Source organism: Rhizocola hellebori, from assembly GCF_016862955.1.
Taxonomy (GTDB): domain Bacteria; phylum Actinomycetota; class Actinomycetes; order Mycobacteriales; family Micromonosporaceae; genus Rhizocola; species Rhizocola hellebori.
Map to the genome: position 1 here is coordinate 1 of NZ_BONY01000078.1, position 44,385 is coordinate 44,385.

Annotated in this window: 46 protein-coding genes and 1 pseudogene; 17 read left to right on the forward strand and 30 right to left on the reverse strand. The window is 67.0% G+C overall.

Features of this window, described 5'->3' with window-relative positions; genetic code table 11:
• Positions 1–397: 397 nt before the first annotated feature.
• The 7 genes from Rhe02_RS39195 to Rhe02_RS39225 form a co-directional block, all read right to left on the reverse strand.
• Complete coding sequence (locus Rhe02_RS39195) at positions 398–1,072, reverse strand: copper homeostasis protein CutC (protein WP_239124337.1); 675 nt, start codon at positions 1,070–1,072, stop codon at positions 398–400.
• A 53-nt stretch (positions 1,073–1,125) separates the two neighbouring features.
• Positions 1,126–2,097, reverse strand: coding sequence for a CU044_5270 family protein (locus tag Rhe02_RS39200; RefSeq protein WP_203913561.1), 972 nt, complete (start codon positions 2,095–2,097; stop codon positions 1,126–1,128).
• Positions 2,097–2,576, reverse strand: a complete 480-nt coding sequence (locus Rhe02_RS39205; protein WP_203913562.1) for an RNA polymerase sigma factor — start codon at positions 2,574–2,576, stop codon at positions 2,097–2,099. Before Rhe02_RS39205 ends, Rhe02_RS39200 begins: the two co-directional genes overlap by 1 nt.
• Positions 2,577–2,663: 87 nt before the next feature.
• Complete coding sequence (purL, locus tag Rhe02_RS39210; RefSeq protein WP_203913563.1) at positions 2,664–4,898, reverse strand: phosphoribosylformylglycinamidine synthase subunit PurL; 2,235 nt, start codon at positions 4,896–4,898, stop codon at positions 2,664–2,666.
• Positions 4,895–5,578, reverse strand: coding sequence for a phosphoribosylformylglycinamidine synthase subunit PurQ (purQ, locus tag Rhe02_RS39215; RefSeq protein WP_203913564.1), 684 nt, complete (start codon positions 5,576–5,578; stop codon positions 4,895–4,897). The genes purL and purQ overlap by 4 nt, the downstream gene beginning before the upstream one ends.
• Positions 5,575–5,811, reverse strand: a complete 237-nt coding sequence (gene purS / locus Rhe02_RS39220) for a phosphoribosylformylglycinamidine synthase subunit PurS (protein ID WP_203913565.1) — start codon at positions 5,809–5,811, stop codon at positions 5,575–5,577. Before purS ends, purQ begins: the two co-directional genes overlap by 4 nt.
• An 89-nt stretch (positions 5,812–5,900) precedes the next feature.
• A complete protein-coding gene (locus Rhe02_RS39225; protein ID WP_203913566.1) occupies positions 5,901–6,503 on the reverse strand; it encodes a TMEM165/GDT1 family protein in 603 nt (200 codons plus the stop codon).
• Positions 6,504–6,533: 30 nt separating this feature from the next.
• Between Rhe02_RS39225 and Rhe02_RS39230 the strand changes: the two genes are divergently transcribed.
• Entirely contained in the window at positions 6,534–7,586 is a 1,053-nt protein-coding gene (locus Rhe02_RS39230) for a phosphotransferase family protein (protein ID WP_203913567.1), read from the forward strand.
• Here Rhe02_RS39230 and purB read toward each other — a convergent pair.
• Complete coding sequence (gene purB, locus Rhe02_RS39235) at positions 7,562–8,980, reverse strand: adenylosuccinate lyase (RefSeq protein ID WP_203913568.1); 1,419 nt, start codon at positions 8,978–8,980, stop codon at positions 7,562–7,564. The genes Rhe02_RS39230 and purB overlap by 25 nt on opposite strands.
• A gap of 84 nt (positions 8,981–9,064) precedes the next feature.
• Here purB and Rhe02_RS39240 point away from each other — a divergent pair, with 84 nt between their 5' ends.
• On the forward strand, positions 9,065–9,277 hold the full coding sequence (locus Rhe02_RS39240) for a type II toxin-antitoxin system VapB family antitoxin (RefSeq protein ID WP_239124338.1): 213 nt from the start codon (positions 9,065–9,067) through the stop codon (positions 9,275–9,277).
• Entirely contained in the window at positions 9,274–9,693 is a 420-nt protein-coding gene (locus tag Rhe02_RS39245) for a PIN domain nuclease (protein WP_203913570.1), read from the forward strand. The genes Rhe02_RS39240 and Rhe02_RS39245 overlap by 4 nt, the downstream gene beginning before the upstream one ends.
• Here the strand turns inward: Rhe02_RS39245 and Rhe02_RS39250 are convergent.
• Positions 9,690–10,937, reverse strand: coding sequence for an acetyl-CoA C-acetyltransferase (locus Rhe02_RS39250; RefSeq protein WP_373320772.1), 1,248 nt, complete (start codon positions 10,935–10,937; stop codon positions 9,690–9,692). The genes Rhe02_RS39245 and Rhe02_RS39250 overlap by 4 nt on opposite strands.
• Before the next feature lie 16 nt (positions 10,938–10,953).
• Here Rhe02_RS39250 and Rhe02_RS39255 point away from each other — a divergent pair, with 16 nt between their 5' ends.
• Positions 10,954–12,213 (forward strand): 3-oxoacyl-ACP reductase, encoded by a 1,260-nt coding sequence (locus tag Rhe02_RS39255; RefSeq protein ID WP_203913572.1) that lies wholly within the window; start codon positions 10,954–10,956, stop codon positions 12,211–12,213.
• On the opposite strand, the gene Rhe02_RS39260 is transcribed toward Rhe02_RS39255, so the two are convergent.
• The 4 genes from Rhe02_RS39260 to Rhe02_RS39275 all read right to left on the reverse strand — a co-directional run bounded on the left by Rhe02_RS39260 (position 12,214) and on the right by Rhe02_RS39275 (position 14,535).
• Positions 12,214–12,630, reverse strand: a complete 417-nt coding sequence (locus Rhe02_RS39260) for a nucleoside deaminase (RefSeq protein WP_203913573.1) — start codon at positions 12,628–12,630, stop codon at positions 12,214–12,216. It abuts the gene before it with no gap.
• Between the two features lie 13 nt (positions 12,631–12,643).
• Positions 12,644–13,153, reverse strand: a complete 510-nt coding sequence (locus Rhe02_RS39265; RefSeq protein ID WP_373320773.1) for a tRNA adenosine deaminase-associated protein — start codon at positions 13,151–13,153, stop codon at positions 12,644–12,646.
• A gap of 93 nt (positions 13,154–13,246) precedes the next feature.
• Positions 13,247–13,543: a hypothetical protein gene (locus Rhe02_RS39270; protein WP_203913575.1), complete on the reverse strand. Its 297-nt coding sequence runs from the start codon at positions 13,541–13,543 to the stop codon at positions 13,247–13,249.
• Entirely contained in the window at positions 13,540–14,535 is a 996-nt protein-coding gene (locus Rhe02_RS39275) for a prephenate dehydrogenase/arogenate dehydrogenase family protein (protein WP_203913576.1), read from the reverse strand. The genes Rhe02_RS39270 and Rhe02_RS39275 overlap by 4 nt, the downstream gene beginning before the upstream one ends.
• 66 nt (positions 14,536–14,601) lie before the next feature.
• On the opposite strand from Rhe02_RS39275, the gene Rhe02_RS39280 reads away from it, so the two are divergent.
• On the forward strand, positions 14,602–15,741 hold the full coding sequence (locus Rhe02_RS39280; RefSeq protein WP_203913577.1) for an outer membrane protein assembly factor BamB family protein: 1,140 nt from the start codon (positions 14,602–14,604) through the stop codon (positions 15,739–15,741).
• Here the strand turns inward: Rhe02_RS39280 and Rhe02_RS39285 are convergent.
• Positions 15,738–16,643: a hypothetical protein gene (locus Rhe02_RS39285; RefSeq protein WP_203913578.1), complete on the reverse strand. Its 906-nt coding sequence runs from the start codon at positions 16,641–16,643 to the stop codon at positions 15,738–15,740. The genes Rhe02_RS39280 and Rhe02_RS39285 overlap by 4 nt on opposite strands.
• Before the next feature lie 100 nt (positions 16,644–16,743).
• On the opposite strand from Rhe02_RS39285, the pseudogene Rhe02_RS39290 reads away from it, so the two are divergent.
• Positions 16,744–17,511: pseudogene (locus tag Rhe02_RS39290) on the forward strand (PHP domain-containing protein); the annotation flags it as partial.
• On the opposite strand, the gene Rhe02_RS39295 reads toward Rhe02_RS39290, so the two are convergent.
• Positions 17,406–18,434 carry a DMT family transporter gene (locus tag Rhe02_RS39295; protein WP_203913580.1) on the reverse strand — a complete coding sequence of 343 codons (1,029 nt, stop codon included), beginning with the start codon at positions 18,432–18,434 and terminating at the stop codon, positions 17,406–17,408. The pseudogene Rhe02_RS39290 and the gene Rhe02_RS39295 overlap by 106 nt on opposite strands.
• A gap of 106 nt (positions 18,435–18,540) precedes the next feature.
• Between Rhe02_RS39295 and Rhe02_RS39300 the strand changes: the two genes are divergently transcribed.
• A complete protein-coding gene (locus tag Rhe02_RS39300; protein WP_203913581.1) occupies positions 18,541–20,214 on the forward strand; it encodes a DUF885 domain-containing protein in 1,674 nt (557 codons plus the stop codon).
• Between the two features lie 38 nt (positions 20,215–20,252).
• On the opposite strand, the gene Rhe02_RS39305 is transcribed toward Rhe02_RS39300, so the two are convergent.
• From Rhe02_RS39305 to Rhe02_RS39320, 4 genes are read right to left on the reverse strand one after another with little or no spacing between them, the layout of a single operon-like run.
• The gene (locus Rhe02_RS39305) at positions 20,253–21,443 is read right to left on the reverse strand and encodes an ABC transporter permease (protein ID WP_203913582.1); all 1,191 of its coding nucleotides are present in this window, start codon (positions 21,441–21,443) and stop codon (positions 20,253–20,255) included.
• Entirely contained in the window at positions 21,437–22,090 is a 654-nt protein-coding gene (locus tag Rhe02_RS39310; RefSeq protein WP_203913583.1) for an ABC transporter ATP-binding protein, read from the reverse strand. Before Rhe02_RS39310 ends, Rhe02_RS39305 begins: the two co-directional genes overlap by 7 nt.
• Positions 22,087–23,103 carry an efflux RND transporter periplasmic adaptor subunit gene (locus Rhe02_RS39315; protein WP_203913584.1) on the reverse strand — a complete coding sequence of 339 codons (1,017 nt, stop codon included), beginning with the start codon at positions 23,101–23,103 and terminating at the stop codon, positions 22,087–22,089. Before Rhe02_RS39315 ends, Rhe02_RS39310 begins: the two co-directional genes overlap by 4 nt.
• Positions 23,100–23,699 (reverse strand): hypothetical protein, encoded by a 600-nt coding sequence (locus Rhe02_RS39320; RefSeq protein WP_203913585.1) that lies wholly within the window; start codon positions 23,697–23,699, stop codon positions 23,100–23,102. Before Rhe02_RS39320 ends, Rhe02_RS39315 begins: the two co-directional genes overlap by 4 nt.
• Positions 23,700–23,812: 113 nt before the next feature.
• On the opposite strand from Rhe02_RS39320, the gene Rhe02_RS39325 reads away from it, so the two are divergent.
• Positions 23,813–24,469: a response regulator transcription factor gene (locus tag Rhe02_RS39325; protein WP_203913586.1), complete on the forward strand. Its 657-nt coding sequence runs from the start codon at positions 23,813–23,815 to the stop codon at positions 24,467–24,469.
• The gene (locus Rhe02_RS39330; protein ID WP_203913587.1) at positions 24,466–25,602 is read left to right on the forward strand and encodes a sensor histidine kinase; all 1,137 of its coding nucleotides are present in this window, start codon (positions 24,466–24,468) and stop codon (positions 25,600–25,602) included. The genes Rhe02_RS39325 and Rhe02_RS39330 overlap by 4 nt, the downstream gene beginning before the upstream one ends.
• Here Rhe02_RS39330 and Rhe02_RS39335 read toward each other — a convergent pair.
• On the reverse strand, positions 25,567–26,178 hold the full coding sequence (locus Rhe02_RS39335; protein WP_373320774.1) for a TetR/AcrR family transcriptional regulator: 612 nt from the start codon (positions 26,176–26,178) through the stop codon (positions 25,567–25,569). The genes Rhe02_RS39330 and Rhe02_RS39335 overlap by 36 nt on opposite strands.
• Before the next feature lie 110 nt (positions 26,179–26,288).
• On the opposite strand from Rhe02_RS39335, the gene Rhe02_RS39340 reads away from it, so the two are divergent.
• The 3 genes from Rhe02_RS39340 to Rhe02_RS39350 all read left to right on the forward strand — a co-directional run bounded on the left by Rhe02_RS39340 (position 26,289) and on the right by Rhe02_RS39350 (position 29,618).
• Positions 26,289–26,741, forward strand: a complete 453-nt coding sequence (locus tag Rhe02_RS39340) for an SCP2 sterol-binding domain-containing protein (RefSeq protein ID WP_203913588.1) — start codon at positions 26,289–26,291, stop codon at positions 26,739–26,741.
• Between the two features lie 4 nt (positions 26,742–26,745).
• Positions 26,746–27,963, forward strand: a complete 1,218-nt coding sequence (locus Rhe02_RS39345) for an acyl-CoA dehydrogenase family protein (protein ID WP_203913589.1) — start codon at positions 26,746–26,748, stop codon at positions 27,961–27,963.
• A gap of 107 nt (positions 27,964–28,070) precedes the next feature.
• A complete protein-coding gene (locus tag Rhe02_RS39350; protein WP_203913590.1) occupies positions 28,071–29,618 on the forward strand; it encodes an AMP-binding protein in 1,548 nt (515 codons plus the stop codon).
• A 38-nt stretch (positions 29,619–29,656) separates the two neighbouring features.
• Here Rhe02_RS39350 and purD read toward each other — a convergent pair whose 3' ends face one another.
• From purD to Rhe02_RS39380, 6 genes are all read right to left on the reverse strand, one after another.
• Positions 29,657–30,886: a phosphoribosylamine--glycine ligase gene (gene purD / locus Rhe02_RS39355; RefSeq protein WP_203913591.1), complete on the reverse strand. Its 1,230-nt coding sequence runs from the start codon at positions 30,884–30,886 to the stop codon at positions 29,657–29,659.
• A gap of 7 nt (positions 30,887–30,893) precedes the next feature.
• Positions 30,894–31,760 carry a carbohydrate ABC transporter permease gene (locus Rhe02_RS39360; RefSeq protein WP_203913592.1) on the reverse strand — a complete coding sequence of 289 codons (867 nt, stop codon included), beginning with the start codon at positions 31,758–31,760 and terminating at the stop codon, positions 30,894–30,896.
• A gap of 13 nt (positions 31,761–31,773) precedes the next feature.
• Positions 31,774–32,679: a carbohydrate ABC transporter permease gene (locus tag Rhe02_RS39365; protein WP_203913593.1), complete on the reverse strand. Its 906-nt coding sequence runs from the start codon at positions 32,677–32,679 to the stop codon at positions 31,774–31,776.
• A gap of 23 nt (positions 32,680–32,702) precedes the next feature.
• A complete protein-coding gene (ngcE, locus tag Rhe02_RS39370) occupies positions 32,703–34,118 on the reverse strand; it encodes an N-acetylglucosamine/diacetylchitobiose ABC transporter substrate-binding protein (RefSeq protein ID WP_239124341.1) in 1,416 nt (471 codons plus the stop codon).
• 14 nt (positions 34,119–34,132) lie between these two features.
• Positions 34,133–34,969 (reverse strand): MurR/RpiR family transcriptional regulator, encoded by an 837-nt coding sequence (locus Rhe02_RS39375; RefSeq protein WP_203913594.1) that lies wholly within the window; start codon positions 34,967–34,969, stop codon positions 34,133–34,135.
• A gap of 91 nt (positions 34,970–35,060) precedes the next feature.
• Complete coding sequence (locus tag Rhe02_RS39380) at positions 35,061–36,365, reverse strand: adenylosuccinate synthase (RefSeq protein ID WP_203913595.1); 1,305 nt, start codon at positions 36,363–36,365, stop codon at positions 35,061–35,063.
• 76 nt (positions 36,366–36,441) lie between these two features.
• On the opposite strand from Rhe02_RS39380, the gene Rhe02_RS39385 reads away from it, so the two are divergent.
• The gene (locus Rhe02_RS39385) at positions 36,442–37,356 is read left to right on the forward strand and encodes a diacylglycerol kinase family protein (RefSeq protein WP_203913596.1); all 915 of its coding nucleotides are present in this window, start codon (positions 36,442–36,444) and stop codon (positions 37,354–37,356) included.
• Entirely contained in the window at positions 37,353–38,858 is a 1,506-nt protein-coding gene (locus tag Rhe02_RS50225) for a MinD/ParA family ATP-binding protein (protein WP_239124342.1), read from the forward strand. The genes Rhe02_RS39385 and Rhe02_RS50225 overlap by 4 nt, the downstream gene beginning before the upstream one ends.
• Before the next feature lie 893 nt (positions 38,859–39,751).
• On the opposite strand, the gene Rhe02_RS39395 is transcribed toward Rhe02_RS50225, so the two are convergent.
• Entirely contained in the window at positions 39,752–40,165 is a 414-nt protein-coding gene (locus Rhe02_RS39395; protein ID WP_203913597.1) for a DUF3151 domain-containing protein, read from the reverse strand.
• Between the two features lie 25 nt (positions 40,166–40,190).
• Between Rhe02_RS39395 and Rhe02_RS39400 the strand changes: the two genes are divergently transcribed.
• A complete protein-coding gene (locus Rhe02_RS39400) occupies positions 40,191–41,384 on the forward strand; it encodes an LOG family protein (RefSeq protein WP_239124343.1) in 1,194 nt (397 codons plus the stop codon).
• Here the strand turns inward: Rhe02_RS39400 and Rhe02_RS39405 are convergent.
• From Rhe02_RS39405 to Rhe02_RS39415, 3 genes are all read right to left on the reverse strand, one after another.
• Complete coding sequence (locus Rhe02_RS39405) at positions 41,341–41,859, reverse strand: hypothetical protein (protein ID WP_203913598.1); 519 nt, start codon at positions 41,857–41,859, stop codon at positions 41,341–41,343. The two genes, Rhe02_RS39400 and Rhe02_RS39405, sit on opposite strands and share 44 nt — an antisense overlap.
• 45 nt (positions 41,860–41,904) lie before the next feature.
• Complete coding sequence (gene fbaA, locus Rhe02_RS39410; protein WP_203913599.1) at positions 41,905–42,927, reverse strand: class II fructose-bisphosphate aldolase; 1,023 nt, start codon at positions 42,925–42,927, stop codon at positions 41,905–41,907.
• Between the two features lie 78 nt (positions 42,928–43,005).
• Positions 43,006–43,392 carry a phage holin family protein gene (locus Rhe02_RS39415; protein WP_203913600.1) on the reverse strand — a complete coding sequence of 129 codons (387 nt, stop codon included), beginning with the start codon at positions 43,390–43,392 and terminating at the stop codon, positions 43,006–43,008.
• Positions 43,393–43,460: 68 nt separating this feature from the next.
• Here Rhe02_RS39415 and Rhe02_RS39420 point away from each other — a divergent pair, with 68 nt between their 5' ends.
• A complete protein-coding gene (locus Rhe02_RS39420; protein ID WP_203913601.1) occupies positions 43,461–43,619 on the forward strand; it encodes an Rv3202a family protein in 159 nt (52 codons plus the stop codon).
• Positions 43,620–43,638: 19 nt separating this feature from the next.
• Positions 43,639–44,349: a DedA family protein gene (locus tag Rhe02_RS39425; RefSeq protein WP_203913602.1), complete on the forward strand. Its 711-nt coding sequence runs from the start codon at positions 43,639–43,641 to the stop codon at positions 44,347–44,349.
• The last annotated feature ends 36 nt before the right edge of the window (positions 44,350–44,385 follow it).

Genomic DNA, 44,385 nt, shown 5'->3' on the forward strand with positions numbered 1-44,385 from the left:
CCCCCGCCAGCGGTTCCCGCTGTCGATCGGGTCGATCGCGGCGGAGAAAGCCGGTCACACCACCGCCAGTGGTGAGGGGATCCGTGGCAGCTATACCTCTGCACCAACAGGGCGAGGCAGAGATGTAGCTGCCACAAGAACAGTAGGCAGCGCGAGCCGACCAGAAACCCCACAGAGAAACGCAGTACGCCCTCCGGTGACCGCGAGGCGGCACGGGCGCTGGGCGGCACGGGCGCTGGGCGGCACGGGCGCTGGGCGGCACGGGCGCCCGGGGAGGCACGAGCGCTGGGCGGCGCAGCCGCCCGGGGGTGACCACGCACGGGCCTTCGTTGCCGCGCGGGAGCTCGCGGCGAGCGACCACGACGGACCGGCGCAGAAAGCAGAAAGGGAGTGTCGGTTATGGGGCGTCTAGGAGGGTGCGCCAGTGGTGGACGAGCGCTGGGTCGATGGGGGAGGTCCAGGAGCCGTTGGGGCGCACTGCCGTGCCGCAGTGGAAGGCGGTGACGCCCGCGGCCAGCAGGGGTGGCAGGTGGGGCTCGCGGAGGCCGCCGCCGGCGAGGATGCGGGGGGCGGTGGGGGGCAGGGCGCGGGCTTCGGTGGGGAGGCCGTCGAAGCCGGCGGGGCCGCCGGAGGTGAGGACGTGGTCGAGGCCGGGGAGGTCTTGGATGGCGCGCCAGGCGGCGGGGCGGTCTGCGGCGAAGTCTATGGCGCGGTGGAAGGTCCAGGGGGCGGCGCCGATCGATTCGAGCACGGTTTTGACGGCGTCGAGGTCCACTTCGCTTGACTCGTCAAGGAAACCGAGCACGAACTCGGTGGCGTCGGCGTCGCGGAGGGCACGCGCGGTGTGCTGGAGCTCGGTCAGGTCGCCCGCGGCGAAGCCCTCATGTTGGCGGATCATCACGCGGATCGGGAGGGTGGTGGCGGCGCGGACAGCGGCGAAGGTTTCCACCGAGGGGGTCAGGCCCCAGCTTGCCATGTCGGCGACCAGCTCGAGACGGTCGGCGCCACCCTGCTCGGCGTGACGGGCATCGACGGCATCGAGAGCGATGACTTCCAAAAGCGGCACGGGCACAACGGCAATCATCGCATGGAAGGGGAACGGCAAAACCGTTCCCCTTGTCACACCTACAATCCGTCCACTATGGACTGCTCCCAGGTGGCCTGGTAAAGGATGCCTGGGTCAAGCACTGGGCCGTTGGGGGCCTGCACGATGGTGATGTCGTCCCCGGTGTAGCTGCTGCCTCGGCCCACAGCCCGGCCGGTCTGCGGGTCGAAGATGATTTCGTTGCCGCTGTCGCCGTCGGTCTGGCGGATCGCGACGAGTTGCGCGCCGTCGATGGTGACGTGCCGCACGCTCAGCCCGCTCAGCCCCCGGAACGAGCGCAGCAATGCCGCTCGCACGGCGGGAGGCAGGAGCAGCTCGCTGCTGGAGTAGAGCTGGCCCATGGCATCCCAGAGCTGATGGTCAACAGTCCAGCTGTCGTTGTCGGCGGTCTGCTCGCGAAGCAGGGTGAGCAGCGCGCCGGAATCGGTGGGCAGGCCGGCCAGCCATTGCGGGGTGGGCATGTTCAGGCCCGCCTGCTGCTGCTGGAACTGCTGCCGCTGCTGCGCGATGTCCTCGGCAGCGTTGGCTTTCGGGCCTTCCATCAGATTCTGGGTCCCGGCAAGGATCTTCAGGACGATCATGCCCTGCGGGTCGAACCACATCTCGCGCGGCTGAGCTTCGATGGTGCATGAGGTGTTGCCGCAACCACCCGCCCAGCCTTCGGATTTGACCCGGATGAGCTGGCCTTCGGTGAGCTGTGGGGCGGCCGGTCCGTGCTCGGCGGTGTCCGCGAGCGCGTTCAGGACGTCGATGGTTTCGGGCGTGGAAGCCACCGGCCACAGCGTGCCCGGACCGACCCGGACCACGGTTACCGACGCCGCGGCCAGCAGGACTACGGAAAGAGCGGCGATGACCGGGGTGAGCCGGCGCATCCGGGACGGGCGGGAGCGAATCGCTTCCAATTGGGTTATCCGGTACCAGGACCGGGTCACCGACTCATCGGTGGGCTCGGCCGCGAGCTGGCGCACGGCAAGCAGATCGGGATCGGTCATCAGGGCCTCACTTCAAGCGAGAGCGCGGCGCGGATCTTGGTGCGCGCGCGGTGCAGGGACGACTGGACGGAGCCGAGCGGGATCCCGAGCGCAATGGCGATCTCGGAATACTCCAGCTCCGCGATGGCGAAGAGCAGCAACACTTCCCGCTGCCGGCGCGGTAACCGAGCCAGCACGTGGGCAACTTGCGCCACGCCGCGCTGGGCATCGATCCGGTCGGCGGTCGGCTCGCCGCTGTTTTCCGCGGGACGCAGGGACGCCGTCGCGCGCAGCCGGCGAAGCTCCGCGCGGCGATGCCGGCGCAGCAGGTTGTTGCAGATGCCGTAAAGCCACGGCAGAAGATCGCCGCGCCCCGGGTCGTATCGGTTGCGCTGTTCGTAGGCGGCGAGGAAGGTCTGCGCCACGATGTCCTCGGCGGCCTGCTCCCCCACCCGGTGGGTGGCGTAACGCAGCAGGTCCCGAGCGTGGCGGTCGAACATCCCACCGATATCAGTCGGACCTAACAGCAAAGTGTCCGGTGCTGGCATACCTCTACTTGCCCGCACCGGACACCTGTGTTCCCGTTCTTAGCCAAAAAGTTTCGGCAACGTCGAAGACCAAGCTGTGCGCAGCTCGTCGAGCGGGATCTCGAACTGGTCCTTCACCACGAGCGAGGTGCCGCCGGTGGTGCCCAGCAGGGTCAGCGGGATCTCCTGCTCGGCCACCACGGCCTCGAAGGCCTGCCGCAGACCGATCGGGACGGCCACCAGTACCCGGCTGGCCGACTCGCTGAACAGGGCAACGAAGGCGTCCTCGCCGACCGTCACATTCGCGCCGATTCCCTTGCGCAGACACGATTCCGTGAGGGCCTGGGCGAGCCCGCCCTCGGAGAGGTCATGCGCGCTTCGCACCAGGCCCAGCTCTGCCGTGCGCGCCATGAACCCGGCCAGCGCCTGCTCACGCCCGAAGTCGACCTTGGGCGGGCGGCCGCCCAGATGCTGATGGGTGACCCACGCCCACTCCGACCCGGAGAACTCGTTGGCGGTCTCGCCGAGCAGGAAGAGCAGATCGCCATCGTGGCTGAAGCCCATCGGGATCCGCTTCGCCACATCGTCGATGATCCCGAGCACCCCCACGATCGGGGTCGGGTGGATGGCGGTGGCGCCGGTCTGGTTGTAGAAGCTCACGTTGCCGCCGGTGACCGGGATTCCCAGCTCCTGGCAACCGTCGGCGAGACCCCTCACGGCTTCGGCGAACTGCCACATGACGGCCGGGTCCTCGGGCGAGCCGAAGTTGAGGCAGTCGGTGACGGCGACCGGCTCGGCACCGGTCACGGCGACGTTGCGGAAGGCCTCGGCCAAGGCGAGCCGCGCTCCGTCGTAGGGGTCGAGCCGGGTGTAGCGGGAGTTGCCGTCGACCGACAGGGCTATGCCCAGGCCGGTCTCCTCATCGATGCGGATGATGCCCGAGTCTTCCGGCTGGGCGAGGATCGTGTTGCCCAGCACGTAACGGTCGTACTGCTCGGTGACCCAGGTCTTGTCGCACAGGTTCGGCGAGGCGACCAGGGTCAGCAGCGTTTCCCGAAGATCTGTAGGCCTGGGCAACGTTTCCGCGCGATCGGCCTGCAACAGGATCAGGTCGGCCGGCTCGCGCAGCGGGCGGGCGTAGATCGGCCCGTCGTCGGCGAGGCTGCCCGGCGGCACATCCACCACGGTCTCGCCGTGCCAGGTGATGCGGACCCGGCCGGTGTTGGTGACCACGCCGATCGGGGTGGCGATGACGCCCCAGATCGAGGCGACGTTGAGTACAGCGTCCAGATTGGACGGCTCGACGATGAAGAGCATGCGCTCCTGAGACTCGCTGGCGAGCACCTCGTGCGGCTCCATCGAGGCCTCGCGCAGGTGCACCTTCTCCAGCTGAACATCCATCCCGGTGCCGGCCGCCGCCGCGGTCTCGGTCAGGGCACAGGTCAGACCCGCGCCGCCGAGATCCTGTACCCCGACGATGAGCTTGTTCTCATAGAGCTCAAGGCAGGATTCGATGAGCAGCTTCTCGATGAACGGGTCGCCCACCTGAACGCTGGGCCGCCGCTGCTCGGAGCCCTCATCGAAGGTCGCGCTCGCCAGCACGGAGACGCCGCCGATTCCGTCGCGTCCGGTCTTCGCACCCATCAACACGACGATGTTGCCCGGGCCGGTGGCCGCCTTGTTCTGCAGCCGGTCAACGGGAAGAACGCCCACGCACAGGGCATTCACGAGCGGATTTCCTTGGTACGAAGGGTCGAAGACCACTTCGCCGCCGATGTTGGGCAGGCCGAGGCAGTTGCCGTAGCCACCGATCCCGCCGACCACCCCCGGCAGCACGCGCGCGGTGTCGGGGTGATCCGCCGCACCAAAGCGAAGCGGATCCATGACGGCGACCGGCCTGGCGCCCATGGCCAGGATGTCGCGCACGATCCCGCCGACGCCGGTGGCAGCGCCCTGATGGGGCTCCACAAAGGACGGATGGTTGTGCGACTCCACCTTGAACGTGACGGCGAGCTTGTCGTTGACGGCGATGACGCCCGCGTTCTCGCCTATCCCGGCGAGCATCCGATCCGACGGCGGGGCCTTCTCCCCGAACTGCTTCAGGTGAATCTTGCTCGACTTGTACGAGCAGTGCTCACTCCACATGATCGAATACATGGCCAGCTCGGACTGGGTGGGACGGCGTCCGAGGATCTGGCAGATGCGCTCGTATTCGTCCTCTTTGAGCCCCAGCTCCGCGAAGGGCTGAAGCTCGTCCGGAGTGGACTCGGCGCGCTCGACAGTATCGATACTCATTCTTTTTCACTCCCGCCCGAAAGGTGCTTCAGCACAGAGGTGAAGAAGCCGAGACCGTCGAGGGACGGGCCGGTGAGGGCCTCCACCGCGTGCTCCGGGTGCGGCATGATGCCGACCACGTTGCCCGCCTCGTTACGGATGGCCGCGATGTCACGCATCGACCCGTTCGGGTTGCCGTGTACGTATCTGGCAACGATCTGGCCGTTGTCCTCCAGCATGTCCAGCGTTTCCTCATCGGCGACGAAACAGCCCTCACCATTCTTGATCAGGATGTAGATCTCCTGTCCGTCCTGGTAGTCGCCGGTCCATGCGGTCGCGCTGCTCTCCACCCGCACCCACTGCTCCCGGTTGCGGAAGCGCAGATGCTGGTTGCGGGTCAGCGCTCCGGGCAGCAGGTGTGCCTCGCAGAGGATCTGGAAACCGTTGCAGATGCCCAGTACCGGCAGGCCGTTGGAGGCGGCCTTCTTGATCGATTCCATCACCGGCGCGAAGCGGGCGATGGCGCCGCAGCGCAGATAGTCTCCGTACGAGAAGCCGCCGGGCAACACCACGGCATCGACGCCGTGCAGGTCCGAATCGGCGTGCCACAGCCGCACAGCCTCACCGCCGGCGATGCGCACGGCGCGGGCGGCGTCCCGGTCGTCGAGCGACCCGGGGAAGGTAACCACACCGACCTTCACGACTCGACCTTCACCTGGAAGTTTTCAATCACCGGGTTGGCCAGGAGCTTGTCCGCGATCTCGCGGGCGCGCTCGAGGTCGGCCTCACCTTCGAACTCGATCTCGACCCTGCGGCCGATGCGAACCGAGGCGACGTCGCTGACGCCTAGGCGGGGAAGAGCGTTGGCCACAGCCTGACCCTGTGGGTCAAGGATTTCGGGCTTGAGCATGACGTCAACCACGACGCGAGCCACGGGGATCTCCTAGTAAAGGCGGGTAAATGCCGTCTCGTGCGGGCACAAACAGCCTACAAGCAAGATGACAGGTGGCAGAAATGGGGACATCAGATCGCTGAGATGATCGTCACTGTCGCCAGTGCGAGACAGACGCCTGCGCCGATGTATCTGATCAAGCTCAACTTCACCCGTTTGAGCAGCCATCTGCCCAGCAAAACGGCGAGACCGGAGACCGTCGCCAGGGCCAGCCAGGCACCGAGGCCGGTGGCGATCGGGGGCCGGCCACTGGCCACCAGACTTGCGGTCAGCAGCTGGGAAAGATCACCCCACTCGGCGGCGAAGAGCACGACGAAGCTTGCCCCCACCGCGCGCAGGCCCGTTTTGCGCTCGGTGACCTTGGCGCTGTACTCCTCCTCCGCCTCGCGTTCCTGCGCATCCGCCTTGCGCGCGCCACGGGCCAGGACGATCGCGCCGACCAGGAAGAGCCCGGCCGCCACGAGCTGCACCGGGCGCTGCGGCAGCCGCGAGATCAGGTGCCCGGCGGTCACCGCGACGGCGCACTGCACAGCGAACGCCAGCACCACCCCGATCCAGGTCGGCAGTGGGGGGTAGCGGGTGGAAAGGACCAGGGTCGCCACGAACGTCTTGTCCGGCAGCTCCACCGGGAAGATCGCAACAAAAGCTACGAGCATGGCCCCCACGAATTCCACGCCCCGATCATTGCAGGCTAGCGTGCACCTGTGACTCGTGAGGTGACGCTCTTACTGGTGGACGGCACGGCGCTGGCGCCGTTCGAGGTCGACTATCCGTGGTGGCAGGAGGTGCGCGGCGTGGTCTCGGGCGCCCGCAAGCACTTCGGGCTCGACCTTTCGGTGCTGCGGATCCTGAGCACCGAACCCGGGCTCACCAACGGGGGCAGGGTGACCTATCTGGCCGAGCCGGTGGGCTGGGCCGGGCCGGTGCACGACACCGACCATCCGCTGCGCCCCGACTACGCCAAGCCGGGCGGCCCTTCCCGCACCCTTGCCTGGGCACAACAGGTGCTCGACTGTCCAATCACGAATGTGCACCAGCAGCGCACCTGGAACCTCTCCGCCATATGGAAACTGGAGACCGAACGCGGTCTGGTCTGGCTCAAACAGGTCCCGAGGTTCTTTCTCCATGAGGCTTCTGTCATCGGGTACCTGGGACAGCCGCCCCTGATCGCCGCCGACGACCAGGGCCGGATGCTGCTCGCCGACGTCCCCGGCGAGGACCTTTACGGTGCCCAGTTCGAGGTGCATCGGGACATCGCCGAGGACATGGTGCGCATCCAGCTGCGCGCCCTGCAGACCGGCCCGCCGCGCGGGCTGCCCCCGATGCTCGCGCTGGCCCCGCAACCGTGGCTGGCTGAACGCCTGGAGCGGGTGGCGGCCGCGGGCATGCCCGACACCCTGGTGCACGGCGACCTTCATCCGGGCAACGTCAGGGGGACGCCAGCGCAGCGCACCATCATCGACTGGGGCGACTCCTTCTGGGGTCAGCCCGGCTTCGACATCCTTCGGCTCACTGAACGTCTGTCCAAAGAGGATGCTTTGGTATTGGTGAGGCATTGGGCCGAGCTTTGGCGCGAAGCGTTGCCAGGCTGCGATCCCGAGGCCGCCGTCGAGGCGCTAAGGCCGGTGGCCGCGCTGCGCAACGCGGCCGTTTACGCAAACTTCCTTGCCCACATCGAGCCCTCGGAACACCCCTATCACGCCGGGGATGTGCCGTTCTGGTTGGCCGAAGCTCAGAGGATCGCCGGCGGCGAGTAGGCCGCGGCGGCCGGCAGCTGGGCCACGATCTTCTCGACCCGGGCCACCACCGCCGCCACCTGAGCCTGGGCCGCGCCGACGAAAGCGGCTCTGTCCGCGATAAGCGCATCGATTTCGGCCCGGGTCAGGCTGAGCCGCGGGTCGGCTGCCAGCCGATCGAAGAGGTCGTTGGCCGCCTGGCCCTGCTCGCGCATAGCCAGCGCGACCGCCACCGCGTGTTCCTTGATGGCCTCGTGCGCGGACTCCCGGCCCACGCCCTTGCGCACCGCGCCCACCAGAACCTTCGTCGTGGCCAGGAACGGCAGATACCTTTCCAGCTCCCGGCTGATCACCGCGGGGTAGGCGCCGAACTCGTCGAGGACGGTGAGGAACGTCTGGTACAGGCCGTCGATCGCGAAGAACGCGTCGGGCAGGGCCACCCGCCGCACCACCGAACACGAGACGTCGCCCTCGTTCCACTGGTCGCCCGCCAGCTCGCCCACCATGCTCACGTAGCCGCGCACGATCACGGCCAAGCCGTTGATTCTTTCGCTGGAGCGGGTGTTCATCTTGTGCGGCATGGCTGACGAGCCCACCTGGCCCGGCTTGAAGCCCTCGGTCGCCAGCTCCTGGCCGACCATGAGCCGGATCGTGGTGGCGAAGCTGGACGGCGCTGCGGCGGCCTGGGCGAGCGCGGTCACCACGTCGTAGTCGAGCGAACGCGGGTACACCTGACCCACGCTGTCGAGGGTTTGGGTGAAGCCCAGGTGGCCGGCGACCCGCCGCTCCAGCTCCGCCACCTTCTCCGCGTCGCCGTCGAAGAGGTCCAGCTGATCGGCGCTGGTTCCCACCGGGCCTTTGATGCCCCGCAACGGATATCGCGCGATCAGCTCGGTCAGCCGGTCATAGGCGATCAGCAACTCCCCCGCGGCCGAGGCGAAACGCTTGCCCAGCGTGGTCGCCTGGGCCGGCACATTGTGGGACCGCCCGGCCATGATGACCGACTGGTATTCGGCGGCCCGCTCCGCGAGCCTGCGCAACGCGGCGACCATCAGGTCACGGGTCAGCAGCAGCGAGTCGCGAATCTGAAGCTGCTCCACGTTTTCGGTCAGGTCGCGTGAGGTCATCCCCTTGTGGATGTGCTCGTGCCCGGCGAGGTCACTGAACTCCTCGATGCGCGCCTTCACATCGTGGCGGCTGACCCGCTCCCGCGCGGCGATCGAGTCGAGGTCCACCCGATCGAGCACCCGCTCGTAGGCCTCGACCACCCCGTCCTCGACCGGAATCCCGAGATCCCGTTGCGCCCGAAGCACAGCCAGCCACAGCCGTCGCTCCGCGCGGATCTTCTCTTCCGCGGACCAGATGGTGTTCATCGCGGGTGAGGCATAGCGAGCCGCGAGCACGTTCGAAATCACGTACCCCAGTCTCTCATCTCTGCCGTATATACTGAACCGACACTCGGTATACCCTCCTTGGCCAGGGAGACAATGGTGACAAAGATGCTGATCGACATCGACGAGGAAGCGCTGGCCGAAGCGGCCGCGATCCTCGGCACGACCACCAAGAAGGACACCGTCAACACCGCCCTCCGGGAGACCGCCGCCCGGATCCGGCGAGCCCGCGCCCAGGCCAAGCTTCGCGAAATCGCTGACTCCGGCTACTTCGACGAGCTGCTCGATAAGAACAACTACCGCCCGAAGCCCAACCTATGAACACGGTCTATCTAGCCGACACCAGTGCGCTGACTCGCCTTCTCCGCGGCAGTCTTGAGCTCGGATGGGCCGATCAGATCGATGCCGGCATAGTCGGTGTGTGCCCGGTGACAGAGCTTGAAATGCTGTTCACGGCGCGCTCCAAGGAGGATCGGGAGCTCATTCTGGAAACGCTGAATGATGGATATCCCTGGGTGCCCATGCCCGAGGACGTCTTCAGACGGGCTACCCAGGTGCAGGCGATGCTCACCGAGAGAGGTGAGCATCGCAGTGCAGGGCCGGTCGATCTGCTTGTCGCGGCCACGGCTGAGCTGAACGGGCTCACCCTTCTTCACTACGACCGCGACTTCGACACCGTGACCAAAACGACCGGTCAGCCTTCCAGTTGGGTGGCCGATCCGGGATCGGTTGACTAGCGCTCGAGAACGGCGACTACGCCTTGGCCTCCGGCTGCACAGATGGAGATGAGAGCGCGGCCGGAGCCCTTCTGGGCAAGGAGTTTCGCGGCGGTGGCGACAATCCGGCCGCCGGTGGCGGCGAAGGGATGTCCGGCCGCGAGCGAGGAGCCGTGCACGTTGAGGCGGCTGCGGTCGATCGAGCCGTGGCCGTTGGCTTCCCAGGCGGCGAGGGTGGCGAGCACCTGTGACGCGAAGGCCTCATGGATTTCGTAGAAGTCGAAGTCCTGCAGCTTCAAGCCCAGCCGGTCGAGCAGCCGGGGCACCGCGTAGACCGGGGCCATCAACAGGCCCTCGGGTTCGGGGTCGCCGTTGACGAAGTCCACCGCGCCGGTCTCCGCGTCGACGAAATAAGCCTGCACCGGCAGCCGATGCTCGGCCGCCCATTGCTCGCTGGACAGCAGGACAAGAGCCGCGCCATCGGTCAGCGGCGTCGAGTTGCCCGCGGTCATGGTGGTCCCGTAGATGGGCTTGAGCGCGGCCAGTTTCTCCAAAGACGAGTCGGGGCGCAGGTTCTGGTCGCGCATCAGGCCGAGATAGGGCGTCACAAGGTCGTCGAAGAAACCGCTGTCATAGGCGGCGGCCAGCTTCCGGTGTGAGTCGAGCGCCAGCTCATCCTGATCCTCACGGGTCACGCCCCACTTCTGGGCGGTGATGGCGGCGTGTTCGCCCATCGACATTCCGGTACGCGGCTCCGCGTTGCGCGGCAGCTCCGGCTGGAACGGCTGCAGTGGGCGAAGCCCGATCGCGGCCTTGAGCCGGCCGCCGGTGCTGCGCGCGGCCCGCATGTCGAGCAGGGTGCGGCGCAGTTGCTCGTTGAGGGCGAGCGGAGCGTCCGAGGTGGTGTCGACTCCACCGCCGATGCCCGAGTCGATCTGCCCGACGGCGATTTTGTTGGCGATATAGGTGATCGCCTGAAGCCCTGTGCCGCACGCCTGCTGAAGGTCGACGGCCGGAGTGGTGGCGGCCAAGCCACTGCCGAGCACCGATTCGCGGGTGAGGTTGTAGTCGCGTGAGTGCTTGAGCACGGCCCCCGCGGCCACCTCACCGACCCGCTGGCCGGCCAACCCGAAGCGGGCCACGAGCCCGTCGAGTGTCGCGGTCAGCATGTCTTGGTTGGAGGCACGGGCGTATTTACCGTTGGAACGGGCGAACGGAATACGGCTGCCACCAAGCACCGCTACGCGCCTTATGTCCTTACTCACGAGTAAGGTGTACCTCATGGGTGACCGGTATTCAAGTTTCGCGAGGTCGGGCCTGGGCAAGCCGCTTGTCAAGCGGTTGGGTCTGCCCGACCCGCCGAAGCTCGTGAGGTGGCAACCCGGCCAGGCGGCCGGGCCGGTGTTGCTCGGCCCAGACGGCAGCCCACATCAGAAAGAGCTCACCAAGGCCCTCCAGCCGATCGAGACCGACCGCTATCACGCGCTGGTCTTCGACGCCACCGGGCTGTCCAAACCCGAAGACCTGCAAGCGCTTTACGAGTTCTTCCATCCGGTGGCCAGGTCACTGACCCCGAACGGGCGGGTCATCGTGATCGGCAAGGCGCAGGAGAGCGCCGCGCAGCGTGCGCTCGACGGCTTCGTACGCAGCGTAGGCAAGGAGTTTGGAAGAGGGACCACCGCCCAGCTGATCCGGCTCAAGCCCGGCGCCACCATCGACGGCGCACGCTCCACATTGGACTTTCTGCTGTCGGCCAAGTCGGCCTATGTGAGCGGGCAGACGATCGTCATCGGGCCCGGCGAGCCGGGTGACGGCGACCTGACCGGCAAAGTGGCGCTGGTGACCGGCGCGGCTCGCGGGATAGGCGCCGAGATCGCCGCCGTGCTGGCCCGCGATGGAGCCCACGTGATCTGTCTCGACGTCCCGGCCGCCGGCCAGGAGCTGGCCAAGGTGGCCAATCGGGTCAAAGGCGAAGCGCTGCAACTGGATCTGACCGGAAACGGCGACCTGGCGCAGCAGATTCAAGCCCGGCACCCGCAGCTGGACATCGTGGTGCACAACGCGGGCATCACCCGCGACAAGACCCTGGCCAAGATGGACCAGCAGCGCTGGGAAAGCGTTCTTGGCGTCAACCTGATCGCCCCGGCCCGGGTCACCCAGTCGCTGTTGGCCGCGGGGCTCATCCCGCAGGGCGGCCGTGTCATCGGCGTGGCCTCCATCGCCGGGATAGCGGGCAACCGGGGCCAGACCAATTACGCCACCAGCAAAGCGGGCGTCATCGGCTGGATCCACGAGCTGGCCGAGCAGCTGCGCGATCTGGGCATCACCGCCAACGCGGTCGCGCCGGGCTTCATCGAGACGGCCATGACGGCGAAGATGCCGATGCTGGTCCGCGAAGCGGGACGGCGCATGAACAGCATGTCCCAGGGCGGGCTGCCGGTAGACGTGGCGGAGACGATCGCCTGGTTCGCCGCCCCGGGCTCCGCCACGGTCACCGGCAACGTGGTGCGGGTGTGCGGGCAGATGCTCCTCGGAGCGTGATCATCTAAAGAATTGCCGCATGAGGTCGGCCGCCTCGTCGGCGAGCACGCCGGAGTAGACCTCGGGGCGATGGTTGAGCCGGCGATCGCGCAGCACGTCCCACAGCGACCCAGCGGCACCCGTCTTCGGCTCCCACGCCGCGAACACCACCCTGGCCACCCGGGCCAGCACGATGGCCCCAGCGCACATCGTGCACGGCTCCAGCGTCACCACCAGCGTGCAATCGGCGAGCCGCCAGGCGCCCCGGATCCCGGCGGCTTTGCGCAGCGCGACGATCTCGGCGTGCGCGGTGGGGTCTTTGGTGACCTCGCGTTCGTTGTGACCGAAAGCGATCTCCTCACCGGCGCCGGAGTAGATCACCGCGCCGACCGGCACGTCATCGACGGAGGACCGCGCTACCTCGAGGGCGCGCCGCATCCAATCATCGAACTCATGACTCACGTAGCTCTTCGACCTCGTCGCCACAGCCAATCATCTGGCACAGCTCGGCGGTGATGTCGGAGGGCAACAGGCCATCGGTGGCGCACAGCTGCAACAGCTTGTGCGCGGAGACGCCGAGGTCGGCGAGGAGATCGGCGTCGCCGACCGGGTCCACGGTGGGATCGGCGGCCGGCTTGTCTTCGTCATCGACCTCTTCGTCGATCTCCAGAGCCGGCGACTCGACGTCGCTCAGCAACAGCTTGCCCAGCCTCGACTCCTCGGCGAATGCCGAGTCGGACCCGAAGATGCGCAGATCCTCACCCTCATCGAGACGCATGATGGCAAGGTACGCATCGACGGCCTCGACGAAGAGCAACGAAACCGAGGCATCGGGCTCCGCATCGCGGAGCAGATCGGCGACCTCGTCCACATCGGCGACGCCGCTGAGATCCAATTCAGAAGCGGACCAGCCCAATTTTCCCCGGACTACCGCTGCGGCGAAATGCGCAGAGCTAACCAAGGACACGTGACTTCCCCCAAGAATCGATGTTTCACTGTCCTGATCTGAAAAACGACCGGTTATACGCATCGTAATCCGCTCCGGGAACACTCATCACACCGGCCAATCGCCCAGCCGGATCCATTCGATTAACACGGAAAGCACCGCCACGGCCCACGCTACCCCGGCAGCAGCCGCGACCCCGGTGGCGACACCACGGTCACCGGCCCTGGTGAGCAGGTAGGCGGCGAGCCAGGCGGTCAGCCCGGCGACGAGAGTCCACCACAGATAGCCACGTAGCGTCACACTCAGTAACCCAAACGCCAGCAACCACAGCCCGGCCGCGAGCGCGCCACTGAGCACCGCGGCGGCCCGGACCGGATGCGCCTCGCGCAGCGTCGGTCTCGTCATGCATTGCTAACCGGCAAAAAGCCGGTCACGGTACGCCGATCGGGGGCCACAGTCGTGACCCATCCTCCGGCGCGGCCCAATCGGAGCAAAGTCTCCACGTGCGCAGGCACTTCCTCGGGCCTTCCCGGGTCGGGCGGCCAGGCGCCACGGGTGGCATGCCCCTCGGCGGCCCACGCGCGCACCGCCTTGACCGGATCCCGCTCCTCCAGCGCTTGCATCGCCCCGTCGAGACGCTGGATCACGTGGGCCAGGGCCAGCTTGACCGCCTCCGCGTTACCGCCGCACATCGCCGCGACCAGCTCCGGCCGGGTGGCGGCAACCCTTGTCCCGTCCCGGAACGAGCCCGCTGCGAGGGTCAGCGCCAGCAGGTCCTCGGCCGCGTTGGCCGCCAGGGCGGAGGCCATCAGGTGGGGTACGTGGCTGATCGCCGCGACCGCACGATCGTGCTCCTCGGTCGTGGCCGGGACCACCCGGGCCCCGAGCTCGGTGATCAGCTCCGCCACGGTGAGCCAGTCGTCGAGACCGACCCCCTCATCGAGGCAGAGCACCCAGGCGCAGCCGGTGAACAGGGCCGCGTCTCCGGAGGCGAAGCCGGAGGCTTCCCGGCCCGCCATCGGATGCCCGCCAACGAAACCGGCCACCGGGTTGGCCGCGCCGGTGAGCCGGGTGGCGACCGCGTCGCGTACCTGCCCCTTCACCGATGTCACATCGGTGATCAGGCCGTGGAAGCCGCTGGCCACCAAGGCGTCCAGCACGTTGTGCAGGGCTGGAAGCGGGACGGCCAGCACCACCAGGTCGGCGTCGGCGGCGACATCGCGGATGGTCGCGGTCACCTGCCAGCGCCCGGTCGCGGGCATGCGCGCCGCCGCGTCGCGCGCGGTGGCCCTTACCGCCGGATCGGCGTCGAACCCGAGCACCCGATGGCCTCGTGCCGCGAGAGCCCGGATTAGCGAGCCCCCGATGAGGCCCAAACCGATCACCGCGATATTCACAGCGGAAGCCTTACACAAGATCGTGCCCGGTAGCGACCAGCCGGTTGACTGATTCGTTGGATCATCATGAGACGCCTGCTCACGCTCGCTGCCACCGCGGTCGCCCTGGCCCTACCGGGTACGGCTTACGCGGTGCCGGTCAGCCCGGTCCCGATGCCCTCGGCCACCTTCGACGGACCGGTGCGCACGGCTGTCTACTGGGGACACGTCATCTATGTGGCAGGCGACTTCAGCTCGGCGACGGTCAACGGCATCAAGTTCAGCCGCGGCCGGCTCGCCGCCCTCGACGCGCGCAACGGCGCGCTGCTGAGCTGGAAACCCACCGCCAACGCGCTCGTCACCTCGATCGCTGTCGACGCCACCGGGGTTTACATCGCCGGGGACTTCACCTCCGTCAACGGGGTCAAACGCGATTCGCTCGCCAAGCTCGACCCCGGTACGGGGGCGTTGCGCACCACGTTCAGCCACACCATCAGCGGTGCCGCGAAGGCCATCGCCACCGGCCACGGCCGGGTCTACCTCGGTGGGTCGCTGACCAGAGTGGACGGCTACACCCGCAACCGGGTGGCCGCCTTCGACGCTCTGACCGGGGCGCTCGACCAGAGCTGGGCCCCGGTCGCCGACGACTCGGTGCTGGCGATCCTTCCCACCGCCGACAGCGTCTTCCTCGGGGGACGCTTCGGCAGCGTCAATGGCGCGTCGAGTACCCAGAAACTGGCAGCGGTGACCCCTGACTCCGGTCGGGTGCTGACTTCCTTTGCCTCCAAGGTGTTCGCGATGATTCACGATCTCGCGCTGGCCGGTGGCGTGCTTTACGCCGGCATCGATGGCAGCGGCGGCCGGGCCATGGCTATCGACGCCGCCACCGGTGACGCGAAATGGACCATCACCACCGACGGCGACGTGCAGGCGATCGCCGTGCTCGAAGATGTCGTCTACCTCGGTGGCCACTTCGACAACGTGTGTAAGAGCACCAACGTCGGCAACAAGGGCGTGTGTCTCGACGGGTCCACGCGCCGCATCAAGCTCGCCGCGGTCGACCTCAACGGCGCCCTATTGCCCTGGACAGCCAACGGAAACGGCTCGGTCGGCGTGCACACCCTCATCGCCGACGACGCGCACGGCCAGCTCTCCGCGGGCGGTGAGTTCAGCGTCATCAACGGCGTGGAACAACGCCGCTTCGCCCTCTTCAACCTGCCCCTCTAGAAACTGGGCACGAGAGAGGCGATGAGGCCGACGAGGACCGGGGTGAGCACGACGAAACCGGCTCTCAGCTCACCGAAGGTGGTCTGGTCGAGGCCGAGCATCTTCTCCAGCTTGAGCCGGTCGTCGGCGGCGGTGATGAGCTGGCCGGTGATCACGTTGGCGAGCGGGAAATAGCGCTCGACGTAGATGGCGCCGCGCTTGCGCAGGGTGGACGCGGAAGGCACGTACATCATGCCGACGACGAACGAGGCGACCACGCCCGAGAAGATGACGACGTTGGGATTCTGCTTCTCCAGGCCCCAGTCCAGAGCGGCCGCGTTGACGCCCATCACGAGCAACACCAGCAGGCCTAGCTGACTGAGCATGCGGGCGGCCATACGGCGCAGGCGCAGCAGGGCGTCGAGTTGCTGTCCGGCGTTGCCCGGCAGCGGGTCGGCGACGACCTGCTTGATGGCGGCCAGCGTCAGCGCGATGGGCAGGCCGCCGATGATGGCCAGGGCGGAGAGGGCGATGCCGTTCTGGGTCAGGTTCTCGCTGTCCTGGAAGATGTAGGGCGTCGAAGCGACCAGACCGGCCGCGACCAGAAGCACCAACAGCACGGAAAGCCATACCCGCCAGCGCTTGATGACGTGGTACTGCTTCACTTCGGCCCAGCGGGACAGGCCGAACCCGAAGGCCTCACCGGCGGCGACCCCGAGCAGGGTGGCGACGAGCGCGAAGATGAGCCACTTCTGCTGCTCATCGCCCTTGGCTGGGTGGCTGGTCGCCGCGATCGCCGCCCCGGTGACCGCGCCGAGCACCATGGTGAAAAGCCGGATGTCGCCCACGCCGACGGTCGGGCCCGCGGGCTCGTCGACTTGTAAGTCAGGGTCGGTATAAGCCAGGCTTCGCTGCTGGATCATACGAAACTCTCCTGTGGGCATCGGCTCTACCGGCATCGGCCATTCCTCTCGTTGCGACGGAGAACGCTAGCGGCAAGAACCAGAAAGGACAATGGGGCATATGCGAAACGCTTTGCGCGGTGATTGCCACGTCCACACCGATTGGTCGGACGGGGGAGACACGCTGCCAGCGATGATCGCGGCCGCGGCTCAGGCCGGACACGATTACGTCGTCATCACCGACCACTCGCCCAGATTGAAGGTTGCCAACGGATTGACGGCGGCACGCCTTCGCCAGCAGCTAGAAGTCATTCAAGCGGTCAATGATTCTCTCGCCGGTACGGGATTTCGCGTCCTCCGGGGCATAGAAGTCGACATTCTCGTCGACGGCTCACTCGACCAGAGTCCGGAGCTGCTCGCCGAGCTGGATGTCGTGGTCGGCTCCGTCCACAGTGAGTTGCGCATGGACAAGGGCGCGATGACCCGGCGCATGGTGAAGGCACTGGAAAATCCGCACCTGGACATCCTCGGCCACTGCACGGGCCGCAAGCTGCCGGTGGCCACCGACGCCTCGCACGCGACACGACGCCGGCCGCCCAGCAGTTTCGACGCCGATGCCGTGTTCGAGGCGGTCGCCGCGAACTCCAAAGCGCTGGAAATCAACTGCCGTCCGGACCGCCTGGACCCGCCCTCGACCATGCTGCGCAAGGCGACCCGTGTCGATGGCCTTCTCTTCGCGATCGACTCGGACGCCCACGCGGTGGCGCAGCTGGATTGGCTGAGCTACGGGTGTGAGCGAGCCGAGGCTGCCGGGCTGGAACCCGAGCGGGTGGTCAACACGTGGTCGGCGGAGGAGTTGCTCGATTGGGCCGCTTCCCACGGCGGCTGAACCGCCGCCACCCGCCTGCGGGTGAACAGCCCCTGGGCGGTGGCCACCCCGAGGAGCACGATCGCGGCGCCTACCGGAAGGTTCCACGTCAGCGACTCGCCCAGGACCACTATGCCCAGCAGCACGGCCACCACCGGTACCAGATAGGTGACAAACGCGGCCGTAGAAGCCCCAGCGACCTTGATGACGCGCATGTTGAGAGCGAACGCGATGCCGCTGCCGAACACGCCCAGCGCCAGAATCGAGCCGAGGACATCCCAGCCCCAGCTGCTCGGCGCGGGAGGCGGACCGGACAGGACAAGCGCGGCGAGGGTTGACGCCACCGTTCCGATGATCACTTGGACCGCGGCCAGCGAAACGCCCGAAGCGGTGGTGCTGCCGGTGATGAAGCGTTTGATGTAAGGAATGGTGATTCCGTAGCAGAGCGCGGCCGCCCCGCACATGAGCTGGCCCACCAGGTCGGAGGCCTGGGCTTGCCAGAAGCCGAGCACCACGAGCACCCCGGCGAAGCCGAGGCCCAGACCGGCCGCCGCCCGGACGGTGAACTTCTCCGTGCGGTAGACGAAGACGGCGAAGGGAAGCACCCACAGCGCGGTGGTGGCGTTCCAGATGCCCGCCACGATGCTCGAGACCCGCTCTTCGCCGTAGGCGAACAGCGCGAACGGCACAGCCGTGCCGAGCACCCCAGGCACCAGCATGTGCAGCCAGACGCGGCGCTGCGCGGGGAGCCGGGTTTTGGTGACCATCAGTATCGCCAGCAGCGCGAGGGCCCCAGCGCCCAGGCGTCCCGCCGCGACCCAGGTCGGGTGAAGCACCTCGACCGCAATCTTGATAAAGATGAACGACGAGCCCCAGATGACCGCGTTGGCGAGGAAGCCGGGCAGCCAGGATGAGCGCTTGTCAGGAGCGTTACTGGGTGTCACTCCTGACACTCTGCCAGAGGTGGCCGACCAAAGGCGTGCGGTTTTCGGACAACCAACCACCAATTCCAGTCTGTTTCCTCACACTGTTTCGGATAGGTTCGTCGACATGGAACGACGTGTAGACGACTTGGCCAATAGCTACGTCGATGAGTGGGCGCCACTATCCCCCGTGGGGGCTACCTATGTGGGCATAGAGGGTTACGACGACAAGTTGGATGATCTATCCATCGAGGGCTACGAGGCGCTTGCCGAGCTTGATAGGCGAACCCTTACCAAGCTCAACTCGATAGAACCGATCGACGACCGCGAATTCGTCGCCAAAGAGGCGATGAAGGAACGGCTTGAGCTCGCGATCGCCCGGCACGAGGCGGGCGAGACCGCAAGCGAGATGAACGTGATCAACAGTGGTCTGCACAACACGCGACAGGCCTTTGACCTGATGCCCACCGAAGGCGAAGGCGCGGCCGAGAACATAGCCTCCCGGCTGGAAGCCTTTCCCGCGGCGCTGACCCAGCTGAGGCAGACGCTGTTGGACGAGGCGGGCCGGGGCAACGTCTCCGCGCGCAAGCAGATGATCGAAGTCGCCAAGCAGTGTGCGATCTGGACGGATCCCGCCGGCGACGACTTCTACCGCAAACTGGTGGCCCGGGTCGGTGCCCAGGGCACGCTGGGCGCCAGGCTCGACACCGCGGCCGAGGCGGCCAACGCCGCCACCATCGAGTTCGGTCACTTCCTCAACGAGGAGATGGCCCCGCTGGGCCGGCCCAAGGAGGCCGCCGGGCGCGAACGCTACGAGCTGGCGAGCCAATTCTTCCTCGGCGCGCGCGTCGACCTCGACGAGACCTACGCCTGGGCCTTCGACGAGCTGCACCGGCTGGAGACCGAGATGCGCGCGGTGGCGGCCGAGATCGCGGGCCCCGGCGCTTCCGTGTCCCAAGCCGTGGAAAAGCTCGACGCCGACCCGAAATACCGCATCGCGGGCAAGGAAGCGTTCCGCGAGTGGATGCAGCAGCTGGGCGAGAAGGCCATCAGCGATCTGCACGGCACGCACTTCGACATTCCCGAGCCGGTACACCGCATCGAGGCCTGCATAGCGCCCACGAGCGACGGCGCGATCTACTACACCGGCCCGAGCGAAGACTTCACGCGGCCGGGACGGATGTGGTGGGCGGTGCCGCTGGGCATCGACGAGTTCAGCACCTGGCGTGAGGTCACCACCGTGTACCACGAGGGAGTGCCAGGGCACCATCTCCAGGTGGCGCAGACGGTCTACCGGGCCGAGCTGCTCAACCGCTGGCAGCGCCTGCTGTGCTGGTGTTCGGGCCACGGCGAGGGCTGGGCGCTCTACTCGGAGCGGCTGATGGACGACCTCGGCTACCTGTCCGACCCGGCCGACAAGCTCGGCATGCTTGACGCGCAAGGGATGCGGGCGGCACGCGTCATCGTCGACATCGGCATGCACCTCGAGCTGGAGATCCCGCGCGACAACCCGTTCGGGTTCCACCCGGGCGAGCGCTGGACGCCGCAGCTGGGCTGGGAGTTCATGCGGGCGCACTGCCGGGTGCCGGAGGAGAACCTGCGCTTCGAGCTCAACCGCTACCTCGGCTGGCCGGGCCAGGCCCCCTCGTACAAGGTGGGCGAGCGCATCTGGCTGCAGGCGCGCGACGATGCCAAGGCGCGCAAGGGTGCCGACTTCGACCTGAAGAAGTTCCACGGCGATGCCCTCAACCTGGGCGCGCTGGGCCTCGACCCGTTGCGCAAAGCGCTCGCGCGTCTTTAGCGGTAAGGCAATGCGGGGCCCGTCCGGGCCCCGCATTTTCACGGTGCGGCGAGCGCTTCGGTGGGGCTCAGGCGTGCGGCGCGCATCGCGGGGTAGAGGCCGGCTATTCCTCCAATGAGGATGGTGGCCACGACACCGCCCAATGTTGCCCAAGCGGGGACCACGCTGGGCCAGGTTTGCAGCAGGGCGTAGCCCGTCGTCACCAGGCCACCCAGGAGCACCCCACCCAGCCCACCGAGCGCGGCGAGCAACAACGACTCGGTGAGGAATTGGCTTCGTACCTGGCCCTTGGTCGCGCCAAGCGAGCGGCGCAAGCCGATCTCGGCCCGCCTTTCCAGGACAGAGATAACCATGGTGTTGGCCACCCCGACCCCGCCGACGAGCAGCGCCACCGATCCCAGCCCGAGCAGCAGCCCGGTGAAGGTCTTGTCGGTCGCCTGCCGGGCCGCCAGCGCGTCGGACGGTCGCGACACCTTGACCTCGTTGGGCGCCTCCGGGTTGGCGGTCGCGGCGAGCACCGCCTGCACCGCCTCGACGGCGTAGTCCTTGGCCCGGGTGTAGACGGTCGTCGGGTACCCGTCAAAATCCAGATAGGACTTGGCGGCGGGCCAGCCGACAAGGGCCGCCGAGTCCAGCTCGGGCGCAAGTGGCACCGGGTTGAGGATGCCCACCACGGTGAACCACTGGTCGCCAAGCCACACCTGGAGATCCTCGCCTGCCTCGGCAATCCCCAGCCGCTCAGCGGTTTTCGCGCCGAGCACCACGGCGGGGAACTGCGCGGTGGCCTCGTTGAGCCACGCCCCGCTGCGCACGGTCGCGCCAATGGTTTCCGGCAGGTTCAGCTCGGCCGCCCGCACCGAAATGCCGCCGCTTTCCCCGCGCGGGATGCGGTCGTTGCGATAGACATTGGCCTCAATCTTGCCGACCGCGGCCACGTCGGTCACCGAGCCGATCCGAGAGATCATGCTCGTCGCCTCTGCCGGCAGGTTCGCGCTGTCACCGAAGAAGGTGTTGCCAGGCCCGACCGTGAGCAGATTGGTGCCCAAGCTGGCCAGCTCGCGATCCAGCTCGGCCCGCGATGACGCCGAGATCCCCACCACCGAGATCATGGCGGCGATCCCGATCGCGATGCCAAGAGCAGAAAGAAAAGCCCTTGTTTTTCGGGTACGAAGACCAACCGCGCCAACGCGCAATAGGTCCCCCAGCCGAAGCCGAGCCGGCCTCAACACGTGATCACCCCGTCCTTCATCGTGATCTGGCGGGGCATGCTCTCCGCTATCTCGCGGTCGTGGGTGATGACCACGACCGTGGTGCCGTCGGAGTTCAGCTCGCGCAACAGGTCCAGCACCACCTCGCCGGAGTGGGAGTCGAGGTTGCCGGTGGGTTCGTCGGCCAGCAGCAGCGGGGGATCGCCCACCACCGCCCGGGCGATCGCGACGCGTTGCTTCTCGCCGCCGGAAAGCTCGTGCGGCCGGTGCCTGAGCCGATGACCGAGCCCGACCCGCTCCAGCGCGGCCACCGCCCTCACCCGGCGTTCGGCCTGCGCCACACCGCAATAGAGCAGCCCGTCGGCCACGTTGTCCACCATGGACAGACCCGGGGCGAGGTGGAACTGCTGGAACACGAAGCCGATCCGGCTCCCCCGAAGCGCGGAGAGCTGCCGATCGGAGAGCACGGCGAGGTCGTAGCCGGCGATCTCGACCGAGCCGGTAGACGGCCGGTCCAGGGCGCCGATGACGTGGAGCATGGTGGATTTGCCCGAGCCGGACGGCCCGGCTATCGAAACCAGCTCGCCCGCCTCGATTTCCACCGACACCCCGTCGAGCGCCCGGACGTCGCCCGGGTAGACCTTGGTGACCTCCTGCAGCCTGATCACGAGGGCATTCCTACCGTCAGGCCGTCGCTGAGCCCCTGACCCGAGATCTCCACCCGGCCGGCGGCGAACATGCCCGTTTCCACCGCGACTATGCGGCTCGTCGTGCCGTCGATGACCTCGACGCCGTAACCGCCTTCGCGCAGCGCCAGCAGCGCCGCGACCGGGACGGTCAAGACGTTCTGCCGGGTGGAGGCGACGAATGCTATCCGTACCGACGCCTGGTCGAAGTCGACCTTCGCGTCGCCCAGCCCGATCGTGACCTCTATCTTGGTGACCGGGTCGCCGTTCTGCTGGTTCTGGATGACGTTGCGGGAGCTGACGATCGTGCCGTCGACCACCTTGTTGTCCGGCAGGGTGACCTTCACCTTCTCGTTCACCTTCACCAGCCGCGCGTCGTTGACCTCGATCGTGGTGATGATCTGGCGTTTGGTCGCGGTGTAGGTGAGCACCTCACGTCCGGGCGAGGCATCGTCGCCGACGCTCGCCTCCACCGTGGCGACCCGGATCGCTTCCGCGGCCACCGCTATCCTGCCTGGTTCAACCATGCCGGTTTCGGTCAGGCCGAGTTTTTTCTGCCACTTCTTGATGGCGCTCGTGCTGAAACCCGAATACCCCAGCGCTTTCAGGTTGGCCGTGAACTGGTCGACGTCCGCGCCTTCCATGCCCGAGGACAGCGGCCGGTAGAACGGCAACGCGCCATACATGAGGACGACCGGCAGATCGTCCACTTTGTACAGTGTGCCGCCTCGCTCGACCGTCGCGCCTGCGGCTGGTACCCAGGTGATGGTGCCATTGGCTTTGTTGGCCAGCTTGGTGGTGTTGCCGTAGCCGAGCGTGCCCGATTTGGTCTCCGTATCGGCGAGGTTCTGCTTCGTGATTTTCGCGGTCTTGCGCGGTGCCGTCTCGGCGGTGGCTTCCTTTGCCCCGGTGGGCAATCCCACCGAAAGCCCGACCGCGGCCGCCGCGAGCGCGGCGGCCCCGATCCCGGCGCTGATGAAAGTGCGACGCCTCATTTACCGGGCCCCTCCTTGCGCATCTGCATCTTCGGCATGAGCGCCGCGCACTTCTCTTGTGCCGCCTTGAAGGTCGGATCGGACGGGTCGATGCCGTTCTCGGAGTTGGGTCCGCCGATGATGATGCCGCCGCCCTCCGTGGACGGGTCCGGGAAGTTCTCCACCCCGTTCTCCCGCATGCACTTGGCGAACTCGCGCATCTTGGCTTCCATCTCCGGATCCGGCTTGCCCATCTCACCGCCGCTGGGCATGAACTGCTGGCAGGCCTTGTGCGCCTCCTCGAATTTGGACATGTCCTGCTTGGGGTCGATCCCCTGGGCATCGGTCACCGGGCCGCCTTCGCCCGGCCCGATCTGAATCGACATACCGCCGTCGTCGGTGAACTCCGGATCGGGCATCTCGATGCCCTGATCGCGCATGCACTGGGCGAACTGGCGGGCCCGCTCCTGCGGATCCTCCGAGACCGGCGAGCCGGTGGCCTGCGCCTGGTTCTGGCCGGCGGAGGCTATCCCGTCGTCTGGCTTCTTGCCGCATCCCGACAGCGCGAGCCCGCAGGCCAGCGCCGCCACGAATACGGTCAACCTGGTGAATTTCATGGACAACAGTGCAGTCGACAGCCGGTAACCTGCACATAAAGATCACCTGTGTCCTCGCTGTCAATCCTGGGTATTTATGCGGCCGTTATCCCCTTGCCCGCCATCATGGTGCGGTGCGGGTGCTGGTGGTGGAGGACGAGGATGTTCTGGCCGACGCGGTGGCGGAGTGGCTGCGGCGGGAGGCCTTCGCCGTCGATGTCGTGTATGACGGCGACGCGGCGTCGGAGCGGATCGGCGTGCACAGCTATGACGTGGTGGTGCTTGACCGGGATCTGCCCGGCGTGAGCGGGGACGATCTGTGCCGCTCGATAGTCGACGGCGGCTCGCCCACCCGCGTGCTCATGCTCACCGCCGCGGCCGCAGTCCGAGACCGCGTGGCCGGGCTCGCCCTGGGCGCGGACGACTATCTGGTCAAGCCTTTCGCGATGGTGGAGATGGCGGCCCGGGTCCACGCCCTGGCCCGGCGCGCCTCGGCGATGACGCCGCCACAGCTGGAACGGGCCGGCCTGCGGCTCGACCCCGCGCGGCACGAAGCCACCCGCGACGGCACGTTTCTTCCCTTGTCGCTCAAGGAGTTCGGCGTGCTCGCCGAGCTGCTGCGAGCCCAGGGCACCGTGGTCTCCGCCGAACATCTGCTGGAAAAGGTCTGGGACGAGCACATCGATCCGTTCACCAACACCGTCCGGGTGACCGTGATGAAGCTGCGTAAGAAGCTCGGCGAGCCGCAGCTCATCGAGACGGTACAGGGAGTGGGGTACCGCATCGCATGAAGCGCCTGACCATTCGCGCCCGGCTCACCCTGCTCTACACCGCCCTGTTCACAGCGGCCGGCGCCGTCCTGCTCGCTGTCACCTATGTGCTCGTGGAACGGCAGCTGCCCAAGACCGCGGTCTTCAAAGGTGCGACCGGCATAGCCGGCGAAGCCTTCCAGCTGCCGATGGAAGACCGTCAGGCGATCGACAAGATTTTCGTCCAGCAGATCGATTCTGTCCGTGAGACCACTCTGACCACTCTGCTCACCCAGGGCGGCGTGGCGCTTTTGCTGATCCTCGGAATAGCGGCAGCCCTCGCTTGGCTCGTGGCCGGCAAAGCGCTGCAACCGTTGCAGCAGATCACCGACACGGCGAGCCGAATAGCCCACAGCGGCCGGGGTCTGCACGAGCGCATCGCCCTCGACGGCCCCCGCGACGAGGTCAAGCAGCTGGCCGACAGCTTCGACCAGATGCTGGCCCGGCTCGACAACAGCTTCGACGGCCAGCGCCGCTTCGTGGCCAACGCCTCGCACGAGCTGCGCACCCCGCTGGCACTCAACCGCGCGCTCGTAGAACTGGCCATCACCCGCTCGGGAGCGAGCCCCGACGCGCAGCAACTCGGCGAGGCCCTGCTCAAGGTGAACGAACGGCACGAGAAGCTCATCGACGGCCTGCTCATGCTGGCCGACAGCGAGTCGGAGATCACCGAACGGACCCCGCTCGACCTCGCCGACGTCTGCGAGCACGTCCTCAAATCGGTGCCGATGCACGCCTCGCGGGTCACCCGCCTGCTCGAGCCCGCACCCTGCCACGGCGATCCTGTCCTGCTCGAAAGGCTGGTGCAGAACCTCATCGAGAACGCGGTCAAACACAACGTGCCGCAGGAGGGCTGGATCCGGGTAGAGACGTCCACAGTGGACGGACGGGCCCGGCTCATCGTCGCCAACTCCGGGCCGGAGGTTCCCCGGTACGAGATAGAAACCATCTTTTTGCCCTTCCGCCGCCTCGGCCAGGAGCGGGCCGGCGCGATCGCCACCCGCGGCCTCGGACTCGGGCTTTCCATCGTGCGCGCCATCGCCACCGCCCACAGCGGAAAAGTAACCGCCGCCCCCCGCTCAGGCGGCGGCCTGGTGGTTACCGCGCTCATCTAGCGGGGGCTTCCAGGTGTGGCCGTGTAGTAGCTGGCCCGCGCCCATCCAGACCGCGTTCATCAGGCGGGTGGCCGTGCGGGCCGGGTCTTCGTCGGGGTGTGCGGAGAGCCAGTCCGCCAGCGACTCGCTTGCGCCTACGAGCGATAGGGCCATCGAGGTCAGATCGTCGGGGCGAACCTGGCGGCCTTCCTTCTGCAGCGCGACGTCGAGCCGGTGCGCGATCAGCTGTACCAGGGCTTTGCGCATTCCAGCCAGCTCGCCCGCGAAGGGCTCCAGGGAACGGGCTTGGCGATGCAGCACCGACCAGCCGTCGCGGTGCGCCCCGACGAACTCGAAGAAACCCTTGATGCCACGCCAAAGCTGCTCATCGGGCGGGAGTGTGGCATCGGACGCGGCGAGGATGCGTTCCATCAGCCGCTCCGATTCGCGGCGCAGACAGCTGAGAAAGAGCTCTTCTTTGGTGCCGTGGTAGGCGTAGACCATCGGCTTGGAGACCCCCGACAGCTCCGCGATCTCGTCCATGTTCGCGGCGTGGAAGCCACGCTCGGAGAACACGCGCACGGCAGCGTCCAGCATCTGCTGCTCGCGCACCGCGCGGGGAAGTCTCTTGCTCTGCACGCTTGCCAGCTTACCTACCGGGCCGTAAGGTTACGCGCGAGTAAGTTATCTCAGAAAGGGAGGTTGTCGTGTCTGACTTCGATCTATCGCAATTTGACAACGTCGATCCGGCGCAGTTCGCCCAGCTCGTCAAGGGTGCCTCAGACGCGCAGCTCAACGAGGTCATGACCAGTGACCATCGGCAGAAGATCCTCGATGAGGTCTTCGGCCGCATGCCCTCGCTGTTCCGCGCCGACCGGGCCGGCAGCACCAGCGCCGTGATCCACTGGATCATCACGGGACGCCCTGACGGCGGCAGCGACACTTACGAAATCGTCATCGCCGACGGCGCCTGCAAGCTCTCGGAAACCCCCGAGAACGAGCCGAAGCTGGCCCTGACCATGGGCCCGGCCGAGTTCCTCAAGGTGGTCTCGGGCACCGGCAACCCCACGATGATGTTCATGACGGGCAAGCTGAAGGCCAAGGGCGACCTGGGCCTGGCGGCCAACATCGCCAACCTGTTCAACATCCCGAAGGCCTGACATCGTGTCCGCTGAGTTTTCCCTCGATCTCAGCGAGGAACAGCGGGAGCTGCGTGACTGGGTGCACGGCTTCGCCGAAGAGGTCGTGCGCCCGGCCGCCGCTGAGTGGGATGAGCGCGAGGAAACGCCCTGGCCGGTCATCCAAGAGGCCGCCAAGATCGGTCTTTACAGCTTCGAGTACCTGGCCAACACCTGGGCCGACCCGACCGGTCTGTCGATGGTCCTGGCCACCGAGGAGCTGTTCTGGGGTGACGCCGGCATCGGCCTTGCCATCATGGGCACCGCCCTCGGGGTAGCCGCCATCTACGGCAGCGGGACGCCCGAACAGATGGTCGAGTGGGTGCCGCAATGCTTTGGCACGCCTGAGGATCCGAAGGTGGGCGCGTTCTGCTCCACCGAGCCGGAAGCCGGCTCGGATGTTGGGGCCATGCGCACCCGCGCGGTCTACGACGAGGCCAACGACGAATGGGTCCTCAATGGACAGAAGACCTACGCGACCAACGGCGGCATCGCCAACGTGCACGTGGTCACGGCGGTCATCGATCCGGCCCTGGGCTCACGAGGTCAGGCCGCATTCATTATTCCGCCTGGTACCAAGGGACTGAGCTCGCCCGGCAAGACGAAGAAACTGGGCATCCGAGCCTCGCACACCGCCGACGTCTTCCTCGACGATGTGCGGATCCCGGGCCACCTGGTGCTCGGCGGCCGCGAGAAGCTCGAAGAGCGGCTGGCGTCGGTACGCGAAGGCAAGAGCGCCAAGGGTTCGGCGAGCATGCGGACCTTCGAGCTGACCCGGCCCTCGGTGGGCGCACAGGCCCTGGGCATCGCCCGGGCCGCGTACGAATACGCGCTCGACTATGCCAAGACGCGGGTCCAGTTCGGGCGGCCGATCGTGGAGAACCAGGCGATCGCGTTCACCCTGGCCGACATGCGCATGGAGATCGACGCCGCACGGCTGCTGGTGTGGCGGGCGGCCTGGATGGGCAAGAACAATCGCCCGTTCGCCGCGGGTGAGGGTTCGATGTCCAAGCTCAAGGCGGGCGAGGTCGCGGTCGCGGTGACCGAGAAGGCGGTTCAGGTGCTCGGCGGGGCCGGGTATGTCCGCGAACATCCGGTCCAGCGGTGGTACCGGGACGCGAAGATCTACACCATTTTCGAAGGCACCAGCGAGATCCAGCGCCTGGTGATCGCCCGTGCGATAAGTGGAGCACAACTACGTTGAGTTACTAGGCCAAGGAGTTCTCCCGGCGGACCGCCAACACCGCGGATCCGCCAAGGGAGAACTCCAAGGCCTAGCCGGCAACATTACCGGCTAGTAATATCCCCGCCGTGGACCTGTTGTTCATCGGCAAGACGCTTGCGCGCCGCGGCCTGTTGCACCCGGGCCGCCCTGATCGTGTCATCGATCAGCTCAAAACGTTCCGCCGCCACGGCTTCACCCTCGCCGCCGAGCTGCGGGCCGCGGAGGCCCGCGATCCGCACAAGGCCGCCGTGATCGACGAGCAGCGCGGGCCGGTGAGCTACCGGGTCCTGCTGCGTCGCGCGCAGCGGCTCGCCGCGGGTTTGAGCGCCACCAGGGGCGTGAAAGAGGGCGACCGGGTGGGCCTGCTGTGCCGCAACCACGCGGGTTTCCTCGAGGCCATGGTCGCCTGCTCGATCCTGGGCGCCGACGCCGTTCTCGTGAACACGGCGCTGTCCGCCCCCCAGCTCGCCGCAGTCGCCGAACAACAGAAGCTGCGCCTGCTCCTGCACGATCGCGAGTTCGCCCCGCTGGCGGCGGCCGCCGATTGCGAACGGCTGGACGAGTCCATTGTGGAGGCTCTGGTGGTGAACACCCCCACCCCGCCCGGTTTCCACTGTTCCCCGGCCGGCCGCATGATTGTGCTCACCTCGGGCACCACCGGCGCGCCCAAGGGCGCCCGTCGCCCCACCCCCGCCGGATTCGGCCCGCTCACCAGCATCATCGATCGCATCCCGCTGCGGGTGGGAGGCAGGATGCTCATAGCCGCGCCGATCTTCCACACCTGGGGCTATGCGGCGCTGCAGCTCGCCCTCGCGATGAGGGTGACCATTGTGCTGCAGCGGCGATTCGAGCCCGCCACCACGGTCGAAGCCGTGGACCGCTTCCGTTGCGATTCGCTTTTCGCGGTACCAGTCATGCTGCAAAGGCTTATGGAGTCTGGACTTAAACCGGCTAACCCACCGGCGGTGGTGGCGGTGAGTGGCTCCGCCCTTCCAGGCGGGCTTGCCACCGCCTTCATGGACCACTGGGGTGACTCGCTTTACAACCTCTACGGCTCGACCGAGGCCTCCTGGGCCTCCATCGCCACCCCACTGGATCTGCGCAAGGATCCCGGCACCGCGGGAAGGCCGCCGCACGGCACCCGCGTCGTCATCCTGGACCGGGCGGGAAGGCCTGTCCCGCAGGGCGAGATCGGCCAGATCTACGTGGGCAACGAGATGCTCTTCGAGGGATACACCGGCAACGAGGACCACGACCTGCGCGACGGGTTGCTCGGCACCGGCGATCTCGGGCACATCGATGGTGACGGGCTGCTCTACGTCGACGGCCGCGCCGACGACATGGTGGTCTCCGGCGGCGAGAACGTCTTTCCCCGACCGGTCGAGGAACTCCTGGCCAAACTGCCGCAGGTGCGCGAGGTGGCCGTGATCGGCGTCCCCGACGCAGATTTCGGCCAGCGGCTCGCGGCCTACCTGGTGCTACACCCGGGCCAGCGGCTCGAAGCCGACGAGGTTCGCGAATACGTCAGGCACTACCTCGCGCGCTTCAGCGTTCCTCGCGACGTCCTCTTCCTCGAAGAGCTTCCACGCACCGCAACCGGCAAAGTCATCCCCCGCGTGCTCCGCTCCCTCTAACGCCCCGCACGCCCTCACCCCCGCGCCTGAACGCCGCGTCACGGTGTAGGCGGCGTGCCTTCGGCCGCGGCGAGCGCGATGTCGGTGCGGTAGTGGGAGCCGGGCAGGCTCACCTTCGCGGCGAGGTCGTAAGCGGCGGTGCGCGCGGCGGCCAGGTCGGGGCCGGAGCCGGTGGCGCAGAGCACGCGGCCGCCCGCGCTGCGCAGGACGCCGTCGGCATCGAGCCGGGTTCCCGCGTGCAGCAAACCTTCCGCGCCCTCGATCGGGTCGCCCGAACGCGGGTTCTCCGGGTAGCCCTCGCTGGCGATGACCACCACCACGGCAGCCCCGTCGCGCCAGCGCAGGGGCGGATGCTGGGCCAGCTTGCCCGTCGCCGCCGCGTATAGCAGCCCGCCCAGCGGTGTCTCCAAAAGCTCAAGCAGCGCTTGGATTTCCGGGTCGCCGAAGCGCACGTTGAACTCGATCACCTTCGGGCCCTGCGCGGTCAGCGCGAGCCCCACATAGAGCACGCCTTGGAACGGGAAGCCAAGCCCGGCAAGCGTCGGCTGGACCACCTGCGCCATCACCGTTTCCACCAACAAGGGCGGGGCCCAGGGCAGCGGCGTATAGGCGCCCATGCCGCCGGTGTTGGGGCCCTCGTCGTTGTCGCGCACCCGTTTGAAGTCCTGCGCAGGCAGGAACGGGACGGCGGTTTCGCCGTCGCAGACGACGAAGAGGGATACCTCGGGCCCGTCCAGATACTCCTCGATGACGACGCGTCCGCAGTCGAGCGCGTGGGCCCTAGCCGCCTCGAGGTCGTCGGTGACGACGACGCCTTTGCCCGCGGCAAGGCCGTCGTTCTTCACCACATAGGGCGGCGCGAACGCGGCGAGGGCTTCGTCTACTTGCGACGGTGTGGTGCAGGTGAACGAACGCGCGGTCGGTACCCCGGCCGCGTTCATGATCTGCTTCGCGAAGTCCTTGGAGCCCTCAAGCTGCGCCGCGGCAGCGGACGGGCCGAAGACCGGAATGCCCTTTGCCCGCACGGCATCGGCCACACCGGCAACCAATGGGGCTTCGGGCCCGACGACCACAAGATCAACATTGCGATGCAGGGCAAGGTCGGCCACGGCGAGCGGGTCCAAGGGATCGACGCTGGCGAGCGTCGCCTCCGAAGCGATGCCGGGGTTACCGGGCGCGGCGATCAGCTCGGAGACGGAAGGGTCGCGGGAAAGAGCGCGGGCGAGCGCATGTTCGCGCCCGCCCGTGCCGATAAGCAGAACTCGCACCCACCGATTATTTCACTGCCCCCGCGGTGAGCCCCGACTGGATCTGGCGCTGGAACAACGCGTACACAATGATCATCGGAATGATGGCGATGGTCAGCGCGGCGAACAGAGCGGCCCAGTCCGCCTGGTAGCCGGCCGAGGTCGAGATGCTGGCGATGCCCTGCGTCAGCAGCCATTTGCTCTGCGCGTCGCCACCGGGAAGCAGCGCGACGGGAAGCACGTACTGGTTCCACTGGCCGATGATGTTGAAGATCGTGATGCTCACCAGCCCGGGTTTGGCCATCGGCAACATCACCCGAAAGAAGAGCTTGGTGTGTGAGGCACCGTCGATCATCGCCGCTTCCGCCACCGCGTTGGGCAGCGTCTTGAAGAAGGCGGCCAGGAAGAAGATCGTGAACGGAAGCGAGTAAGCGATATAGACCAGGATCAGGCCGGTGTGGGTACCAAGCAGGCCGAAGTTTTGCACCACAAGGTAGAGCGGCGTCAGCACCACGTAGACCGGGAAGGCCAGACCGGCCACGAAGTAGTAGTAGATGGCGCGGTTGCCGAAGAAGTCATAGCGGGCCAGAACATAGGCAGCCATAGCACCAAGCAGCATCGTGCCGAAGGTCGACGCGCTGACCACGATGATGCTGTTGATGAAGTAGGTGCCGATGTTCGCCTCTGACCAGGCGCGGCCGAAGGAGGCGAAGTCCCAGTTGCTCGGTAGCCCGAACGGGTTACCGATGAAGATTTCGGTGTTGCTCTTGAAGGCGGCCAGGAACGCGAACCCCAGCGGGAACAGGATGATCAGCGCCCATATGGCCAGCGACACGTGGCCGAAGCCGCTCAGGACCCGGATCTCGCGCTTGGTTTTCTTGTCGAGGATAGACATCTGCGGCTCCCGTTCAGTGCTCGACGGCTTCGCGCCGACCGGCCCGCAGGGCCAAGATCGCGAAAGTGATGGTCAGCAGGAAGAGCGAGACACCGAGCGCCGAGGCGTAGCCGTACTCCGACTCCCGGATGCCCTGCTTGTAGATGAGCACCGGCAGCACGGCGGTGGCGCCGTCAGGCCCGCCCTGCTCGATGCTGAGCACCATCACCAGTGCGAAGGCGTCGAAGGCCAGGATGCCCAGATAGACCCAGGCCACCCGGATCGTCTCCCACAGCAGCGGGATGGTCACCCGGAAGAAGATGGTGATGCGGCTCGCGCCATCCAGCACGGCCGCCTCGTAGAGGTCCGCCGGGATCGACGACATGCCGGCCGAGAAGAGCACGACATAGAAGCCAACCGCTTGCCAGACAAGCACTCCGAGGATCGCCCACATGCCGTAGTCGGACATGAAGAGAACCCGCTCGATGCCGACAAAACTCAGCAACCGGTTGATGATGCCGCTCTGGTCGGGCCCGTAAACCCGGGAGAAGATGACTCCGACGATGACCACCGCGAGAACCTGGGGGAGGAAGAACACCACGCGGTAGAACTTCGACCCCCAGACCCCTTGCATGACACCGCCACGGGTGCCCCCGCCCATGTTCAACAGAAACGCGAAGAACAGGGCGAGGGCGATAGTGATCAGCGGCAGGGCGATCAGCAGCATCAGGTGATGCTGCACCGCTTGCCAGAACGTGCTGTCCTGCCAGATCTTCTCGAAGTTCTCCAGCCCGACGTTGTCGAAGTCGGGAGACAGGCCGCTCCAGTTCGTGGTCGCCACGAACACCAATTGGGTGATCGGATAGAACACGAAGATCGTGTAAAGAACGACCGGGGCGACGAGAAAACCTAAGACAAACGGATATCTGCCGTGCCGCATAATCCAGCTACTCCGCTCTCGGCCTAGCGCTCGAACTTCTCGATCGACGAATCGGCCTTGACCGCGTCGGCGACCGCCTGCATGCGCTGCACGAACTTGTCCGCCGTGCCACCCTGGAACATGAGCTCGTTGGTGGCGCTACGGCACTCGTCGTCCATCTTCTTGTACCAGGAGTCCCAGCGGAAGCTGAAGTTGTTGGCACCCGCGTCGGCAAGCGCCTTGCTCGACGAAGCCAGGCCCGGGGAAAGGGTCAGACCCTCGGTCGAGCCCTGAACCACGGTGAGCACCTTGGTCAGCTCGGTGAACTTGCGTGCACCCTCCTTGGAGAGCATGTGGCGCAGGTACTCCTTGCCACCGCGCACGTTCTTGCCCTTGGACGCGACGAAGTACATCTCGCCGGCAGCCGCGTAGATGGCGTTGGCCGGGAGCTTGTCCGAGGCGGTCGCCGCCGGCAGCGCGGCAACGTTGTAGTCGAAGCCGGCCGGGGTGTCCTTGGCCTGCTCGTTCTCCAGCCACGACCCGGACGGGTAGAAGCCCACCTTGTACTGGTTCTGCTGCAGCTGAACCTCGGTGTGCTTCAGCGACAGGTGCGCCTTGTCCATGTACTTGGCACCGATCTCGCCCCACAGCTTGGCAGCCTGGAGGACGGCCGGGTCCTTCCACGCGTTGGCCTGAAGGTTGTCGATGTTCTTCAGGATGTCCGCGCCACCGATCTTCGCGGCGGTGGTGAGGATGACCAGGTACTGGTAGTAGGACGCGTTCGCGCCGGCGTAGGCGTAACCGGTGATGCCCTTGGCCTTCATCGCGTCGAGCAGAGTGGTGAACTCGGCCCAGGTCTTCGGCGCGGTCCAGCCGTTGTCCTTGAACAGCTTCGACGAGTACCACATGCCGAAGACGGTGAACGCGTAGTTGAGCACGTAGGGCTTGCCCTTGTACGTGCCCTGCTCGATGGTTCCGGGGACGAGGGTCTCCTTGACCTTCTTACCCGGGATGTCCAGCGACGGCGCCTCGAACAGGTCGGACAGGTCGGCGACCTGGCCGGCGCCAACGAGCTTGCCCTGGTCCATCAGCTTGGAACCGGCGTTGTTCACCATGTCCGGCGGGGTGTTGCTGGAGAACCGGGGGGTGAGCACCGTGGAGATCTCTTCGGTCTGCGAGAACTTCACGTTCGCCTTGGGGAACAGCTTCTTGTATGAGGGGATGTGGACGTCGGTGGCGTACTTGGTACCCAGGCCACCGTTGAAGATGACCACCTCGACCTCGGCGTCTTCCTTCACGCCCAACGGGTTCGTCGCGGTGACGGTGCCCGCGTTGTCATCCTTGGGGGCCTCGTCCTTCGCGCCGACACATGCCGAGAGCAGGCCTGCGGCCGGGACAGCCATGAGGCCTGCCGCAGCGGAGCGCTGCAGCACTGACCGGCGGGTCAGATCCTTTTCCATTTTTCAATCTCCATTCAGATGGGGTGTGCCTGGGTCCTTTGCGCGACCCCGATATAAAGCAGGTCAAGGACCACAAGTTGGGGATGCCGTGCGGACAGCGCATCCGGCCGATACGTGGTCGGCTGCGATGCGGTACGCAGGACCAGATCGGCTAATTCGGCAAGGGGCGAGGTGGCATAGCCCGTGAGCGCGATGGTGACCGCGCCCCGGGAGCCCGCCTCGGCCAGCATTTCCACGGTCTCCCGGGTGTGACCCGAGTGGGAGATTCCGATCGCTACGTCGTTGTACGTGAGTAAGGCGGCGCTGGCCAGTCCATTGTGGACATCGGGCCAGGACCACGCGGCCAGGCCGAGCCGGTTGAGGGAGAACTGCATCTCCGCGCCAACCAGCGCGGAACCCGACGCGCCATAGATGTCAATTCGGTTGGCCCGCGCGATGGCATCGGCGGCACGCTCGACCTCACCGAGGTCGAGCATTGCGGCCGTGTCCCGCATGGCTTGGGTGTCGGCCGCCATGATCTGGCCGAGTACGCGTTCCAGCGAATCGCCGGGCTCGATCTCCCGCCCGATGTCCTCCGACCAGCCCGCGGCTTGCGCGGCCGGGCCGGTTTCTCCGGCCAGCGCCAGGCGCAGGTCGGCGTACCCGTCGAAGCCGAGGGCACGACAGAATCGGGTGATCGAGGCCGGCGAGGTGCTGGATCGCTCGGCCAGCTCGACGATGGTGGCTCTCGCGGCACGCTGCGGGTCTGACAGCACGTGTGTCGCCACACGCTGCAGCGCTCCCGTGTAGCCGGGCAGCTGGGAACGCAAAAGCGCGAGGACGCTGGCGCCCTGTGCCTCACGTTCGCCCATGGAAATGCCACCCGGTCTTCACAAGTTGATGTCTAGACCGGACTAGACCAGAGCGCCTCTACTGTTGTCAACCCTTACTGATAAACCGTGATCAGTTCGTTGGCGAATCGGCCAGCATGTCGTGTCTAATAACGTTTTCTTCGCGGCCTGGGCCGACACCGATCATGCTAATCCGGGTTCCGCACAACTCTTCCAGCCGCTGAATGTAACGTTGCGCATTCTCTGGCAGCTCGGCGAAGTGCCGCGCCTTCGAAATGTCCTCCCACCAACCCGGGTGGTACTCATAGACCGGTTTGGCGTGATGGAAAGCGGTCTGGGTCATCGGCATCTCGTCGAGCCGCTCGCCGTCGACCTCGTAGCCCACGCAGACCGGAACCTGCTCCAGGCCGCTGAGGATGTCGAGCTTGGTGACCACGAGGTCGGTGATGCCGTTGACCCGCACCGCATAGCGCGCGATGACCGCGTCGAACCAGCCGCAGCGCCGGGGACGGCCGGTCGTGGTGCCGTACTCGCCGCCGGTCTTGCGCAGGTGCTCACCCATTTCGTCATTCAGCTCGGTCGGGAACGGCCCCGCCCCGACCCGGGTCGTGTAGGCCTTGATGACCCCGATCACCCGGGTGATCCGGGTCGGGGCGATGCCCGTGCCCACACAAGCGCCGCCCGCGGTCGGGTTGGACGAGGTGACGAAGGGATAGGTGCCGTGGTCCAGGTCAAGCAGCGTGGCCTGGGCGCCCTCCATGAACACGGTCTTACCCTGCTCCAGCGCCTTGTTGAGAATGAGCCGGGTGTCGGCGATGAACGGGTTGAGGCGCTCGGCGTAGGTGAGGTATTCCTCCACCACCGCGTCGACGTCGAACCCTTTGCGGTTGTAGACCTTGAACAGGATCTGGTTCTTCTCCCGCAGCACCAGCTCGAGCTTCTGACGCAGGATGCCCGGGTCGAGCAGATCCTGCACGCGGATGCCCATCCGGGCCACCTTGTCGCCGTAGGCCGGGCCGATCCCGCGCCCGGTGGTGCCGATCCGGGCCGTGCCCAGATACCGCTCGACCACCCGGTCGAGCGCCCGATGATGGGGCATCACCAGGTGCGCGTCGGCGGAGATGAGCAGGCGCGACACGTCCACGCCCCGCTCGGTCAGCCCATCGATCTCGGCCAGCAGCACCTTCGGGTCGATGACGACGCCGTTGCCGAGAACAATCTCCGCATTCGGGTGCAAGGCCCCGCTGGGCATGAGGTGAAGCGCAAACTTCTGGCCATCCGGAGTGACCACGGTATGGCCGGCGTTGTTGCCGCCCGAGAAGCGGACGACGTAGTCCACTCGAGATCCGAGCAGGTCGGTAACCTTGCCTTTGCCCTCGTCGCCCCATTGAGCGCCGAGAAGCACGATCGCTGGCATCCTTCTCGCCTTCCTGGCGGGCACCCCATATAGGTGCCACCAAGGTTGTCAGGCTAACAGCGAAAGGATCGCAGGGGTGCACGACGTTCTCGTATTGAGCCTGGTCGACGGTGGTGAGTGCGGCACGCGGGTAGCGGTGCTGCACTGCGCCGATACCCTGCGGGAGGCGGGCGCACGCGTGGAAACATTCGTCGCCGGATCCGACCACGAGATCGATGAGGTGCTCAGCCGCCTGGACGGCCCGCCTCGGCCGGACGGGCTAGTCTTCCCAGATGACGATGCCAAGACCCGGCTCGTCGTAGCGATCGAGAGCGATGGGCAGCTTCGCCATGTGATCCGGCGTCTGGTCCGCCGCTACGCGCCGCCGCCGTCGAAGCGGCCCGACGACATCGCCACCAACCGCACCATCCCCGACCTGCCCACCATCGCTGTGCTCCCGCTCGCCGACACCAGCCTGGTCACCGGCCTCGGCTTGCCCCGGACCCCGGCGGAGGTGGCCGCCGCCGTCCTCGGCCGGCAGATCCGGCGTCTCGATCTTCTTCGGCACGATGGGGGTTCGGTGACGCTCGACGGGGTACTGCTCGGGGGAACCAACGAACAGGGCACGCCGGTTGCCTGGCGCGGGCGGATCGAGGTTGACGACGCGGTGTTGAGCGAGGGTAATGATCCGATCGTGGCGCTGAGCGTGGCCAACGCCGGCGGGACCTCCACTTTGGACGGCCTGCCGCTGCACGTTGGACCCAAACCCGACGACGGGCTGATCGATGTCGCCATCGCGGTGCCGGTCACCCACAAGCCGCTGCTGGGCAAGCCGCGGATGCGCTTCGAGGTGCGCCGGGCCAGCGGCCGCGCGGTGGCCGTCACCCCGCACGAGGCCGAGCTTCCGTACCTCGAGGACGGTGTGCCGGGCACGCTGACGCGAAAGCGATCATGGTGGATCGAACCGGGCGCGTGGTCCGTCTACACTGCCTGGCGGGAGGAAGAACGATGACGGAATTTGAGTGGCCACCAGACGAGATCGCCGGTCCGCCCGGCGAGGAGTCCAAGGCGCCGGGGAACAGAGCTTCAGCTCAGGTCCCGCCCGCTCCTCTGGCCGGGGTTCCGGTCGCGGTTTCCGGGCCGCCGTCCGGCATTCCGCTGTCCAGCCCGCAGCCGCTGGGCGATTCGGCACCGCCTCGCCCGGTGACCACCGACCCGGGCAACGGCCTGCCGCCACCTCCGCCCCGCCAGCAACCGGCGATCCCGCTCAACAACACGCCACCCATCCCGGTGACGCCGCCAAGCGCGCCAATCCCGCTGCGGCCGACCCCTTTGCAGCCTCCGGGCGCCCCACCGCCGCCGACGCCCTCGGTCAACGCGCGACCGGCCGCCGAACAGACTCCGCCCAACCACACGTGGCCGCCCGCCAATCAGACGACGCCCCCGGCCCGGCCCGCTTTCGAGCCCGCGCCGCCGATGTCGGTGCCGCCGCCCGCCTTCACCCAGCCGGCGCCCGCGCCGCGGCAGATGCCTTCGGCCCCGCCAACGTCTATCCCGCTGCCTCCCCAAGCCGGCGAGGTCTACCTGCCGACGGCCGAGGAGTTCGCCCGCCGCCGCGCCACCCGGCCGCCAGACCCGGTGGCGCACATGGGTGTTCAGGCCGCTATCCGCAAGGGCACCTTTGGCCTGCTCAATCTGAGCCCGGGCCAGCGTGAGCAGGAGCTGCGCCGCCAGACCGACCTGGTGCGCCGCAACTTCGGCGGCCTGCGCCAGATCACGATCGTCAACCCGAAGGGCGGTGCCGGTAAAACCTGTGCCGTGCTCCTGCTCGCCATGACGTTCGGCCGCAAGCGCGGCGGCTATGTGCTCGCCTGGGACAACAACGAGACCCAGGGCACGCTCGGCATGCGTTCGCAGCAGGACTTCCACTCCCGCACAGTGCGCGACCTGCTGCGCGATCTGCATCAGTTCCAGGGCGTCAACAGCCGCGTGGGCGACCTGTCGCAATACGTCCGCGCGCAGGGCGACGGCATGTTCGAGGTGCTTGCCTCCGACGAGTCCGCCACCGCCGGCGAGATGCTCACCGCCGACGCCTTCGCCGAAATCCGCGAGGTGGTCAGCCGCTTCTACAAGCTCATCATGGTTGACACCGGTAACAATGTGCGCGCCGAGAACTGGCAGGCCGCCATCGACGCCACCGACCAGCTCGTCGTCACCATGTCCGCCCGCAACGACTCGGCCGAAACCGCCGCCCGCATGCTCGACCACCTCGAGCAGACCGGCCGGCAACGCCTTGTCCGCCAAGCGGTCACCATCGTCTCGATGCCGCCCAGCCGCAAAGAGCTGGACATCCCAGCCATCGAACGCCACTTCGCCGCCCGAACCCGAGCCGTGCTCACCGCCCCCTACGAGCGCATGCTCGACTCGGGCGAGCCCATCGACTACGCCCGCCTGTCCGCCGAATCCCAGGACGCCTGGCTGGCCGTAGCCGCCGCGGTCGCCGAAGGCCTATAACCCCTTTCCTTAAGCCACATACGCCGCACCGTCGTGGTCACCCGCCGTATCCTCCCGGGCGGCCACGACCCCCCGTGCGTGGTCACCCTTCACCCCCCGGCGGCTCCGCCGCCGACCTCACCCACCCACCCCGCACCCCGGCAGATCGCACCCGGCACCCGGCACCCGGCACCCGGCACCCGGCACCCGGCACCCGGCACCCGGCACCCGGCAGATCGTCGGGCGCGCAGGCGCCAGGGGCCAGCACCTCCATCTCTGCCTCACCCTCCTGACGCAGAGACGGAGCTGCCACACAACCAGTAGGTAGGTGGCGGCGGCGGAGCCGCCGGGGGCAGGCGCGAAGGACGCAGGCGGGTGGAAGTCTCCGCGGCACCTCCATCTCTGCCTCACCCTCCTAATCCAGAGATGGAGGTGCCACGCAAGCAGTTAGGTGGGAGTGGCGGCAGAGCCGCCGGCTGGCGACCAAAGCCTGACCACGCACCGGCCTCAGGGCGGGCGGGAGGGGGCCGCAGAGGCCAAGGCGCAGGGGCAGGCGCAGGGGCCAAGGCAGGCGCAGGGGCCAAGGCAGGCGCAAGGGGCAGGCGCAGGGGCAGGCGCAGAGGCCAAGGCGCAGGGGCAGGCGCAGAGGCCAAGGCAGGCGCAGGGGCCAGGGGCAGGCGCGAAGGGCGCACGCGGAGTCGGGGTGGGAGTCTCCGTGGCGGCTCCATCTCTGCCTCACCCTCCTAATCCAGAGATGGAGGTGCCGCGGAAGCAGTGGGTGGGGGTGGGCGGCTGAGGCGCCGGGGGTGAACAGAGCTTGACCACGCACGGGCCTTCGTGGCCGCCCGGGAGGATACGGCGGGTGACCACGACGCAGCGGCGTATATGAAGGGGGGGTAAGGGTTCTTGGAGCTTCAGGCTAGGGCGTCGGCGGCGGCCGGGTCGCAGTCGCGCACGAACTGGGCGCAACGGGCCGCTTCGTCGGCCTCGCCGATGGCTGCGGCGGCCAGTGAGAGGGCGTGCAGGGAGCGCAGGAAGCCGCGATTGGGCGCGTGCGACCAGGGAACAGGGCCGCTGCCTTTCCAGCCGGAGCGGCGCAGCTGGTCCAGGCCGCGGTGGTAGCCGGTGCGGGCGAAGGCGTAGGCGGCGACGTGGCCGGTGACGCTGTCGTCGGCGGCCAGGGCGCGCTGGGCGAGGGCAGCCCAGGCTGCACTGCTGGTCGGGTACTCGGCTGCGACGGAAGCTGGGTCCTGGCCGCTTTCAAGCGCCGGAACGGCGGGATCGTCGGGAAGCAGAGTGGCCGGAGGCTGAGGCATCAGATCGCGCATTAGGTCATTAATTCATACTCGACGGGTGCCCACACCCATGCCCGAGGTCATCACCCCAATAGATCACAGCCCGTCCGAGGTGGAATCGCACGAAGAGCTGGCCGCCCATCTGCGACGGGAAAGCCTGGTCGAGATCACCGTGCAGGGGCTGAACCTCACCGATGTCGATCTATCGGCGGTAGCCGTCACCCGCACTCTCTTCGTCGGCTGCGTGCTCGGCGCGGGACAGGCGGCCGACGTGGTCAGGCGCGGGGCTTACGTCATCCCGATCTTCATCGACACCCCCTATCCGACCCAGCCGTCCCGGCTGTACCGGGCCGAGGACCTGGCCGGCGGGTTCGAGCCTGGCGGGTTCGAAGGCATGTACGACACCCGCGTCTACCGGCACTACGTGCAGCACGGCGGGGCCAACCCGGACCTGCGCGAAGCCCTCGCCCAGCGCATCCACGACCACGGCATCGACAACGCCCTCGCCCACGAGACCGGGGCCTGGATCGCCGGACACGGCGGGGCAAGCATCGTCGGCATCATGGGCGGACACGCCGAGCTACGCGGAGCGCCCGGTTACCGAGCCGCGGCGGAGCTGGCGCGCGAGCTGACGCGGGCAGGAAAGCTGATCCTGACCGGAGGTGGGCCGGGGGTCATGGAAGCGGCCAACCTCGGCTCCTACTGCTCGACACTGGCCAGCGAAGCGCTCGACGAAGGCATCGCCGAGCTGGCCCGCGCCAACGACTTTCACGACCCCGATGCCTACACCTCTGCAGCGCTTTCGGTGCGCGAGCGGCTGCGTCCGCAGCCGCCGTGGCAGCGCTCAGGCGGGCTGTCCATCCCCACCTGGTTCTTCGGACACGAGCCGGCGAACCTGTTCGCCGCGCAGGCCGGGAAGATGTTCAGCAACGCCTCCCGCGAAGAGATGATCCTCAAGCTCTCCCGTGGCGGGATCGTCTTCGCCCCGGGCAGGGCGGGAACCGTTCAGGAGGTGTTCCAGGCTGCGACCATGACCTTCTACGGCACGGTCGAGGAGTCTGGACCGTTCATCTTCCTCGGTCGCCGGTTCTGGACCGACGAGCTGCCCATCGAGAAGGTCCTCGCCCCGCTCATGCAGGCATCGCCGTTGGGCGATCAGCGCAGGCTGATCTACCTGACCGACGACGTCCAGGAGGCCGCGGCCCTGCTCACGCAACCGGGATCCGACGCCAAAACCCCACCGGGAGATTGACCTCGGGCTCACCATTGAGCCCGTTCTCGTCCATGGCGTTGAAAAGGGCCACCCGCATGTCGCCGAAGTAGAACTCCATGGCGTGCAGGACATGGGGACGCCACGCGTTGGGGCTGATCCGCTCGATGACGCTGACCCGGGTCAGGGGCCGGCCGATCGCCGCCTGGATCGCCGGATGCGGGTCGGCCCACCAGTCCAGGCGCAGGCCCGGCCAGTCGAGCGAGGCCTGCATGTCGATGGTGTCCCAGCTGATGGCGCATTCGTCGAACTTGCGGTGGGTCACCTCGGCGTTGGCATCGGGAAAACCGAAAACCACCGGGCCGCCGGTGAACCAGGTCTGCTCGTCAAGGTCCCAGACCAGCCACGAGCCGACCAGCGGCTGCCCGATCAGCCGCGCAAACCTGCCTCGGTGCGCGGCGGCCAGCGCATTCGCATCGTGATGCCATACCGGTTCGTAGCCTTCGATGCCTAACACGCCAGCCGCCTTGTCATCGCCACATTCGTGACAACGAGGCGCGAGTTACTTCAGCGACGTCCCAGCCGAACGCAGATCTTCGCACGCCTGCACAACTCGCTTGGCCATGCCCGCTTCGGCCGCCTTGCCCCAGGCCCGCGGGTCGTACGCCTTCTTGTTGCCGACCTCGCCATCTACCTTGAGCACGCCGTCATAGTTGCCGAACATGTGCGCGGCCACGGGGCGGGTGAAGGCGTACTGCGTGTCGGTGTCGACGTTCATCTTCACCACGCCGTAGTCGAGGGCGTCGCGGATCTCGGTGAGCAGCGAGCCGGAGCCGCCGTGGAACACGAGATCGAGCGGCTTCTCCTTGCCGTACTTCGCGGCGACCGCCTCCTGGATGTCCTTGAGGATCTCCGGGCGCAGCTTGACGTTGCCAGGCTTGTACACGCCGTGCACATTGCCGAACGTCAGCGCCGCCATGTAGCGGCCCTTCTCGCCCAAGCCAAGCGCGGCAACTGTCGCCAGCCCGTCCTCCACCGTCGTGTACAGCTTCTCGTCGATGGCGCCGACGACGCCGTCCTCTTCGCCGCCGACCACGCCGACCTCGATCTCGAGGATCACCTTCGCCGCCGCGGTGAGCGCGAGCAGCTCCTCGGCGATTTCGAGGTTCTCGCCCAGCGGCACGGCCGAGCCGTCCCACATGTGCGACTGGAACAGCGGCGCCTGCCCGGCCTTGACCCGCTCAGCGGAGATCGCCAGCAGCGGCCGCACGAACTTGTCCAGCTTGTCCTTCGGGCAGTGGTCGGTGTGCAGGGCCACGTTCACCGGGTACTTCTTGGCGACCTCGACAGCGTAAGCGGCGAAGGCGACCGAGCCGGTGATCATGTCCTTGATGGTCGGGCCGGACAGATATTCCGCACCGCCGGTCGACACCTGGATGATGCCGTCGCTACCAGCCTCGGCGAAGCCCTGCAGCGCAGCATTGAGCGTTTGCGAGGAAGAGACATTGATGGCCGGATAGGCGAACGCGCCGGCCTTGGCGCGGTCAAGCATCTCGGCATAGACCTCGGGGGATGCAACAGGCATCTAGCTGCTCCTAACGTGCAGTACCGGCGTGGGTCAACCGCGCTGTGCCCACGCTAAATCCTCGATCTGGAGTATTGCTTATTGCTTACCCTCCACGCGATCTGGGATGACCAGGCTGATGGCCCAGCTCACCAGGCCCATCACGATCGCTCCCCAGAACGCCGGCCAGAAGCCGTCGATGTGGAAGGGCAGGTCGATCAGATCAGCGATCCAGTCGACTAAGAGGAAGAGTAGGGCATTCACGAAGAAGGAGATCAGCCCGAGGGTGAGCAGGTAGAAGATGCAGCCCACCAGCTTGACGATCGGCTTGATGATCGCGTTCACCAGACCGAATATCAGCGCGACCAGAAACAGGGTCAGCAGATTTTTCGCGGTGGTCGACCCGGATATGTCGATGCCGGAGACCACCTTGGTGGTCACCCAGAGAGCGACGGCGTTGATCAGCCAGCGCACCAGAAATCCCATGCACTCATCTTCGCCACCGAATGCACCATCTGCTGGCGAATGGCGCGCTCCGCGCCTACGGTGAAGAGGTGACCGAGGTTCCCGAAGGTGACGCGCACGAGCAGAACATCCCCGTCGAGCCAGACTACGAGGAGTTCGAGCCGCCAGCGGTGGGGCTAGAGGTGCCCGAGGCCGACGCGATTGAGCAGTCCATTCCTGTCCCCGCGGACGAGGACGACTACGTCTGACCCGCTACCCTTGGCGCTCGTGAACACCATCCACGCTGTTGCCGATGTCATCGCCTTCAACCCGCTAAATCCAGAAGATTGGCTTCGGCTGTTCGGTGATTATGCGGTGTATGGGGTGTGGTTTATCCTTTTCGCCGAAACCGGGCTGATGATCGGTTTCTTCCTGCCCGGGGACTCGCTGCTCCTCGTGGCCGGCGTGCTGGCCTCCGCGGCCTTTTCCACACAGGGAATCCAGCTCAACATCTGGGCATTGCTGATTGGTGCGCCTATCTTCGCCATCCTCGGCGCCCAATTGGGCCACTGGCTCGGTGCGCGCTACGGGCGCAAGCTCTTCGACAAACCGAATTCGCGCTTCTTCAAACAGGAGTACGTGCACAAGGCCGAGCACTATTTCCAGAAGTTCGGCCCGCGGCGGGCGGTCGTGCTGGCGCGCTTCATCCCCATCGTGCGCACCTTCATGAACCCGGTCGCCGGGGTCCTGGGCATGCCCGCGCGGCAGTTCCTGGTGTGGAACATCGTCGGCGCGGTGCTCTGGGTGGACGGCCTGTTGATCCTCGGCTACCTGACAGCCGACACCCTGGTCGAGGCGATCGGCGGGCCCGACAAGATCGACAAATACATCATCCCGTTCGTCATCGTCATCGTCCTCCTCTCAGCCATCCCCATCTTCATCGAGATCTACCGCGAGCGCAGAGCTAAGCGCCGCGCGAAGGTCTCCGCCGAGATCTAACCGCACCCACCAGAATCGCAGCGCCGCGCCGGCGTC

What these genes read in the sequence shown, in the direction of transcription:
- purL (WP_203913563.1), bottom strand. Translation starts at nt 4,898, where the DNA reads ATGAGTATCGATACTGTCGAGCGCGCCGAGTCCACTCCGGACGAGCTT.
- ngcE (WP_239124341.1), bottom strand. Translation starts at nt 34,118, where the DNA reads ATGGAAAAGGATCTGACCCGCCGGTCAGTGCTGCAGCGCTCCGCTGCG.
- Rhe02_RS39380 (WP_203913595.1), bottom strand. Translation starts at nt 36,365, where the DNA reads ATGCCAGCGATCGTGCTTCTCGGCGCTCAATGGGGCGACGAGGGCAAA.
- Rhe02_RS39365 (WP_203913593.1), bottom strand. Translation starts at nt 32,679, where the DNA reads ATGCGGCACGGCAGATATCCGTTTGTCTTAGGTTTTCTCGTCGCCCCG.
- fbaA (WP_203913599.1), bottom strand. Translation starts at nt 42,927, where the DNA reads ATGCCTGTTGCATCCCCCGAGGTCTATGCCGAGATGCTTGACCGCGCC.
- Rhe02_RS39260 (WP_203913573.1), bottom strand. Translation starts at nt 12,630, where the DNA reads ATGCGGCGCGCCCTCGAGGTAGCGCGGTCCTCCGTCGATGACGTGCCG.
- Rhe02_RS39315 (WP_203913584.1), bottom strand. Translation starts at nt 23,103, where the DNA reads ATGAGGCGTCGCACTTTCATCAGCGCCGGGATCGGGGCCGCCGCGCTC.
- Rhe02_RS39300 (WP_203913581.1), top strand. Translation starts at nt 18,541, where the DNA reads ATGGAACGACGTGTAGACGACTTGGCCAATAGCTACGTCGATGAGTGG.
- Rhe02_RS39320 (WP_203913585.1), bottom strand. Translation starts at nt 23,699, where the DNA reads ATGAAATTCACCAGGTTGACCGTATTCGTGGCGGCGCTGGCCTGCGGG.
- Rhe02_RS39335 (WP_373320774.1), bottom strand. Translation starts at nt 26,178, where the DNA reads ATGCTGGACGCTGCCGTGCGCGTGTTCTCCGAGCGTGGCTTCCACGCC.
- Rhe02_RS39415 (WP_203913600.1), bottom strand. Translation starts at nt 43,392, where the DNA reads ATGGGATTTCTGGTGCGCTGGCTGATCAACGCCGTCGCTCTCTGGGTG.
- Rhe02_RS39255 (WP_203913572.1), top strand. Translation starts at nt 10,954, where the DNA reads ATGGGTGACCGGTATTCAAGTTTCGCGAGGTCGGGCCTGGGCAAGCCG.
- Rhe02_RS39285 (WP_203913578.1), bottom strand. Translation starts at nt 16,643, where the DNA reads ATGATCCAGCAGCGAAGCCTGGCTTATACCGACCCTGACTTACAAGTC.
- Rhe02_RS39240 (WP_239124338.1), top strand. Translation starts at nt 9,065, where the DNA reads ATGCTGATCGACATCGACGAGGAAGCGCTGGCCGAAGCGGCCGCGATC.
- Rhe02_RS39205 (WP_203913562.1), bottom strand. Translation starts at nt 2,576, where the DNA reads ATGTTCGACCGCCACGCTCGGGACCTGCTGCGTTACGCCACCCACCGG.
- Rhe02_RS39395 (WP_203913597.1), bottom strand. Translation starts at nt 40,165, where the DNA reads ATGCGCGATCTGATGCCTCAGCCTCCGGCCACTCTGCTTCCCGACGAT.
- Rhe02_RS39200 (WP_203913561.1), bottom strand. Translation starts at nt 2,097, where the DNA reads ATGACCGATCCCGATCTGCTTGCCGTGCGCCAGCTCGCGGCCGAGCCC.
- Rhe02_RS39360 (WP_203913592.1), bottom strand. Translation starts at nt 31,760, where the DNA reads ATGTCTATCCTCGACAAGAAAACCAAGCGCGAGATCCGGGTCCTGAGC.
- Rhe02_RS39330 (WP_203913587.1), top strand. Translation starts at nt 24,466, where the DNA reads ATGAAGCGCCTGACCATTCGCGCCCGGCTCACCCTGCTCTACACCGCC.
- Rhe02_RS50225 (WP_239124342.1), top strand. Translation starts at nt 37,353, where the DNA reads ATGACGGAATTTGAGTGGCCACCAGACGAGATCGCCGGTCCGCCCGGC.
- Rhe02_RS39375 (WP_203913594.1), bottom strand. Translation starts at nt 34,969, where the DNA reads ATGGGCGAACGTGAGGCACAGGGCGCCAGCGTCCTCGCGCTTTTGCGT.
- Rhe02_RS39245 (WP_203913570.1), top strand. Translation starts at nt 9,274, where the DNA reads ATGAACACGGTCTATCTAGCCGACACCAGTGCGCTGACTCGCCTTCTC.
- Rhe02_RS39270 (WP_203913575.1), bottom strand. Translation starts at nt 13,543, where the DNA reads ATGACGAGACCGACGCTGCGCGAGGCGCATCCGGTCCGGGCCGCCGCG.
- Rhe02_RS39280 (WP_203913577.1), top strand. Translation starts at nt 14,602, where the DNA reads ATGAGACGCCTGCTCACGCTCGCTGCCACCGCGGTCGCCCTGGCCCTA.